Source organism: Roseomonas sp. HF4, assembly GCF_005222755.1.
In the GTDB taxonomy this organism is placed as follows: domain Bacteria; phylum Pseudomonadota; class Alphaproteobacteria; order Acetobacterales; family Acetobacteraceae; genus Neoroseomonas.
On the sequence record NZ_STGD01000024.1, the window covers coordinates 1 to 53,744 of the forward strand.

Genomic DNA, 53,744 nt, shown 5'->3' on the forward strand with positions numbered 1-53,744 from the left:
GTCGGCCAGCCCGAGGCCGAGGAAGCGCATGAACGACAGGCGGTCCTTGATGAGATACTCGCAGCGCTCGTCGGACAGCCCGTGCATCGCCTGCAGCAGCAGGATCTTGAACATCAGCAGGTGATCGAAGGCCGGCCGGCCGCCCTTCGTGCCGTCCGCCCGCGGCACCGCCAACTCCAAATCCGCGCGGAACATGGCGAAATCGATCAGCGCGGCGATCCGCTCGAGGTCATCGCCCTTGGCCGACAACTCCCGCAGCCGTTCCTCCACGTCGAAGAAACCCGGCTGCCGAACCATCGCCATCCCCCGCGCCAATCCGCGTCAGTGAATCAGCCGAACGGCTTCAGGGCGAGGGGTTTCTGGAGGTGTCCAGATGCCGAGGGCAGGCAGCGTCCGGCGACGCCGCGGCGACCAGCCCCGCGCGCGGGCGGCAGGGCCGCCCCGTCGGCGCGATCGCCCGTGCCGTTCAGCGCGAGGCGCCGGAACGCCCGCGCTTCTCCAGCAGGCGTCCGAGGATCACGAGCAAGGCCCAGACCAGCCAGCCAGCCCCGATGACGATCATCGCCTCCTGCACATCCGCCCAGCGCGCGCCGGCGAGCGCGGGCATCTCGCCGTTCGGCGTCGTGCCGCGCCCCGCCACGCCGATGGGAAGGGCGACAACCAGGATGACGCCGGCGATCAGGACGCCGATGGGCGTTGCCGGTCGCGATGCCCCGATCGTGATCATCAGGGACGGCACGACGGCGAAGGCGATCGCGAACAGCATGATGCCGACATCGACCTCGGCGTGGCGCATCGCGAGCGCCAGGAGGCATGGCATCGTGAGCGCCGCGATGCCCAGCAGGATCTGCCGGCCCAGGGGAAGCGCCGAGTCGCCGCTTCCCTCGGTCAGCCGGTCGAGATGTGCCGCGACCCAGGGATGGCGGGACAGCACAACCAGCGCCAGGCACAGCAGCGCCGCGGCGAACAGCCACGCCAGCGGCATGGCCGCATCGAGCCTGGCCCACCGAGGATCCGCCACCCAGCGACCGACCACGATGCCGCGCGCCGCCGTCCATCCGGCCTGCCGCAGCGCTTCCTCCACGGCGAAATCCCGCAACGGTTCGGGCAGCAGCCGCAGCACGCCGCGCCCCGCATCCCAGGGGGCGCCCGGCACCTCGTGCGTCACGCCATCCGGCCCATGCTCCAGCACCGCAACCACCGGTACGGGCTGCGCCGGCGTCCAATCGGGGCCGACGACCGGCAGCACGGTGAAGCGGCCGCGCAGCCTGCTGGGGCTGGTCGGGCGCCCCCGCAAGTCGTTGCGCGGGAGTTCGAGACGGACCTCGACCGTGCGGGCGAGATCGGCGCGCGGCGCGGCGCGCGGCAGCAGGAAGCCGGCGGCGGCGGGGCGGGAGGGTGCGGCTGCCGCATCCAGGCTCGGCACCGCGCCGAAGATCCGCGCCTCGTTCATGCCGAGCGACAGGAACGCCGAGCCGACAACGATGCACATGGCGTAGCCGATCCGCAGCATGCCCGGGCCGGCGCAAAAGAACGCCACGCCGGTCGCCGGCAGCAACGAGAGGAGGAACGCGACGAAGAGCGGCGTCGAGCCTTCGCCCAAGGCCGGCAGCAGGATGGCGTGGAGCAGCATGGGCAGCGCGATGCCAACCGCGCCAACCAGCAGCGTGCGGAAAAGACGGACAGGCGGCGGCGCGGCGTCCGGTGGGGCGGTAGTCGTCGCGGAGCCGCGGCGGCGGTTAAGCCTCATGCGGCTTCACGCGCGCCGCGAGCGACGCGCGCGGTCATCGCCGCGGGATCCGCGGCGCGGCGATCACCGTCCATCATCGCCCGACCGGGAGGTGGGCGCTGTCATGGATCAGCCTGCGAATGACGGGCGTTCCGAGCCGGGAGGCAGAGCGACCGCGGGATCAGTCGTCCCGGTGCACCCGCTCCATCCGCTCGTGGCGCTCCTGCGCCTCGATGCTCATGGTCGCGATCGGGCGGGCTTCCAGGCGCCGCAGGCCGATCGGCTCGCCGCTTTCCTCGCAATACCCGTAGGTGCCGGTCTCGATCCGGTCGAGGGCCTGGTCGATCTTGCTGATCAGCTTGCGTGCGCGGTCCCGCGTGCGGAGTTCCAGCGCGCGGTCGGTCTCGACGCTCGCGCGGTCGGTCAGGTCGGGCTCCGCGATGCCACCTTCGGACAGGGAGGAGAGGGTCTCGCCCGCTTCGCGCAGCAGGTCCTGCCGCCAACGCAGCAGCTTCTGCCGGAAATACTCCAGCTGCAGGGGGTTCATGAACTCTTCGGCCTCCGAAGGCCGGTAGTCGGGCGGCAACGTCACCAGCATGTCAGTCCATTCCCCCGGGCGCAGGGTCTCGGCCGCCTGTCCGGCAGCGGCCGGAAACCCCCTTTTCAAAGCGGGCGGAACATAGACGCGGCCCGTGGCGAAAGCCAAGGGGGACATTGACGACAAATCCCTGAAACGGCGCGGTTTTCAGTCCGATGACAGGTCGGGGTCGATCCGAAGCCGCGCAAGTTCGACGCGGAGCCTCAGCGCGATGCCCGCCACGGCGGCCTGCAAGGCGGGGTCGGCGGCGGGGGCGCCATCGGCCAGCCCGGCCAGCTGCGCGAGTCGCGCGGGGTCCAGCCGCCCGCCGAGCAGCGCGGCCTGCAGCATCGCGAGCCCCTGCAGCATGGCCTCCCCGCGGCGGCGAGCACGGGCGTCGCGCTCGGCGGCCGGGGCGCCTTCCTGCAGCGCGAGCAGGCCGATCGCCGAGGTGGGCGCCACGCCCTCGGCCGCGGCGGCGGCATCGGGCGCCATGCCGCCGCCGAGGTTGAAGGCGCCCCCGCCCGCCCGCGCCCCGCGCGCGGGGCGGGCCGGCCCGCTGCCCGGGACACCCCTGATGACCACCATGCACCCTCCTTTGCCGCTGCCCGGCACCCGCCGCCGCCTGGCGGCAATCGCTGCCGGGCAGCGCCGGGCCCTGCGCTGGCACGCGGCTTGCGCTCCACCCGGCCACGAGCCGCCCACCGAGCCGCGCCCGACCCCGGCGCAGGGAGACGCATCTTGGCCGCGAAGGATTACGCGAGAACGAAGAGCCGGCCCGGCGCCCTGCCGGCGCTGCTGGCCCTGGTGCTCTCTGCCCTGCCGGCGCTGCTCGGCGCCCTGCCCGCGGCGGCGCAGCAGGTCCGCATCAAGGACATCGCGGATGTCGAGGGCGTGCGCGACAACCAGTTGGTCGGCTACGGGCTGGTCGTCGGGCTGAACGGTACCGGGGACCGGCTGCGCTCGGCGGTCTTCACCCGGCAATCCCTGGTCGGCATGCTGGAACGTCTTGGCGTCAACACGCGGGACCAGGAACGCCAGCTCGATACACGCAACGTCGCCGCCGTGATGGTGACCGCAAACCTGCCGCCCTTCGCCAGGCCCGGCAGCCGGATCGACATCGCGGTCTCGGCGCTGGGCGACGCCACGAACCTGACGGGCGGCGTGCTGCTGGTGACGCCGCTGCTGGGCGCGGACGGAGAGGTCTATGCCGTCGCACAGGGCGCAGTCGCGACCGGCGCGATCAGCGCGCGCGGCGCCGGCGCCTCGATCACGCGGGGCGTTCCGACCGCCGGGCGCATCGCCAACGGCGCCATCGTGGAACGCGAGGTGCCCTTCCAGCTCGCGAGCCGCGACCGCATCCGCCTGTCGCTGCGCAACCCCGACCTGACCACCGCGCGGCGCATCGCCACCGCCATCAACGGCGCCATGCGCGGCAGCGTGGCCGAAGCGTCCGACTCGCGCACGGTCAGCGTGGCGCTCGGCGGGCGCAGCCCGGTCGCCTTCCTCAGCCAGATCGAGCAGCTGCGCGTCGAGCCCGACCAGGTGGCACGTGTCGTGATCGACGAGGCGTCGGGCACCATCGTCATGGGCGCCAATGTGCGCGTCTCCACCGTCGCGATCGCGCAGGGCAACCTGACGATCCGCGTGACCGAGACGCCGCAGGTGAGCCAGCCCAATGCGCTGGCGGGCGGGGAGACGGTGGTGGTGCCGCGCACCCAGGTGGAGGTGGACGACCAACGCGACCGGCGCCTCGGCATCCTGCCGCGCTCGGTCACGCTGGATGAGCTGGTACGCGGGCTGAACAGCCTCGGCGTCGGGCCGCGCGACCTCATCACCATCCTGCAGGCGATCAAGGCCGCCGGCGCGCTGCAGGCCGAACTCGAGGTCCGCTGATGGACGCCCGGCAGCCAGCATGCCGCGGCTTCGCCCGGCTCGGCCGGGCTACGCGGGCCGAGCTCGACATCCGCTGATGGACGCCCCCGCGCTTCCCCCCGTGCAGCCTCGCGCGCTCGCGCGTCCGGCCACCGCCGGCGACGACGCCACCATGCGCCGCGCCGCCCGCGACTTCGAGGCGCAGGCCTTCGCCCTGCTGCTGCAGCCGATCTTCGCCACCGCCGATGCCTCCCGCGGCCGATTCGGCGGCGGCGCCGCCGAGGCGCAGTGGCAGCCCATGCTGGTCGAGGCCTACGCCGGCGCCGCCACGCGGGCGGGCGCCGGCCTCGGCTTGGCCGATTCGGTGCTGCGCGAACTCCACCGCGCCCGCGCCGCCGCAAGCACCCCCAACACGGGAGAGACAGCACCATGATGGACACCCTGATCCTGGCCGGGCAGCGCCTGGCCGAGGCGCTGCGCGCCGAGAACGAGGCGCTGGCCGCGCTAGACCTGTCGCGCGCGGCGCGGCTCGCCACCGGCAAGATCGCCGCCTCCGACGCCTTCGCCGCGGCCTATGCGGCGCAGGCCAGGCACGGCTCCGCCGCGACCGGGCCGGTGCGCGACGCGGCGGCGATCCTGGCGCGGCGGCTCGAGGAACTCGGCACCGAGAACCGCCGGCTGCTGGAACGCGCCGTTGCGCTGCAGTCCCGCGTGATCGAGACCATCGCGGGGGCGGCGCTGCCGCGGACGCAGCCGCAGGGCTATGCGCCGGCCGGGCGGGCGGTGGCGGCAAGGCCGCCGGCGCTGGCAGTCTCGGCCCGGGCCTGAGGCCCGCCGACCGCCAGGGCGCCGAGCACCGCCTCGATCGGCTCGATGACCGTCACGCGCGGCATCTGCCGGGCGAAGACATCGCGGTTGTGCGCGGCGGCCAGGCTGAGGCGCCGAAGCTCGGCCGGCGTGAAGCCCGGCGCGCGGGCGAGGAAGCGTCGCACCGCATCGAGCGCCGCGGCGAAGCGGCGCTCGGGCGCGGGCTCGCGGTCATACCCGTGGTCCACGAGGCCGTGCAGCACGTCGAAGCCGATCTCCTCCAGCCCCGCGATCGTCCCGGCATTGCCGAAGACGACGAAGGGCAGGCCCGAGGCGAGCGCCTTCAGCGTCTTCTCGGTCCAGCGGCGCAGGCCGGGCCACACCATTTCCGTCTCGGTCACGATGAAGATCTCGGCGGCGGCGATCTCCTCGACCGGCAGGGAATGCACGCGCCAATGCGGCGCGCCGAATTCCGCGGCGTCGCCGGGCATGTGAAGCTGCTCGGCGGCCAGTGCCCGTGCGCGCTCGATCAGCCCGGGCTGGCCACGGGCGAACCAGTCGGCGTCGGCCCAGAACCGCGCCTCGGCCCGCGCGTCGCCAACGTCCCGCCGGAAGGAAATCGAAAGGTGGCCGGGCTCCGGCCGTGCCAGCAGCCAGGCGGCCAGCACGGCGCGGTGCGGGCGCAGCGCGAAGTTGAGGCAGATCCAGCGAAGCCGGCGCGGCGCCCCGTCCGGCAGCGCGAAGCCGAAGGGCCATAGGGCAGGCGGGCTTGGCGGCCGCGGCGGGGTGTCGGCGTCGAACAGCCGGCGCCACAAGGCAAAGCCGTACGAATCGGCGACAGGCGTCAGCATCGGCGCGATCCCCCGCGCAGCGCAGTGCGCGCGGTATTCGGCGCCGAGCGCCCGGTTCTGCTGCAGCCACGCCGCGCGTGAGGCGGGGATTCCCGCGGCCGCGAGCGCGCCATGCAGCGATTCCGCATGGACCGCGCGGAAGGCGCGGCCCTCGGTCGCGCCGTCGAAGACCACGATCCCCTCCCCCGCGCGGATGCGGTCCAGCACGTGCCCCGGAACCACGGTCAGAAGACCTTTGGCGCCGTCGGCCCGCTGCAGCAGGGCAAGGTCGAGAAAGAGGCTGAGCAGCACGGGCGCACCCGGCGGCGGCGGGGGCAGGTGGCGCGCCAGGATCGGCATGACCGTGCGAAAGAGATGCCCGGGCCCGGACTCCGGCACCGTGACCCATTCCACGCCGCCGAGGGGCGCCAGCCGGTCGAGGGGCGGGCGCAGCGGCGGTCCTTCGGGCGGCGGGGGCAGACGCGCCATCGCACCAGTCATGGCGCCATGCCGCGCGGTCGTCCAGCGCCCGGCTTGCCGCGCAGGCGGGGCCGTCGCAGGCTCGGCGCGTGATCCCATTCCTCCGCCGCCATGCCAGCCTGATGGCGATCGCCGCCATCGGGGCCGCCGCCGGGGCTACGATCTGGCGGCGGGACGGGGCCGGGGCCCTGGCCGCGGCGCTGGTCCATGCCTGGGACCTGTTCCTCTTCATCCTGCCTTCCCTGCTGGCGGGCATGCTGCTGGCGGCCTCGGTCCGGCAGCTGGTGGCGCCGGGGATGCTGGCGCGCTGGATGGGGGCCGAGAGCGGCCTGTTCGGCCTGGCCGTCGCCACCGCCGCCGGCGCGCTGACGCCCGGCGGGCCGATGGCGGCCTTCCCGCTCGTGCTCGTGCTGGCCGCGGCCGGGGCCGACCGGGGGGCACTGGTCGCCTATATCCTGTCCTGGTCGCTGAACGGCTTCCAGAAACTGCTGGTCTACGAGGTCTCGCTGCTCGGCCTCGACTTCGCGCTGATGCGCACGCTGCTGACGCTGCCCATGCCGGTGCTGGCGGGCTGGGTCGCGCGGCGGCTGCCGATCGCCTGGACGCCGCCGCGATGACGGCGGGGCAGGCCGTGCTCTGGGTGCTGGCGCTCGGCGCGCTCGGCCTCTGCCTGCGGCGCGGCCCGGGCACGGCGCGCAAGGCGGTCACGGATGCGGGGCAGAGCATCCTGAAGATCCTGCCGATGTTCGCCGTGGCTCTTCCCATGGCGGCCTTCCTGGCCGAACTGATCCCCGCCGATGCCGCGAGCGCCTGGATCGGGCCGGAGTCCGGCACCACGGGGATCCTGGTCGCATCCTTCGCCGGCGGGCTGATGCCGGGCGGGCCCTTCGTGACCTTCCCGCTGGTGCTGGCCTTCGCCAAGGCGGGCGCGGGCGTGGCCCAGATGGTGGCGCTGGTCACCGGCTGGTCGATCTTCGCGATCCACCGCATCGTGACCTGGGAATACCCGCTGCTCGGCTGGCGATTCGTGGCGCTGCGGGTGCTGGCGGCGGCCCCCCTGCCGATCATCGCGGGGCTGCTGGCCGAACTCGTCCTGCAGGTGGTCCCGATCGGCCTCGGCCGGCCCTGACCCTTTCGCGCCGGGCCCGCTTCGGGCATGAGGCGCGACGATGGACACCGCGGGGATGGATCCGGACTGGGCCGCGCTGCTGGCCGCGCGCGACGGCGCCGCGCCGCGCGGTGCGCTGGCCCCGCTGTTCGCGCCGGTCCTGGCGCCGCCCACGGCACCCGATGGCTGCCGCGTGGTCGGGCGGCTCGCGCAGACGCTGGACGGGCGCATCGCCACCGCCTCGGGCAGCAGCCAGTGGATCGGCGGCCCGGGCGACATCCTGCACACGCACCGGCTGCGCGCGCTGTGCCACGCCGTCGTGGTCGGCGCCGGCACGGTCCGCCACGACGACCCGCGCCTGACCACGCGCGAAGTCCCCGGCCCCGACCCGCTGCGCGTCGTGATCGACACCGACCGGCGCCTTTCGGCCGATTACCGCATCTTCCGCGAAGGGCCGCCGACGCTGCTCGCCTGCGCCGCCGATGCGCCGGGCGCGGACACCCATGGCACGGCCGCGGTGCTGCGCCTGCCGCGCGCGCCCGGCGGGGGCATCGCGCCGGGCGCGCTGCTGCGCGCGCTCGCGGCGCGCGGCCTGACGCGGGTGTTCGTCGAGGGCGGCGGCGTCACTGTCTCCCGCTTCCTGGCCGCGGGCTGCCTCGACCGGCTGCACGTGACGGTGGCGCCGGTGCTGCTCGGGTCCGGCATCCCGGCCTTCACCCTGCCGGAAGTGGCGCGCATCTCGGACGGGCTGCGCTTCGCCTGGACAGTCCACGAGATCCCGCCGGACATCCTGCTGGACATCGCGGTGGATCGCGCGCGGCCGGGAGGGGGCGCATGACGGGAAGCAAGCATCGGGGGAGGGAACTCCCCCGAATCCCCCTTCTCTGTCACCTGGCGCTGGCCGGGAGGGGTTTCCCTGCCCCGCGACGGTCCCGATGATCACGTCCCGCGCCCTCTGGTCCGTCGCCCCCGGCCGCTGCGAATTGCGCGAGGAGCGCCTCCCGCCCCCCGCCCCCGGCCAGGCGCTGGTCCGCGCACTCGCCACCGGCATCTCCCGCGGCACGGAACGCCTGGTGCTCGCCGGCCGCGTGCCCGCCAGCCAGCGCGCCGCCATGCGCTGCCCGCTCCAGGCCGGCGATTTCCCCTTCCCCGTGAAGTACGGCTACAGCGCCGTCGGCATCGTCGAGGACGGGCCGGCTGAGTTGCGCGGACAGCGCGTCTTCGTCCTGCACCCGCACCAGGACCGCTTCCTCGCGCCCGTGGCGATGTGCGTGCCGGTGCCGGACGCCGTGCCCGACGCCCGCGCCGTGCTCGCCGCAAACATGGAAACCGCGGTCAACGTGCTGTGGGACGCGCGGCCGCTGGCCGGCGAGCGCGCGCTGGTCATCGGCGCCGGCGTGGTCGGGTTGCTGGTCGCGGCGCTGCTCGCGCGCATGCCGGGGATGGAGGTCGTGGTCTGCGACATCGATCCGCGCCGGCGCGGAGTGGCCGAGGCGCTGGGCGCCCGCTTCGCAGCGCCCGAGGATGCGCCGGCGGACCGCGACCTCGTGATCCACGCGAGCGCCGACCCGTCCGGCCTGCGCCGCGCGCTCGAGCTCTGCGCCTTCGAGGCACGGATCGTCGAGGCGTCCTGGTACGGCGACCGCGAGGCGAGCCTGCCGCTCGGCGAGGCCTTCCACGCGAAGCGGCTGCAGATCGTCTCGACGCAGGTGGGCGCGGTGGCGCCGGCGATGCGCGGCCGGCGCACGCATGGGCAGAGGATGGCGCTGGCTCTCGCCCTGCTGGCCGACCCGCGCCTCGATGCCCTGGCCGGTCCCGTGACGCGCTTCGAGGACCTGCCAGAGACCATGCCGCGCCTGCTCAACCCGCCGCCGGGCGAGCCGGCGCCGCTCTGCCCCGTCGTCGCCTACGGCCGATAGGGCGGTTGCGGCGCCGGAGCCGCTCCCCATCTATCGGGATTGGCGAACGCGGCCGCGCGCGGCTGCCATGGAACGGGAGAGCGCGATGCAGGAACCGACCAAGCCGGCGGCACTGGACGACACGACCGCGGTGCGGCAGGGCGAAACGCTCGGCGTGATGCGCTGGGTGCTCGGGCTTTCGCTCGGCGCGGCGGTCCTCGGCATGGGCGTCGCCTGGTTCCTCGCCTGACGCCGGGGCCTGACGCCGGGCGCGGGTGACTGCACGCGGGCGCGCCGCTAAAAGGGCGGCATGTACAGCCTCACCGTCGTCGACCACGTCATGATCGCCCATTCCTTCCGCGGGGAGGAATTCGGGCCCGCCCAACGCCTGCACGGCGCCACCATGGTCGTTGAGGCGGAATTCCGCGCGCCCGCGCTGGATCGCCTCAACCTGCTGGTCGACATCGCGGCGGCGAAGGTCGAGCTCCGCGCCATCCTCGACACCTTCGACTACCGCAACCTCGACGCCGAGCCGCAATTCGCCGGCCAGAACACGACCACGGAATACCTCTGCGCGCATATCCACCGGCTGCTGTCCCAGGCGCTGGCGGAAGGGCGCCTCGGCGAGGGCGGGCGCGCGGTGACGGGCCTCAAGGTGCTGCTCAAGGAGAGCCACATCGCCTGGGCCGCCTATGAAGGGGCGCCGGTGGCTTGAGCGCGATCCACCTGCTGGTCCCGGGTCCCTTCGACGCGATCTCGGGTGGCTACATCTACGACCGCCGCATGGTCGACGGGCTGCGCGCGCTCGGCGCGGCGGTGGAGGTCGTGGAACTCCCCGGCAGCCACCCCGCGCCGGACGAGGCCGCGACGGATGGCGCGCGCGCAGCGCTCGCCGCCCTGCCGGCCGATGCGCGCATCGTGATCGACGGACTCGGCCTGCCGGCCTTCCTGCCGCTGGCGCAGGACCTCGCTGAGCGGCGCGCGGTGGCGTTGATCCACCACCCGACGGCGCTCGAGCACGGCGTGCCCGAGGCGACGCGCACCGCGCTCAAGGCGCGCGAACGGGCGCTGTTCCGCGCCTGCGCGCGGATCGTCTGCACCTCGCCGCTCACGGCGCGGCGGCTGCCGGAGGAATTCGGCGCCGACCCCGAACGCATCGGCGTGGTCGAGCCCGGCACGGACCCGGCGCCGCGCGCGACTGGGTCCGGGGGGCCGGGCTGCGCCATCCTGTCGGTCGGCACGCTGGTGCCACGGAAGGGGCATGACGTGCTGCTGCACGCCCTGGCGCGGCTGACCGACCTCGACTGGAGCCTCACCGTCGCGGGCGACGAGCGGCGCGACGCCGTGCACGCGCACGGCCTGCGCGCGCTGGCGGAGGAACTCGGCATCGCATCGCGCGTGACCTTCGCGGGTGAGGTCGCGGGCGATGCGCTGGAGGCGCTCTATGCGCGCGCCGACCTGTTCGCGCTGGCCACGCGCTGGGAGGGCTACGGCATGGCCGCGGCCGAGGCGATGGCGCGCGGCCTGCCGCTCGCGATCACCGCGGGCGGCGCGATCGCCGAGGTGGTGGCCGAGGGCTCGGCCATCGTCTCCCCGGTCGATGACCACGTCTCTCTCTCCAAGGGGATGCGCCGGCCGATCTTCGATCCCACGCTTCGCGCCGAGATGGCCGAGGCCGCCTGGCAGGGCGGCCAGCGCCTGCCGCGCTGGGCGGACCGGGCGGCGGCGTTCCGCGACGAACTCGACAAGGCGCGCGACTGATGGCCGAGGAATTCGACGGCGACTGGCTGGATCTCCGCGAACCCTACGACGCGGCGGCACGCGACCCGGAGCTGGCGGCCATGCTGGCTGCGGCGCTGCCGGCGCGCCCGCGCGTGCTCGACCTCGGCGCGGGCACCGGCAGCCTGCTGCGCTGGCTCGGGCATTTCATCGGCCGCGCCCAGGCCTGGACGCTGGTCGATGCCGATGCCGACCTGATCGACCGCGCCTACGAGACCATCGCCGACCGCGCCGAGGCCGTGGGCTGGGCCGCGACCTTCCCCGGCAGGCGCGTGCTGCTGGTGCACGCCCCGCACGGCGCCTGGCGGGTCGAGGGTCTGGTGGCCGACCTGTCGCACGCGCCGGTCAACCTGCCGCTCGACCGCGTGGACGCGGTGGTGAACACGGCGCTCTGCGACCTCGTTTCCGAGGGTTGGATCGAGGCGATGGCCGCGGCCTGCGCGCGGCGCCGCTTGCCCTTCTACGCCGCGCTCAACGTCACGGGGCGGGAGAGGTTCCAGCCCCCCTACCCCGGCGATGCGCTGGTGGCGCGCGGCTTCCGGCGCGACCAGCGGCGCGACAAGGGCTTCGGCGGCACCGCACTCGGACCCGCCGCGCCGGATGCGATCGCGCGGGCCTTCGCGGCGCATGGCTACACGATCCACCGCGCGGCCTCGGACTGGATCATCGACCGGCGCGCGAGGCTCTTCGCGCGGGAGATCGCGACCGGCCACGGCGCCGCCGCGATCGCCTGGGAACGCCGCGATGCGGAGGTGATCGAGGACTGGATCGAGGCGCGCCGCGCCCAGGCCGAGGACGGGATGCTCTCGGTCCGCATCGGCCACCAGGACGTGCTCGCCCTGCCGCCCGGCTGAAGGAGGCCGCCATGCCCGACACGCCGCCCGTCGCGATCACCGCCATCGAGGTTGCGCCGCGCGCGCGGCCGTCGGGCTATCCGGCCGACCTGGTCGCGAAGATCGGCGGGCGGGAGAAGCGGGTGCTGGGCGACATCTTCGGCCTGCGGAACTTCGGCGTGAACCTGACCCGCCTGCCGCCCGGCGCGGCATCCGCGCTCCGGCACGCGCATGAGAAGCAGGACGAGTTCGTCTACATCCTGGAGGGCACCTGCACGCTGGTGACCGATGCCGGGGAGACGCCGCTGCACGCCGGCATGTGCGCGGGCTTTCGCGCCGGCACGGGGGATGCGCATCACCTGGTCAACCGCGGCGAGGCCGATTGCCTCTATCTCGAAATGGGCGACCGCACGCCGTTCGAGCGCGTGACCTACCCCGACGACGACCTCGACATCCGCCCCGGGCCGGACGGGAAGTCCGTCTATTTCCGCAAGGACGGCACGCCCGTCTTCTGAAGGACACATGACCATGCCCCTTCTCCTGGGCTGCATCGCCGACGACTTCACCGGCGCGACCGACCTCGCCAACACCCTCGTGAAGGCCGGGATGTCCGCCGTGCAGGCGATCGGCGTGCCCGACGGGCCGCTGCCCGAGGCGGATGCCGTCATCATCGCGCTCAAGATCCGGACGGCGCCGGTGGCCGACGCCGTCGCGCAGTCGCTCGCCGCCTGCGACGCGCTGACTGCCGCCGGCGCGAAGCAGCTGTTCTGGAAGTACTGCTCGACCTTCGACAGCACGGACGAAGGCAATATCGGCCCCGTGGGCGATGCGCTGCTGAAGCGCCTCGGGTCGGGCTTCGCCATCGCCTGCCCGGCCTTCCCGACCAATGGGCGGACCATCTATCTCGGCCACCTGTTCGTGGGCGGCGCGTTGCTGAACGAGAGCGGGATGGAAAACCACCCGCTGACACCGATGACGGACGCCAGCCTGGTGCGCGTGCTGTCCCGCCAGACCGAGGGCGGGGTCGGCCTGGTGCCCTTCGGCGTCGTCGAGCAGGGCGCGGGCGCGATCCGCCAGGCGATGACGCGGCTGGGCGATGCCGGCCGGCGCTGGGCGATCGTCGATGCCGTGACCGACGCGCACCTGATGGCGATCGGCGAGGCGATCGCGCCGCATGCGTTGGTCACCGGGGGATCGGGCGTCGCCATGGGCCTGCCCGAGAATTTCCGCCGCGCCGGGCTGCTGCCCGCGCGCGCCGACGCCGCCGCACTGCCGCCCGCGCAGGGCTTCGCGGCCGTGGTCGCGGGGTCCTGCTCGCGCGCCACGCTCGGGCAGATCGGGCTGGCGCGGGACCATGTGCCGGTGCTGGAACTGGACGCGCTCGCGACCCCCGATGCCGCCGCGCTGGCGGCGCAGGCGCTGGCCTGGGTCGAGGGACGGCTGCAGGCGGACCGCCCCGTGGTGGTCGCCGCCAGCGCGCCGCCCGAGAAGGTCGCGGCCCTGCAGGCGAAGCTCGGGCGGGACGCCGCCGGTGCGCTCGTGGAAGACGCGGTCGCGACCATCGCCGAGGGCCTCGTCGCGCGCGGCGTCGGCCGGCTTGTGGTGGCCGGCGGCGAGACCTCCGGCGCCGTCGTGCAACGGCTCGGCGTCACGGCGCTGCGCATCGGCCCCGAGATCGACCCCGGCGTGCCCTGGACCTACGCCGAGCCGCGCGGCATCCACCTCGCGCTCAAATCCGGCAATTTCGGCGCGCGCGACTTCTTCCTGAAGGCCTTCGACCATGGATGAGCAGGCGCTTCGGGACCAGCTCGCGCTGCTGGGCGCCTCGCTGTTCCAGCGCGGCTATTCGGTCGGCACGGCGGGCAACATCAGCGTCCGCCTGCCCGATGGCTACCTGATGACGCCGACCAATTCCTGCCTCGGGCGGCTCGACCCCGCGCGCATCAGCAAGCTGGCGCCGGACTGGTCGCATGTCGGCGGCGACCGGCCGTCGAAGGAAGTCTTCATGCACCGCGCCATGCTGACGGCACGGCCCGACGCCGGCGCGGTGGTGCACCTCCATTCGACGCACGCGACCGCCATCGGCTGCCTGGCCGAGCCTGGGGAGACGGCGCCTATTCCGCCGCTCACGCCCTATTTCGTGATGCGGGTGGGCCGCGCCCTGCCGGTGATCCGCTACTACCGCCCGGGCGACGCCGCGATGGAGGCCGACATCCACGACGCCGCGAAGGGCGCCAAGGCCGTGCTGCTGGCGAACCATGGCCCGGTCGTCTCGGGGCGCACGCTCGAGGACGCGGTGCACGCGGCGGAGGAGCTGGAGGAAGCGGCACGCCTCGCGCTACTGCTGCGCGGCGCCGGCGCGCGCAGCCTGACACCCGCGCAGGTCGACGACCTTCTCGCCACCTTCGGCTGAGGCGCTGCGGCGGCGCCCATCTTGACCCACACCCCCCACCGCGCGAGACGGCAGTCGGAGCAAACGTCCCGGGAGAACAAAGCCATGCCGACCCGCCGTGCGGTGCTCGCCGCCGCATCCCTCGCCGCGCTGTCTCGTCCCGCCCTTGCCCAGGCCCCCTGGGCGCCGGACGGTCCCGTGCGGCTGATCCAGGGCTTCGGGCCCGGCGGCACCACGGACATCGTGGCGCGGCTGCTCGCGCCGCATCTCGCGGCCGCGCTCGGCCAGCCCGTGGTGGTCGAGAACCGGCCCGGCGCCGGCGGCACGCTCGCGACAGAGGCGCTCGTTCGCGCGCGCCCCGACGGGCGCACCATGATGATGCTGAACAACGCCTTCGCCGTCACCGCCGCGACCTTCCGCCGCCTGCCCTACGACCCGCTGGCCGATGTCGTGCCGGTCACGCAGGTCGCGACCATGCCGCTCGTGTTCCTGACGCCGTCCGACGGCCAGCTTTCCTCCGTCGCCGCGCTCGTCGAGGCGGCGAAGGCGCGGCCCGGCGCGCTCAACCTCGGCACCGTAGGCGTCGGCTCGACGCAGCATTTCGTGGCCGAGGCCTTCCAGGCCATGGCCGGCATCCGGCTGACGCACGTGCCCTATCGCGGCACGCCGGCCGTCGTGCTGGCGCTGCGCCAGGGGGAGGTGCAGGTGGTGGTCGAGACGCTGGCCGCCGTGCTCGGCCAGGTGCGCGAGGGCGCGGTGCGCGCCGTCGCGCTCTCGACCGCGCAGCGCTTCCCCGGCCTGCCCGACGTGCCGGCGATGCGCGAGGCGGGGCTTCCGGAATTCGACCTCGCGACCTGGTTCACGATCGGCTTCCCGGCGGGTATCCCGCCCGCCGCCGTGGCGCGCATCCAGGCCGAGACGGCGCGCGCGCTGGCCGATGCCGATCTCGCCACCCGCATGCGCGAGATGGGCCTGACGCCCGTCGGCAGCGACCAGGCCACCGCCGCCGCCGTCATTCGTCGCGACATCCAGCGCTGGCGGGACCTCGTGGTCAGCGCCGGCATCCCCCAGCAGGAGTAGTTCCTTGACCGACCGCACCGCCCCCACGGCGCACCCGATCGCTGACCTGTTCGCCGCGCGCTGGAGCCCGCGCTCCTACGACGAGGCGCGCGCCGTGCCCGACGCCGCGCTGGCGCAGGTGCTGGAAGCCGCGCGCTGGGCCGCCTCCTGCTTCAACGACCAGCCGTGGAACTACGTCGTCGCGCGGCGCGACAAGGAAGCCGAAGGCTACGCCAAGCTGTTCGCCTGCCTGTCGGCGAACAACCAGGGCTGGGCGGGCAAAGCCCCGGTCCTGATCCTGGCTGTCGCGCGCACCACCTTCGCGCACAACGGCAACCCGAACCGGCACGCCGGCCACGACCTCGGCCAAGCGAGCGCGAACCTCGCGGCGCAGGCGGCCGCCCTCGGCCTGCAGGCGCACCAGATGGCGGGCTTCGATGCCGCGAAGGCGCGCGAGACGCTGGCGATCCCCGAGGGCTTCGACCCGCTGGTGATGATCACGCTGGGCTATCCCGGCCCGGCCGAGGCGCTGCCCGAGGCGCTGGCGTCGCGCGAGACGGCGCCGCGGGTACGCCGAGCGGTCGCGGACTTCACCCATCTCGGCGCCTGGGGCGCGAACGGGGCACCGTGATGGACGCCGAGGCGCTTCAGGACGACCTGGCGCTCCGCCGCCTCGTCCAGGATTGGGCGGTGTGGCGCGACGCCGGCATGTGGGACCGCTTCGCCGGCTGCTGGCACCCGGACGGGCGCATGATGGCGACCTGGTTCCAGGGGCCGGCCACCGAGTTCATCAAGGTCTCGCAGGTGGGCTTCGAGAAGGGCGTGCGCATCCTGCACTTCCTGGGCGGGATCAGCGTGGACCTGGCCGGCCCGCGCGCGATCGTGCAGACCAAGATGACCATCGCCCAGCGCGCCGAGGCCGAGGGCGTGCTGGTGGACGTGGTCTGCACCGGCCGCTTCTACGATTTCTGCGAGAAGCGCGACGGGCGCTGGGGCGTCGTGCTGCGCCAGCCGATCTACGAGAAGGACCGCATGGACCCGGTGGACCCCGCGGCCCAGGTCACGCTCGACCCGGCGCTGCTCGCACAGTTCCCGGAAGGCTACCGGCACCTCGCCTATATCCAGACGCGCATCGGCTACCAGGTGAAGCGCGACATGCCGGGGCTGACGGGGCCGGAGGTGACGGCGCTGTATGAATCCGGGCGGCGATGGCTCGCCGGGGATACGCTCGACCGGTGAGGACGCACGGGGGAAGGCCCTGCCCTCCGCCGGACCCTCGACTGGCGTATCGGTTTCCAAAGGCCCTTCGGCCATTGGTGGGGTGAGGTCCGGAGAGGAGCAACGTCCCTCTCCGGGGCGTCCCTCACGGCAGCATCTTCCCCGGGTTCATCATCCCCTCCGGGTCGATCAGCCCCTTCACCGCGCGCATCAGGTCGAGTGCCACTGGGTCCTTGTGCGTCGCCATCGCGTGGCGCTTCGACTGCCCGATGCCATGCTCGGCCGAGAAGGACCCACCGAGCCCGACCGCGATCGCGTTCACCGCGGGTTCGAACCCGTGCGCGCGCGCGACCCATGCGTCCCGCGCCATCCCCGGCGGCGCCATCAGGCTGACATGGATGTTGCCGTCGCCCGCATGGCCGATGGCGATGAGGCGCCCTTCCGGCCAACCGCGCGTGACGGCGGCCTCGACCTCGGCGATGAAGCGCGGCACGGCCGAGACCGGCACGGCGGTGTCCGTGTTGACCGATGGCCCTTCGCGCCGGCCGCAATCGGGCCAGTCCTCCCGGATGCGCCAGAAGCCGGCGCGACCAGCCTCATTCTCGGCGAAGGCGGCGTCGAGCACCTCGCCGCCCTCCATCGCGGCGGCGAGCGTATCCTCCAGCATCTCGCGCAGCGGCACGGCGGGATGTGCGGCGGCCAGTTCCACCATCACGTACCAGGGGCTGCCCAGCGGCAGCGGCACGCGCAGGCCGATGCCGTTCTTGGCCACGATGTCCATGCAGCGGCCGATCATGAGTTCGAAGGCGATCACCTCCGCGCCGCTTTCCATCACGCGGGAGAACAGGCCGAGCGCGGCCTCCGGCGACGGGGCGGCGACGAAGGCGGTCTCGACGCGCTTGAGCGCCGGCACGAGGCGCAGCGCGGCGGCGGTGATGACGCCGAGCGTCCCCTCCCCGCCCAGGAACAGGTGGCGCAGCGCGTAGCCGGAATTGTCCTTCCGCACGCGGCGCAGGTCATTCAGCACGCGCCCGTCGGGCAGCACGACCTCGAGCCCCATCACCAGGTCGCGCGCATTGCCCCAGCGCAGCGTCCGGATGCCGCCGGCGTTGGTCGACAGCGCGCCGCCCACCATGGCCGAGCCCTGCGCGCCCCAGGACAGCGGGAACAGCCGGCCGGCCGCGGCGGCTGCCTCCTGCACGTGCTGGATGACGCAGCCGGCCTCGGCCACCAGGGAGAAGTCGCGCGCGTCCACCGCCAGGATCCGGTTCATGCGCTCGAGGCTGAGCACGACCGAGGGCGGCCCGTTCGGCGCCAGGATCGCCCCGCCGGCCAGGCCCGTGCGCCCGCCGGCCGGCACGACGGCGATGCCCTCGGCCGCGCAGGCGCGGATCGTCTCCTGGACGTCCTCGACGCTGCCGGGCCGCAGCACGGCGCGCGGCGTGGCGCCCGCGATGCCGCGCCAGTCGGCGGCATAGGGGGCGATGTCCTCGGGCGCCGTCAGGCAGGCGGCGGGGCCGAGCGTCGTGGCCAGGGCGGCGAGCGTTTTCATGGCCGCGATCCTGCGCCCGCGCCCGTGCCGGTCAAGCGGGCAGGTAGCCGACCAGGTCGTCCGCCCGCATCACCTCGCAATAGATGCGGTTGATGATCTCGATCTCCCGCATGTGCAGGTCCATCGTGCCGGCGGCGCAGCCATCCTCGACCACGATCACGTCGAAGCTCTCATCCGCCAGCGACCGCACGGTCGAGGAGACGCACTGGTCGGTGAAGATGCCGCAGCAGACGACATGGGTGATGCCCATGTTCGACAGGATGAGGCGGAGGTTCGTGCCCGTCAGCGCGGAATCGGTGGTCTTGGTCACCACCACCTCCCCCGGTCGCGGCGCCAGCGCCGGCACCACCTGGGACGCGTCCGAGCCGTGCGGCAGGAAGATGTTGTTCCAGCCGGGCTTCTTCTGGCTGAGCGAGCGGTCGGCGCCGTCAGGCGTCAGGCAGGCGATGCGCGCGAAGACCACCGGCCCCGCGCCCGCCCGGAAGCGCGCGATGAGGCGCGCGATGGTGGGGATGACGGTGCCGTGCATGCGGTCGTGGAAGCCGTCCCAGGCGGCTTCGCGCGCGCGCTCGACGGGCGTGAGGCTCGCGGGGTCCTCCGGGCGCGCCAGGTAGGTGTTCTGCATGTCGATGACCAGCAGCGCGACCTTGCCGCGGACCAGCACCGGGTCCGGCGCCTCCGGCGCGCCGGCGTAGTAGAAGGACCGCCAGGCGGTCTTCCAGCCGGTCATGCGGCCTTCTCCGGATACATGGCGGCGATCGCCTCGGGCGTCGCGGGGATGCGACCGCGCTCGGTGACAAGGCCGGTCACGAGCCGCGCCGGCGTCACGTCGAAGGCCGGGTTGGCGGCGGGGCTGCCGGCGGCCGCGACGCGGATGGTCTCGATCCGGCCATCCGCGGTGCGGCCCGTGAGGTCCGTGACCTCGGCCGCGCTGCGTTCCTCGATCGGGATCTCCGCCACGCCGTCGGCCACGCGCATGTCGAGGGTGGAATGCGGCAGCGCCACCCAGAACGGCACGCCGTTGTCGGCCGCCGCCAGCGCCTTGAGGTAGGTGCCGATCTTGTTCGCGACATCCCCGGTGCGCGTCACGCGGTCGGTGCCGACGATGACGATGTCGACCTCGCCATGCTGCATCAGGTGCCCGCCGGCATTATCGGCGACCACGGTGTGCGGCACGCCATGCGCGCCCAGCTCGAAGGCCGTCAGGGCCGCGCCCTGGTTGCGCGGGCGCGTCTCGTCCACCCAGACATGCACCGGGATGCCCGCATCATGCGCCATGTAGATCGGTGCCAGCGCGGTGCCCCAGTCCACTGTCGCGAGCCAGCCGGCGTTGCAATGGGTCAGGACGTTGAGGCGCGCGCCCGGCTTGCGCGCGGCGATCTCCTGCAGCAGCGGCAGGCCGTGGCGGCCGATCGCCTCGCAGGTGGCGGCGTCGTCGTCGGCGATGGCGGCGGCCTCGGCATAGGCGGCCTCGGCGCGTGCGCCGGGCGGCAGATTGCGGAGCGCGGCCAGCATCCGGTCGATCGCCCAGCGCAGGTTGACCGCGGTCGGACGCGTCTCGGCCAGCATGGCGGCCACAGCCTCCAGCGTCGCCGGGTCGCGGCGCATCGCGAGCGCCAGGCCATAGGCCGCGACCGCGCCGATCAGCGGCGCGCCGCGCGTCTGCATGGCGCGGATGGCGTGCGCGACCTCGGTCTCGTCCGCCAGGCGCAGCCATTCGACCTGCCACGGCAGGCGCGTCTGGTCGAGGATGCGGACGGACCAGCCATCCTGCGCATCGACGCGGACGCTGCGGTGCCAAACCCCGTCGATCCTCATGCGCCCTGCTCCACCAGCACCTCCTCCAGTGACCGCCGCAGGGATGGCGGCAGGTCCGGCCCGCGGCCGAAGCGCAGCACCAGGTCCGGCCGGCGCCCGCCGAGCCCCAGCCATGCGGCCAGCACCGGCCTGAGCGCCGGCACCTCGACAGGCTGGTTCACCCAGGAGGTGCGCAGCCCGAGCGTCGTCGCCGCCAGGCAGAAGCGTTGTGCCGCACGCCCGGCCGCGAGCCAATGGTCCGGATCGTCGCGCGCCGCCGCGAAGACCGCGAAGCCGGCGCTGCCGGCCAGCTGCCGCGCCATCCGGTCGGTCTCGGCGGCCAGCGTGAAGACATGCGGGAAGATAGCCCGGCCGATCGGCTCCGGCAGGACCGGATTGCCCGAGGCGCCGGCAAAAAGCCCGTCCCGCCGCGCCAGAGCAGCGCCCGCGCTGAACCGGATCCAGTGCGTGAGCTCGGCGACGAAGCCCGCATCGCGCAGCTGCACGCTGTTGCCCGCGAGCACGAGTTCCGACAGCGCGGCGCGCTGCGCCGGCGCATCGAGCAGCAGCAGCGCAACGCGCGGATCGGCGCCGCCGGCCGCCTCCAGCACCGCGAGGTCGGCGGCCGGCAGCGGCGCCGGGTCGAAGGGCAGGCGGGTCGAGCGGCGCCGCGCGACCGCCGCCGCCATCGGCCCGTCGCGCTGCGGCGCGGCGACCAGATGCAGCGTCGCGCCGCCATCCGCGGCAACCTCCACCTCGGCCGCGAGGCCGAGCGCCGGCGCGGCCTGAACCATCGTCTCGACCGCGCAGCCGAGGCTCGCGACCAGGTGGTGGTCGTCCGGATCGACCACCGGCGTGCGCCGCGCCGGGTCCGGCAGCACGCGTAGCCCGCCGGCCACTGTCACGAAGCGCCAGGGCTGGGTGTTGTGGCTGTTGGGTGCCAGCGTCGCGCAGCGCACCAGTTCGCGCAGAACGGGTCGGGACGCGGCATCGGGCGGGCGCCAGGTCTCCCGGGCGAGCGCCGCATAGGCCGCGCCGTCGCGCCGGGCGATCCACCAGGCCGCGCCGCCGCCCAGCACGGCCGCCGCCGCCAGCCCGCCGAGGCCACCGCGCAGCAGTGTGCGCCGCAGGGCCATGGCGCGCCGCTAGATCCGCTGGTGCAGCGCGCAGACGAGCGTGAACAGCCGCCGCGCCGTCTCGAAATCGACGTCGATGCGCCCCTTGAGCCGCTGCTGGAGCAGCTCGGCGCCTTCGTTGTGCAACCCGCGCCGGCCCATGTCGATCGCCTGCACGCGGCTTTCGGGGCCGCTTTCGGCCACCGCCTGCTCATGCGCCTCGACCACCATGTGGTAGTCCTTGATCAGCCGCCGGAACGGACCGAGGGCCAGCGCCAGGACGTGCAGCGTGCGATTGTCGACGTCGCGGATGTCGAGCACGAGCCGCCCCTCCCGCACCGACACCGACAGGGCATAGGGACCCTTCGGCAGGTTGGGCGGGTCGAAGCGGTTGCCGGCCAGCAGGTCGGCGATCGCCTGGCGGCGGTCAGCCTCGGCGAAGGCCGAGGGCGCGGGCGGCTCCTCCGGCAGTTCGAGGCGGATCAGGCGCTGGTCAGGCATCGCCCGTGCCGCGCGGCGGCGCCACCGGCACCGGCGCGCCCTGCTCGTCCCCCGTCAGGCCAAGGCGGAGCATCCACGCCACCACCGCCCCCTTCACCGGGCGCAACAGCAGCATGCAGGCGATGGTGAAGGCCGGCAGCCAGACCGCCATGTGCAGCCACATCGGCGGCTGCCAGGCGCGCTCGACCCAGAAGACGCCCGGCAGGAGCAGGTGGCCGGCCAGGAATATGGTGAAATAGGGTGGTGCATCATCCGCCCTGATGCGGCCCAGCGGCGCGCCGCAGGCGCTGCATTCCGGCACCAGGCGCAGGTAGCCGGCGAACAGACGCCCTTCCCCGCAGCAGGGGCAGCGGCCGCGCGCGCCCCGCACAAGGCCGGCAAGGATCGGCTGGGGCGCGGCGGGCGCATCGGGCGCGCCCCGCGTCGGGTCCCATGACATCGGCGTTCCTTTCGCCGGGCGCTCGGCGGCGCCCGTTGTGCAATGCAGCATAAGACACCCTTCAGGCCGCCGGTTCAAGCATTGCACGTCCGGGCTTGAACCGGCGACCTCCGCGGAGCGAGGATGCGGCATGTCCGAACGCATCCTGGTGATCAACCCGAATTCCAGCCTGTCCTGCACGGACGGCATCGCCGCCGCCATCGCGCCCTTCGCGGCGCCGGGGCTGCCGCGGCTCGACGTGACGCGCCTGCCCGAAAGCCCGGGCGCGATCGTGACCTGGCGCGACTGGTACGGCGTGGCCGAGCCGCTCTGCCGGATGGTCGAGGCCGAGGCGGCCGACGCCTACGTCATCGCCTGCGTGTCCGACCCGGGGCTCGAGGCGGTGCGGACCGCGACGGACCGGCCGGTCTTCGGGCCGCTGCGCTGCGCGGTCGCGGCCGCGATGATGCGGGGCGAGCGGTTCGGCATCGTGGCCTTCACCGACAAGTCGAAGCCGCGCCAGCGCCGCGCGCTGCAATCGCTCGGCGTCGAGGACCGGCTGGCCGGCATCGTGCCGCTCAACCTCGACATGGAGGTGCTGACCGACCCGGTGGCGCCGCGCGCACGCATCGCGGCCGCCGCCCGCGAACTGGTCGCAATGGGGGCGGAGAGCGTCATCCTCGGCTGCGCCGGCATGGCCGGGCACCGCAACTTCGCCGAGGAGGCCTGCGGCGTGCCGGTGGTCGAACCCTGCCAGGCGGCGGTGGCGCAGGCGATCCTGGCGGTCGTCTCGGCGCGTGGGGCGGGCATGCGCCTCGCGGCGGAATGAGGCGCGCGGCGCTGGCGGCGCTGGCCGCGGCGCTGGCGGCGACGCCCGCCGCCGCCGTGCCGCCCGCCGACCCGCCCGGCGACCCCGCGCTGCAGGAGGCGGTCCGCCTGACCGAGGCCGGGCGCTACGACCTCTCGGTGCCGATGCTGGAGGCGGTGCTGGCGCGGCTGCCGGGCGATCCAGACATCCTCACCTACCTCGCGCTCGCGCTGCGCCGCACGGGGCGGGTGCATGAGGCCGAGCTGCGCTACGCCGAGGCGCTGGCGCGCGACGCCGCGCACCTGCCCGCCCTCGCCTACCAGGGCGTGCTGTTCCTCGAGACCGGTCGGCGCGCCGCGGCGGAGGCCAATCTCCGACGCCTGACGGCGCTGTGCCCGGCAGGCTGCACCGAGCAGGCGGAGCTGGCACGCGAGATCGCCGCGCGACGCTGATGCGGGCGCCCCTGCCGTCCGCAGCCATTGCCGGGCGCCCTGCGCGTGCGCCGGGACATGTCGGCCGCCCGGTCCCGGCGCGCGGCGCTGCTGGCCCTGCTGTTCGCGGGCGCGGCCTCCGCCGGCATCCCGCCCAACGCCACGGCCCGGCTGGCGGCGGAGGGCGAGGCGGCCAGCACGCGGCTGCTGGCCGATGCGGTCGCGGCGCGACGCCGCCTGGACCGGGCGGCGACCTCGTGCTGCTGCGCGCGGCAACGGCGCGGCGGATCGAGGGCCCGAACCGGGCGCTGATCGAGGTGCTCGACGGGCTGGTCGCCGCGCTGGACCGGGAGGCGGAGGTGCTCGGGCCCCTCATGGCCCGGATCGGCGCGGACCGGGGTGACGACGTGGCGGCGGCGCTACGCCGCGCGGGCCTCGTGCAGACGGTCGAGGCCACGACGCTGGCGGCGGTGGCCGAGGCCTTCGGCTGGAGCGTCGCGCCGCTTGCCGACCAGCGCCTGCGTGCGCCCGGCGCGGCCCGGCCGCGCCTCGGCCTAGGCCTCGGTGCGGTGCGCGCCGTGCTCGTTGCGCTGCGCGAACGCCATGAAGGGCTGCGCGACGACCGCCGCGCGGATCCGGAGATCCTGCGCGATAGCCTCCGGCGCCTGGCGCAATGACCAAGGCGGCGCGGCCGCCTCAGCGCCGCGGATGGCCCTCGCGCAGCCGGAGCGGCGCCGCGGGCCGGCGCCGATCGTCGAGCGGCACCACCCAGGGCGCGCCCTGATCCGACGACCAGACGCGGAGGGTGCCGGCCGTGACCTCGGCCCGGGCGGCGTCCGGATAGGGTGTGGTCTCGAACGCCAAGCGCTCTTGCCCGTCGGTGCCGCGGACATGGACGTGCCAGACGAAGCCGACGGTGGCGCCGCAATTGGTGCGCGCGATCCGCCAGGCGCCATCGGGGTCGCGGGCGACGTCCTCGCTCTCGCAGCCGAAGCCGCCAACCATCGCAAGCATCAGCAGCCCGAGCGCGGCCGTACCGCCCCCCAGCAGCACGACCAGCGCGATGACGACCCGGCGCAAAGACGATGCCCGCTCTACTCCGCCGCGCGCGAGGGCGCCCAGGCGGGCGGCGCCTCGCTGCCGACCTGCCCCGTGATCCGCCCATAGGCTTCCGGCCGGCGGTGCTTCGCGAAGTTGAAGATGGTGCTGCGGCCCAATTCGCACATGCCGAGATCGGCTTCCGCCACGATCAGCTCGTCGCCCCAGGAGGTGGCCTGGGCCATGATCTCGCCCTGCGGGTTGACGATGATGGAATGGCCGAACAATTCGTGCCCGTCCTCGGTGCCGGCCTTGGCGGTGGCCACCGCGAAGCAGGCATTCTGGTAGCAACCCGCCTGGATCGTCAGGTGGGAATGGAAGACGCGCAGGTGGTGCGCCTCGAAGCCGCGGTTATCCATGTTGAGCGAGGGCGTGTTGTAGCCGAGCATGACCAGCTCGACCTGCTGCAGGCCCATCACACGCCAGGCTTCCGGCCAGCGGCGGTCGTTGCAGATCATCATGCCGACATTCACCTCATGCCCCGCGACCGGCGCGCGCACCACGGGGAAGCCGAGGTCGCCAACCTCGAAGAAGCGCTTCTCCAGGTGCTGGACCTTGCGGACGGGATCGAATTCCGCATGCCCGGGCAGGTGGACCTTGCGGTACTTCAGCATCACCTGACCTTCGGGATTCACGAAGACGGCGGTGTTGAAGCGGTGCCCGTCGGGCGTCCTCTCGGCATAGCCGAGGTGGAAGGCGATGCCGTATTTCCGCGCCGCCTCGAACAGCGGGGCGGTCGCGTTCGAGGGCAGCGTCGTCTCGTAGTAGTGGTCGGCGTTTGCGATGTCCTCCTCGTACCAGCGCGGGAAGAAGGTGGTCAGCGCGAGCTCGGGGAAGACGACGACCTCGGCGCCCATGCGGTGCGCCTTCTCCATCAGGCGGACCATGCGGCCCACGGCGACGTCGCGGCCCTCGGCCTTCTGGATCGGGCCGAGCTGCGCGGCGGCGAGGATGATGGCGCGCGACATGGGCGGGCTCCCGGTTAGGAGATGAGGGTGGCCGGAAGGAAGGCCGACACGTCAGCATGGCGCCAGGTGCGGGCACCGACCAGAGGGAGACCGCCAGGAGGATCCTATGGTGGCCTGCGATCTGCATGCCGGGCGGCATCCAGGCAGGTTCAGATCACGACGGCAGGGCTGCTCCGCAAGAGCAGCCGCACTCCGCGATGCAGCCTCGCACGATTCTACCGGTTTGAACTGCCGGACGCGTATCTCGGCGTATTGACGAAATTGTCGCTGACGTTAGCGATTCCCGCCTCATTCAGGATCTTCAGGATAAGATCAGCGCAGTTCACGCCTCTCTGCCCCTTGAGAGCGCCGAGCGCCCGGCCGAGCTTGCCACCCGGAAATGAATACACATAGCGGCCGTCTGCGACCTTCCCCTCGAAACGCTGAAAGGCTTGCATCATTCGTATGGTCTGGTCAGTATTGATAGCATAAGAATGATGCTTCGTCGTCGCAATATGCCTCAGCTCGTCATCAACTTCATCATATTTTACTTTCCGCTTCTTAAAACGCTGAATTCCCATTTGTCTGAGTTGCACTCGTCCGTGTCCGGGTGTCACCAGGTCATAGAAATCCATGACCGCCAGTTTGTTTTCGACCCACTCCAGATAGCAACAGGAATGGCCGCCGTGCCACACGTCGTCGCGCGAGCAGACGGTAAAGACCGACTGGTCATCGGTGACGGGTATGGGAGCCCCATCCGCGTTGGTGAAACTGCTCACCCACTGACCTCCCGCTCTACGCATCCTGCACTCTCCTCGCACGACGTGGTCAATAAACAACCGTAACGACGGTCTGCCACGCCCGCAACGACGAATGGCAAAGGCAACGCGACCGCCCGGACAGCGCAATCAGTGCGCGCCACGGAGGCAGGCGCTAACGACATCGTGATGGCGTGTATGACGCGAGAGGACGGCTGATCATGCGCGCCGGGCTCCTCGTCGATGCGTTGGACGGCGAAGCAAAGGCCGCCTCCGCGAAGGGTCTGCGCGGCGAGCACAAAGGGGGCTTGCGCGTGACGGAGCGCATGCATCTCCTCCCTCCGCCACTGACCGCGGCTCGATGATCGCCAGGGTCTCGTCGTCCCGCGTCACCACACGGAAATGCCCCGCTCCCTCGTCCTGCACGACGCGGATTACGCGACGAGCCCCAGCTCCCGCGCCTTGATCTGCAGCGCCAGCACCTTCGAGAAGATGCGGCACTGCGCGAGCCCGCCGGCATGGAACCACAGGCCCGGCTGGCCGGTCGGGCGCCACATGCCGTGCAGTTCGCCCTCCGCGTCGTAGCCCCAGACCCGGCCGACGCGCGTCGCGACCTCATCGCCCAGGATCCGCCGCGCGGCGGCGGCTTGGCCTTCGTAGCCGGTGGCGAGCACGATGAGGTCGGCCGGCTTCGTCGTGCCGTCCTTCATCACCGCGCCGTCGGGCCCGAAGCGGTCGATGTCGTCGAACTGCATCAGCCCGACCTTGCCGTCCACGATCATCTGGGAACAGCCCGCATCGAAGTAGTAACCGCCGCCCCGCGACTGGTACATGATCTGCCAGCCCGTCCCGTCCGGGCCCGAGGTCAGGCGGAAGCCGCGCGCCTTCAGCCCGTCGAGCAGCACCCGGTCGGCCTCGGCGTTGCGGATGGTCATCTGCTGGTGCGCGCGCGCATAGACCGGGAAGGGGAAGGAGACGGCGAGGAGGTCCTTGTCCTCGAACGGTATCTCCTCGTCATACAAGGCGTAGGGCGCCTGCGCCTCCTTCAGGCTCACGACCAGCGTCGGGCGGCGCTGCACCAGCGTCACCTCCGCGGCACCCGACACCGCCAGGTCCTGCGCCACGTCGTGGCCCGAGGTCCCGGTGCCGACCACCAGCGCCCGCTTCCCCACCCAGTCGAGCCCGCTGCCATAGGCGCCGGAATGGCGCACCGTACCGCGGAATTCCTTCAGGCCCGGCAGGTCCGGCATGACGGGGATGCTGCTCACGCCGTTCGCCATGACGATGTGGCGCGGGCGCATCCGGCGCTCGGTCCCGTCGGCGCGCCTCAGCGTCACGTCCCAGCAGCCGGCGGCCTCGTCCCAGCTCCCGCCTGTCAGTTCCGTGCCGGTCCAGACGTTCAGCTCCATCGCCTCGGCATAGAGCTCGAACCAGTTGGCCAGCATGTCCTTCGGGATGAAGACCGGCCAGGACCGCGGGAAGGGCATGTAGGGCAGGTGGTTGACCCGCGTCTCGTTGTGCAGCGTCAGCGCGTGGTAGCGCTTGCGCCACGACTGCCCGATCCGCGCGTCGCGCTCCACCACCAGCGTATCGACGCCGAGCAGCGACAGCCGCGCGGCGATGGTCATGCCCGATTGCGATCCGCCGACCACCAGCACAGCCGGGTCGCGGTCGGCATAGGCGACGGCCTTGCGCCGGCGGTCGAGCCAGTTCTCGCCACCGAAATTGCGCTTCCAGTCCACGTCCTGCCAGCGCGACCCGTTCGCCGGGTCCTCGTGGCCGCGGATCTCGTCCAGCGCGGTCATCAGCGTCCAGGCGCGGGTCTGCCCGCCCTCGTTCACCAGGCGGACCACGCCGGAACAGGGGCCGGTCGCGGTCTCGAAGGCGAAGATCGCCTCGATCGCCTCGGTGCCCGCGCGGGTCATGCGGCGCGGCGGCGTGCGGCGTGCGGCGAGGCCCATGGTGCGCGGCCGCACCGCCGGGGCGTACTGCGCGAGGCGCGCGGCGATCGGCCCCGCGCCCGAGGCGGTGCGCAGGTCCCAGGTGAAGGCCAGGAGGTCGCGCCAGTGGCACTCGGCGGCGAAAAGCGGGGCGATGGTCGCCGCATCCCCCGCGTCGAGCGCGTCCTCGAAGCGCCCGAGCCATTCTTGCGCAGCCGCTTCCGCGGTCGTGCCGGTCAGGATGCCGTCCATGGCGCCGTCCTCCTTCGCCTTGTTGGGCGGGAGTTTGGTCGCCGGGGGGCGGCGCGGCAAGCGCGGGGCGGACGGACGGCCCCGCGCCCGGCGCGGGTCAGGGCGGCGGGACGGCGCCCACCTGGTCGACGATCGCCCGGTACCATTGCGGACGGCGATGGGCGGCGAAGTCGAACATCTTCTCCTTGCCCTGGCGGCAGGCGTCGAGATCGACCTCGGCCAGGATTACCTCGTCGCCGAGCGTCTTCGCTTCCGCCCGCACGATGCCGTTCGGATCGACGATGACGCTGCCGCCGATCAGGCCAGAGCCGTCCTCGTTGCCGGCCTTGGCCACGCTGACGGCCCAGGTCGCGTTCATGTAGGCGTTCGACTGCACCGCGAGCGTCGAGTGGAAGGTGCGGAGATCGGCGCTCTCGCTCGTGCCGCCCATCGGGTCGTAGGCGGCGGAATTGTAGCCGATCAGCATCAGCTCGACGCCCTGCAGCCCGTAGCAGCGCCAGCCTTCCGGCCAGCGGCGATCGTTGCAGATCAGCATGCCGAGGATGCCGCGGCCCCAGGCCTCGGGCCCGCGGAAGGCGGGGAAGCCCATGTCGCCGTAGTCGAAATAGCGCTTCTCGAGCTGCTGGAAACGGTCCCCGGGGCGGGGCTCGACCGTGCCGGGCAGGTGGATCTTGCGGTACTTGCCGAGGATCGTGCCATCCGGCCCGACCGTGACCGCGGTGTTGAAGCGCTGGCCCTGCGGCGTGAGCTCCGCATGGCCGACATACATGCCGACGCCGAGCGCGCGCGCCCGGTCGAACAGCGGCTGCGTGTTCGGCCCCGGCAGGTCGCGCTCGAAATAGGTGTCGAGCTCCTGCGTGCTCTCGATCAGCCAGCGCGGGAAGAAGGTCGTGAAGGGCAGTTCCGGGAAGACGACGAGCTGCGCCCCCTGCCCGGCCGCCTGATCGAGCAGCGCGATCATGCGGTCCAGGATGGCGCGGCGGCTGTCGGCCTTCTGGTTCGGGCCCATCTGGGCGCCGGCGACACGGAGGATGCGGCTCATTGGTCGAGTTCCGGCCGGATGCTGTCCACGACGGGACGGAAGCGCGCCGTCTCGGCGGCGATGAAAGCGGCGGCGAGCGGCAGAGCCGCCGCCCGATGCGTCACGTGGTCGTCGTCGGTGCTCATCGGAACAGATCCCTGAAATCCTGCACGGTGCCGCCAAAGGCGCGCCAGACCAGCACGGCGCCGAGGCAGAACCCGGCGCCGGCGAACAATCCGGGCAAGCCCTCGCGCAGCCCCGCGGCCCCGGCAACGGTGCCGCCGAGCATGCCGAGCAGCAGCCCCGCACCCGCCGCCATCGCGGCCTGGGCGAAGCCGGGCTTCACGCGCGGCGGCGGCGCGGCCGGCCGGGAGGGCTTGGGCGGGCGCTTGACCCAGTGGCGCGGCGGGCGCGGCCCCTCACTCCTCCCCGACATAGGTCCCGTTGTGCTGCCGCGGCACGAAGCGGCCCGTCCCGGGCTTCGCCAGGACCGCCTTGCCGTCCCAGATCCGTTCGCCGCGCAGGTAGGTCGCCGCCACGCGCGCGGCCATGCGCCGGCCGTCATAGGGCGACCACCGCGCATCCTCCTGGTCCTGGATCTCGGCCGCGTCGAAGGTGAACTCGCCCGTCTCCAGCACCACGAAATCGGCGTCGGCGCCGATCCGGATGGCGCCCTTCTTCGGGAACAGGCCGTGGAACTTCGCCGGGCGCTCGGCGCAGTACTTTGCCATCAGCGTGACAGGCAGCGAGCGTTCGGACAGCAGCGTATACATCAGCGGCGCGAAGGACTGCATGCCCGTCAGTCCGGCGCCGACCGCGAAGATGTCGCCCGTGTAGGTCTTGCGGTCGCGCGGCCAGGGCGCGTGGTCGGTCGAGACATAGGCGATCTTCCCCGCCGCGAAGGCCTCCCACATCCGCGCCACCTCCTCCTGCGTGCGGAAGGGTGGATTGCACTTGCCGAAGCCTTCGAGGCGGATGATGTCCTCCTCGGTCATGCAGAGGTACTGGATGCAGGCCTCGCCCGATGCCTTGCCGCCCATGCGTCGGAACACCTCCGCGATATCGAAGCCGCGCGCGAGGGAGGAATGGGCGATGTGGACATGCGCGCCGGTTTCCAACCCGATCTCGAAGATCTCGAGGTCCGCCATGGTCTCGCACAAGGGCGGGCGGGTGCGGCAATGCCAGATCGGCGTCGTGTTGCCGGCGGCCTTCGCCTCTTCGGTCAGGCGGACCACGATCTCCTGGTCCTCATTGTGGATCGCGACCATGAGGTTGGTCTTCGCGATCTCCCGGAAGGCGGCGACCATGGTCGGGTGATCGATGCGCGGGAAGCGCACCGCGTCATACTCATATGTAGAGAGCTTGAAGGAACAGACGCCCGCTTCCGCCAGCCCCGCGATCGCGTCCACCCCCCCGGTCTTCGTGATGGTTCCATAGAGCGCCATGTCGACATGCGAGAGCCGGTTCACGTGCTCGATCTTGTCGGCGAGGATCGCCGCATCCGTCACCGGCCGCGGCACGTCGTAGGGCATGTCGACGCAGGTGGTGACGCCGCCGGCGGCGGCCGACATCGACGCCCCCTGGATCCCCGGCCAGCCGCGCGAGGAGGAGGTGTGCATGTGCCCGTCCACCAGGCCGGGCAGCACGTAGTTGCCGGAATGATCGACGAGGTCCTTGGCCGGCGGCGCGGTCCCCTCCCCGATCGCGGCGATCGCCTCGCCGCGGATCGCGACGTAGCCGTCGCGCAGCACGCGGTCTGTCAGCACGATGTCGCCGCGGATCACGCGGTCGAAGGGGGCGGCGTCGGACATGCAGGCTCTCCCGGAAGGCAGCGTGCCGGAGGCTACCGCCGCATGCGCCCGCTGCCCACCCCGCCCCCGCTTGATGCCGCCGCGTCGCGGGTGGAGCATCCCGCCATGGACACCCCCGCCGCGCGCCTTCGCGCCCGCCTCACGCCCGACCGCCCCGCCATCGCCATGTCGGCGCACAATGCGCTTTCGGCGAAACTGGCCGCCGAGGCCGGATTCGACGCCATCTGGGGCAGCGGCTTCGAGCTCTCGGCCGCGCATGCGGTGCCGGACGCCTCGATCCTGTCCTGGGAGACCCACCTCGCCGCCATGCGCGCAATGGTCGAGGCGCAGGACGCGCCCGTCGTCGCCGACATCGACACGGGCAGCGGCAATGCGGTGAGCGTCGCCTACCTCGTGCCGCGCTACGCGGCGGCGGGCGTCGCGGCCGTGGTGATGGAGGACAAGACCTTCCCCAAGGATTCGAGCCTCCGCCCCGGTGGCCGACAGGAGTTGGTGCCGGTCGGGGAATTCCAGGGAAAGATCGAGGCCGCGCGCGTGCCCAGCGGCCCTCTGGTGATCGCGCGCACCGAGGCGCTGATCGCCGGCCTCGGCCAGGCGGAGGCGCTGACCCGCGGCGCAGCGTATGCCGAGGCCGGCGCCGATGCCGTGCTGATCCACTCGAAACAGAAGACCCCGGACGAGATTCTTGCCTTCTGCCGCGCCTGGCCCGGGCGCGTGCCGCTCGTGCTGGTGCCGACCTCCTACCCGCAGGTCTCCTTCGCCGAGGTCGCGGCGCTGGGAAAGGTCGGGCTGATCATCTGCGGCAACCACGCCATCCGGGCGGCGGTGGCTGCCATGCGGCAGACCTTCGCCACGATCCGCGCAGAGGGCGGCATCGCCGGCGTCGAGCAGCGGATCGCGAGCGTCGCGGACATCTTCGCTCTGCAGGGCGACGAGCGAATGCGGGAGGTCGAGCGGCGGTTCCTCCGCTGAGCGCGCCCGGCCTCGGCTGGCGCCTCCTGGTCCTCGCCGGCGTGGCGGGGGTGGCGACGCTCGCTCTCGCGCTGGTCGCCGTACTGCCGGGATGACTCCGCACGGGCGCAGGCGGGCTGCGCGTGGCGATTCATCTCGTGCTGCTCGGCTGCGGCGCGGCGTTGCTGCACCGCGGCTTCGCGCTCCGCCGGCGCGGGGAGGCGCGAAAGGCGGTCCTCGCGCTCGGCCTCCTCGCCGGCACGACGCTGCCCTTCGCGGCGTCGCTCGCCGTCTCCGCCTATTTCCTTGCCTTCGTCGGCGAACGGTTCTGAGGCGCTGCGGCGGAGGGCGGCCACGCCTGCTCCGCGATCCCGAGCGCGATCCGCACCGCCTCGCTCTCCCGCTCTGCGTTCCAGGCCAGCGCCACCCCCACGCCGCGCACCGGCCCGGCCAGCACGCGGAACGCGACGCCGGGCGGGTCGAGCCGCGCCATCCCCTCCGAGACCAGCGCGACGCCGAGCCCGGCCGCCACGAAGCCGAGCTGCGCCATGGCCGATCCGACCTCCCGCACCGCCTGCGGCGCGAAGCCGGCGTCGCGGCAGGCCGCCGTCATGGCGTCCGCATAGGCGGGGCTGATCGCGCGCGGCAGCACCAGCATCGGCGCATCCGCCAGCAGCGCGAGCGGCAGCGGGTCCGGCCCCGCCAGCAGCGCATGCCCGACCGGCAGCGCGGCCACCAGCCGATCCTCCCCGAGCGGGCGCAGGCGGAGCGGCGCCACCTCCCGGTCCGCGCGGAGCAGGGCAAGGTCCACTTCCCCGCGCCGCAGCGCCTCCGTCGCATCGGCCGTGTCCATCTCCCTGACCGCGATCGCCGCGTCCGGGCGCGCGGCCTGCATGGCGCGCACCAGCGGCGGCAGGTAGTCGAACAGCGCCGAGGTGACGCAGGCGATCGCGACCGGCGCCGAACGCCCCGCGCGCAATTCGCGCGCCAGCGCCTCGAGATCCGCGGCATTGCCGGCGACGCGCCGCGCCAGCGGCAGCAGCGCCTCGCCTTCCCGCGTGGGCCTCGCACCCTTGCCGGTGCGTTCCAGCAGCCGCACGCCGAGTTCGCGTTCCAGTGCCTGGATCTGCGCCGTCAGCGGCGGCTGGGAAATCCCCAGCCGCGCGGCGGCGCGCCCGAAATGCCCTTCCTCCGCCACCGCGAGGAAATGCCCGAGGCGGCGCACCAGCCGGAAATCCATCCCGATACGGAAATCCTAATGCGCCGCGCGGTCAATCGGATTGGACGATCACGCGCGACGGGCGCACAAAACGCGCCGACTGAATCCACCGAGGGAGAACGCCGCCCATGAAACTCCACCCCGTGAAGGTCCACCCGTCCAAGGCGCTGCTGAAGCGCGAGGACCAGCTCGCCTGGAAGATGGCCGGCGTCGCCACCGACAAGGTTCCGGTGGAGAAGGACGTGCAGGAGATGATCATCAACCGGGTCATCGACAACGCCTCGGTCGCCATCGCTGCGATCAACCGACGCCCCGTGGTCTCGGCGCGCGGCATGGCGCTGGGTCACGCCAAGAAGGCGGGCGGCGCGCAGGTCATGGGCGTGAAGTCCGGCACGACGGTCTCGCCCGAATGGGCGGCCTGGGCGAACGGCACGGCGGTGCGCGAGCTCGACATGCACGACACCTTCCTCGCCGCCGACTATTCCCACCCCGGCGACAACATCCCGCCGATCCTGGCCGTCGCACAGGCGATGGGGAAGTCGGGCCGCGACCTGATCCGGGGCCTCGCCACCGGCTACGAGCTCCATGTCGACCTCGTGCGCGCCATCTGCCTGCACGAGCACAAGGTGGACCACATCGCCCATCTGTGCCCGGCGGCCGCGGCCGGCATCGGCACGCTGCTCGGCCTGAAACAGGAGGTGGTGTTCCAGTCCATCCAGCAGGCGCTGCACACCTCCATTTCCTTCCGCCAGTCGCGCAAGGGCGAGATCAGTTCCTGGAAGGCCTATGCCCCCGCCCATGCCGGCAAGCTGGCGGTCGAGGCCGTGGACCGCTGCATGCGCGGGGAGGGCGCGCCCTCACCTATATATGAGGGCGAGGACAGCGTGATCGCCTGGGTGCTGGCCGGCCGGTCGAACCGCCAGGATGTGTATGGCCCGATCTACTACCAGGTGCCGCTGCCCGAGGCCGGCGAGGCCAAGCGCGCCATCATGGCGACCTACACCAAGGAGCACTCGGCCGAGTACCAGTCCCAGGCGCTGATCGACCTCGCCTTCCGGATGCGCGAGCACATCACGGACTTCGAGGACATCGCCAAGATCACCATCCACACCTCCCACCACACCCACTACGTGATCGGGACAGGCGCGAACGATCCCCAGAAGATGGATCCGAAGGCGTCCCGCGAGACGCTCGACCACTCCATCATGTACATCTTCGCCGTCGCGTTGCAGGACGGGCGCTGGCACCACGTCGACAGCTACGCGCCCCGGCGCGCCGGCCGCGCCGACACGGTCCGGCTGTGGCACAAGATCGAGACGCGGGAGGACCCGGAGTGGACGCGGAAGTACCACTCCAAGGACCCCGACGAGCTCGCCTTCGGCGGCCGCGTCGAGATCCTGCTCAAGGACGGCCGCAAGCTGGTCGATGAGCTGGGTGTGGCGAACGCCCACCCGAACGGCGCCCGCCCCTTCGCCCGCGAGCAGTACATCGGCAAGTTCCGGACGCTGACCGACGGCATCCTCTCCGCGCGGGAGGCCAACCGCTTCCTCGAGGTGGTGCAGGACCTGCCGAAGCTGAAGGCGGGCGAACTCGGCGCGCTGAACGTGGCGCTGCCGGCCGGCGGGCTGCTCGACGCCAAGCCCGGCATCTTCTGACAACCGGCGCCGGGCGGTGCGCCGCCCGGCTACCCACCAGATACGACAAGAGTGAGGAAGCCATGAACGACACGCCAGAGATCAAGAAGGGCCTGGTCGGCGTCTATGCCGACGTCTCCGCCGTCTCGAAGGTCATGCCCGAGACGAACAGCCTCACCTATCGTGGCTACCCGGTGCAGGACCTGGCCGAGAACGCCTCCTTCGACGAGACGGCCTACCTGCTGTGGAACGGGGAATTGCCGAACACCGCGCAGCTCGCCGCCTTCCGGGCCGAGGAGAAGGCGAATCGCGCGCTGACCCCCGCGCTGCTCCGCGTGCTGGCCGAATTCCCCAAGGCCGCGCACCCGATGGACATGATCCGCACCGCAGTCTCCTTCCTCGGCATGGAGGACCCGGAGGCGGCCGACATCTCCGACGCGGCGCAGCGGCGCAAGGCGATGCGGCTGCTGGCACGGATCCCGACCGCAGTCGCGGCATCGAACCGGCTGTCCAAGGGGCTCGACCCGATCGCCCCGGACCCGGCGCTGCCCTTCTGCGAGAACTTCTTCCACATGGTCTTCGGGAAGGTGCCGCAGCCCGAGGTCATCAAGGCCTTCGACGTCTCGATGATCCTCTATGCCGAGCACACCTTCAACGCCTCGACCTACACCGCCCGCCTCGTCACCTCGTCGATGTCCGACATGCACTCGGCCATCACGGCGGCGATCGGCAGCCTCAAGGGCCCGCTGCATGGCGGCGCGAACGAGGCGGTGATGCACATGCTGAAGGAGATCCCCTCCCCCGACGTCGCCGAGGCCTGGCTGCGGGAGCGCTTCGACCACAAGGCGCTGGTGATGGGCTTCGGCCACCGCGTCTACAAGACCGGCGACAGCCGCGTCCCCACCATGAAGAAATACGCCGAGATCATGGCCGAGGTGGTGGGCGACAAGCGCTGGATGAACACCTCGGCCGTGCTCGCGCGGGTGATGCTGACCGAGAAGAACATCCACCCGAACCTCGATTTCCCGGCCGGGCCCGCCTACTACCTGATGGGCTTCGACATCCCGTTGTTCACGCCGATCTTCGTCTGCTCGCGCATCACGGGCTGGGCGGCGCATGTGCTCGAGCAGGGTGCGGACAACCGGCTGATCCGCCCGCTGTCGCACTACACCGGCGTGCCCGAGCGCGCCGTGGTGCCGATCGCGAGCCGCGGCTGAGGCGGATGTTCCCGCCGCGACGGACGCGGCGGGAGCAACCTCGGCGCACACGCGGCCGAGCATCGACGCGCGGCAAACCGCGACGCGCGCGCAACACGCGACGACGAGGATGACGACGACGCGCGTTTTGCGCGCGAGCGCATGCGGATTCTGTTGACACTACACAGCGCGGTGCAGATAGCGTGACGAGCGCGCGAATCATCTTGCGCGATTCGTCGGAACCCGCTCCGCGCATCACGCTCCGCACGAACCACGTCGGATCGGATTGCAGAAGGCCAGCACCGGCGTATCGGCATGACGCTCTCGCCGCAGCAGGGAAGGACGGTCCATGGACCGCAGGCTCACTGGAAGGACGGCAGCGATTGCCGCACTTCCACCACCGCCCGGCAGCGCAGCCTCTGCGCGGCGTCGTGGCGGGAGAGAGGTCGGAGGCGATGCGCTGCGGGGAAACACCGCGCGCCCCGTCCGTTCCGGCACCTGCGCCACGGAGCTCACTGCACGGACAACGGTACGCGCGACGGGATCCGCGCGCCCGGCATTCGCCTGTCCCGCCCTGTTGTACCCCCCGGAGACGGCGCGCCTGGTCGCATCGCCTCCTCCTCACCGGAACGCACGGAGACATCCATCACAATGACCGACATCGACGAGACCATCGAAGCCGAAGGCGCCGCCCCGCGCGCCCAGGCGATGGCCATGGCCGCCGCGAAGAAGAAGGCGCCGGCCAAGCGCAAGCCGGCCGCCAAGAAGGCCGCCGCCAAGAAGCCGGCCGCCAAGAAGGCCGCCGCCAAGAAGCCGGCCGCCAAGAAGGCCGCGAAGAAGCCGGCTGCCAAGAAGGCCGCCGCCAAGAAGCCGGCCGCCAAGAAGGCCGCTCCGAAGAAGGCCGCCGCCAAGAAGCCGGCCGCCAAGAGGGCCGCCGCCAAGAAGCCGGCCGCCAGGAAGGCCGCCCCGAAGAAGGCTGCGGCCAAGAAGGCCGCCGCCAAGAAGCCGGCCGCCAAGAAGGCCGCTCCGAAGAAGGCGGCGGCCAAGAAGCCGGCCGCCAAGAAGGCCGCTCCGAAGAAGGCCGCCGCGAAGAAGCCGGCGGTGAAGTCCACCGCACGCTCGGAAGCGGCGAAGAAGGCTGCCGTGACGCGCGCCGCCAAGCGCGCCGCCGCCGCGGCCGCTGCAGCCACCGCGTCGACGGAAACGCCGACGAGCTGAGCCGAACGCCGATCCCGGCGTCGGGGCGCCGTCCGCGCAGGCGGGCGGCGCCCCTTTCGCGTCAGGAGCCCGCGCATGGCGCTCTCCGTCACCGAACTGCCGCCTGACGACCGGCACCGGCTCGCGCCGCTTCTCGATGCCTATGCGGCCGAGATGCGCGAGACGCTCGCCGGCACGCACGCCGCCGGCGGCGTCGCGGCGGCCGCGATGCTCGCCGCCGACCCGCGCGCCGAGGTGCTTCTCGCGGCCATCGCGGGCGAGCCCGTCGGCTTCGCCATCTTCTTCGACCTGCCGGAAGCGGTGTTCGCGCGGCGCTGCGGCGCGCTCGACGACCTGTTCGTGCGATCGGACCGGCGCGGCGCCGGCATCGCGCGCGCGCTGCTCGGTGCGCTTCGCGACCTCGGCCGGGCGCGCCGCTGGTCGCACCTGCGCTGGATCGTGCCGGAGGCCGACCGAGGCGCGATTGCGCTCTATGACCGCGTGGCCGAGCGTGCCGACTGGCGCTCCTACGTCATCCGCCTCGACCCGGAAGCCTCATTGTGATCGGCGCCAGGTGCCAGAACAGGGAGGGGGCTCGGGGGAGGTTCCCCTCCCCCCACCTGCCGTTCAGCGCGCCTCCCACTCCTCCCCGTCGCGCGCCGCCGCGCCCTCCGCCGCCAGCTTGATGAGGTGCGCGAGCAGGCTGCGCGCCGCCGCCGGCACCAGGCGCGCATCCAGCGCGGGGCCATAGACGGGCGCGACGAGATCCTGAGCCGTCGCGCGCGTCGCGGCGCGCAGCGCGTCCAGCACCATCGCCTCCCTCTCCCGCCGGTGCGCGGCCAGCGCGGCGACGAAGCCGGCAGGCTCGTGCAGCGGCGGCCCGTGCCCCGGCAGGTACAGCCTGTCGTCGCGCGCCGCGAGCCGCGCGAGGGAGGCCATGTAGGCCGCCATGTCGCCATCGGGCGGGCTGACCACGGTGGTCGACCAGGACATGACGTGGTCGGCGCTGAACAGCACGCCCTCGCTCTCCTCCGCCTCGAGCGCGAAGCAGAGATGATTGGCGCAATGGCCGGGCGTGTGCAGCGCGGTCAGGCGCCAGGCATCGCCCTCGATCGCAGTACCGTCGGCCAGCGTCGCGTCGGGGCGGAAGGTGTGGTCGCCGCCCTCGCCGCCCTGGTCGGGCGGCGTCATGTGCGGGCCGAAGCCGAAGGTGGCCGCGCCGGTTGCCGCCTGCAGCGCGGCCGCGCCCGGCGAATGGTCGCGGTGCGTGTGGGAGACGAGGATGTGCGAGATCCGCTCCCCCGCCGTCGCGCGCAGGATGGCGTCGAGGTGCGCCGCATCCTCCGGCCCCGGATCGAGCACCGCCAGCGCGCCGCCGCGGCCGATGATCCAGGTGTTGGTGCCGCGGAAGGTGAAGGGGCCCGGATTTCCGCAAAGCAGGCGGCGCACGCCCGGCGCGACCCAGGCCGCCTCGCCCACCGGCAGGGTGTCGTCCTTCAGGAAGGGGATGGTCACTCTTTCCTCCGCTCGGCCGCGCGCTTGAGTTCGCGGTGCAGGATATAGAGACCGGCGGCCACGATCAGCGCCGACCCGGCTAGCGTGCCGACCCCCGGCGCATCGTCGAACAGCACCCAGCCCATCGCCACAGCCCAGAGGATGGACGTGTAGGAATAGGGCCCGAGCGCCGAGACCTGCGCCGAGGCATAGGCCTCGGTCAGCATGATCTGCGCGACGCCGCCCACCAGCCCGACCAGGATCAGCAGCAGCCATTCGAGCGGGCTCGGCCAGGTCCAGACGAAGGGCAGCGCGACCAGCGTGAAGGCGGTCATCAGCAGCGACTGCCAGAGCACGATGGTGGCCGAGCTCTCGGTGGCCGACAGGCTGCGCACCAGCAGCGTCGTCATCGCCGACCAGACCCCCTGGGCCACCGCCGCCGCCATGCCGATCGCCGCCACCCGGTCCGGCAGGCTGCCACCCTGGAACGCCCCATTGCCCAGCGCGATCACCATGATGCCGGCGAAGCCCAGCAGCACGGCCGACCAGCGATGGATGCCGACGCGCTCGCCGAGGAAGGGGATCGAGAGCAGCGTGACGAACAGCGGCGTCGTGTAGGTCAGCGCCGTCTGCTCGGCCAGCGGCAGGACGGTCAGCGCGTAGAAGGAACATCCCTGCGCCATGGTGCCGGTGAAGGCGCGGACGGTGTGGGCGGGGAAGCGCTTCGTCCGCAGCAGCCCCGGGTCGCGCATGCGCGCCGCGATGACCGCCATCACCGGCAGCGCGAAGGCCGAGCGGAAGAACATGGTCTCGATGAAGTGGATCTCGGCCGAGATGCCCTTGATGATGGCCGACATGACGGTGAAGAGCGCGGTCGCCCCCAGCATCAGCAGAGCGCCGCGGCGGATGTCATGGCGCAGCGGCATCAGGGGCCGCCGGAAGCGCGGCGTTCCTCGGCGCGACGCACCCTTTCGCGGTGCAGGTTGTAGAGGCCGGCGGCGATGACGATCAGCGCACCGCCGACCGTGGTCCAGGCCGGCACCTCGGCCCAGATGAGGAAGCCGATCAGCCCCCCGATCAGCAGGGGCGAATATTCGTAGGGCGCCAGCGCCGAGACGGGGGCGAGCGCGAAGGCGCGCGCGAAGAGCATGTGCGCGATGGCGTTCGCGATGCCGAAAAAGACCAGCGCCACGACGACGCCCGGCCCCGGCATGGCCTCCGGCGCCGGGAAGAAGGGCAGCAGCGCGATGCCGACCGGGATATGCGCCACCATCAGCCAGAAAGCGACCGCGCCCGGCCCGTCGGTCGCCGAGAGCACCCGCGTCCAGATCCGCGTCACCGCCATGGCGACCACCGCGACTAGCAGGAAGGGCGTCTCGAAGCGCCAAAGGTCGCCCGCCGGCTGCAGCATGATCAGCACGCCCGCGCAACCGATGGCGGTCGAGGTCCAACGCCGCCAGCCAACGCGTTCGCTCAGCATCGGGATGGCGAGCAGCGTCATCGCGAGCGGCGCGGCGGCGGCGATGGCGTAGGAATCGACCAGCGCCATGCCCGATACCCAGGCCCAGTACCAGGTGGCCGAGACCGCGCAGTGGAGCAGACCCCGCATCGCGAGCAGCGACCGGTTGCGGGGCATGATGCCGCGCCCGCGCGTGAGAACCAGCACGGCCATGGCACCGATCACGCCGCGCACGATCATCGAGACCGCGACGCCGACTTCGGGCAGGGCCCACTTCACGGCCACATCCGCGCCGGTGATCACGACATAGGCCGCGAGGATGAGCCCGATGCCGCGCAGCGCCTCGGCGCCGGTCGGCGTCGTCAGGCCGTGCCGAGAGCGCCCCCCGGCGTCACCCACGCGCTGCGCCAGGAATGCTGCCCGCCCGTCTCATCGCATGCGGAGAAAGAGGCGGTAGCCCTCCATCTCCCCAGCCGGCCGGTAGCGTGTCCAGTTTCGCGCAAAGAGCGGATGGGTCGAGAAATACGCGACGAGGTCGAAGCGGTCGCCGCATGCGGGAATGTGCGCGAAGTTCGTCACCAGCACCGCGCGCGGCGGCGCCCGGGCGAAATCCTCCGCCGTCCGGTGCCAGAAGGTGAACTCGGCGGCGCTCATCTGGGCCGGGGTCCGATAGGGCGCGGCCCCGGGCGGACAGGTGCGGTAGGCACCCTGCAACGGCCAGATGCTCATGGTGCGCAGCGTCGGCCGCGCTTCGGCATAGGTCACGGATGGATAGACCGGAAGGATCTCGGGACTGAGGACGAGGATACTCCCGCCGAAGGCCTCGCGCCGCAACCATTCCGTCATGCGGCCCGTCTGCTCGGCCTTGAACCAGAGCTGCCGCCAGGGCGCCTCCCCGCCGCGGATGGCATAGCCGCCGATGCCGAAGGCGGCGACGACGGCGAAGACCGGGGCCGCCGCCGCCGCCCGCTCGGCCGGCAGCGTCGCATCCGTCCAGCGCGAGAGCGCGACGGCGGCGGCGGCGAAGGCCAGGATCGTGATGGGCAGCACGTGGTAGGTCCAGCCCTTGTGCTGCACCCACGCCGACAGGAAGGCGCCCAAGCAGGCCAGCGCCAGCGCCTGCGGGAGCGGCCCGGCGCCGCGCCGCAGCGCGAACGGCACCACGAGGAGCATCAGCAGCGTCGCCGAGCCCATCAGGTCGGTCACCAGCACCGTGAGCGGCCCGGCGCCGTGGATGTTGGCGTAGACCTCCCAGCCCAGCGGCACGACATGGCCGAAATAGTCGGGGAAAAAGACCGGGATGCTCGCGAGGTAGAGCACCCAGATCACCGCCATGACCCAGGGCACGGGGTCGCGCAGCGCGCGGGCACGGCCGCGGCGGAGAAGGACAAGCGCCTCGACCAGCGCCGGCACCGCCAGGAAGTGGGGCTTCAGCGCGAAGGCGAGCGCCGCCGCCACGGCGACGCCGAGCGCCAGCCGCCACGGCACGCTCTCCCCCTCGATCCGGCGCTCCGCGAGCAGCGCGTAGGGAATGGCGGTGATCGCCATCAACACCTCGCGCTGGCCGAAATCCGAGCCCGCAAGGACGATCAGCAGCGGGAAGGCCGCCGTCAGCACCGCAGCCTCGACCGGTCCCTCCGCCCGGCCGCGCCGGAGCGCGACCGTCATGCGCCAGAGCATCGCCGCATGCGCCAGCAGGCAAAGCAGCAAGGCCTGCGGCGCGCCGAGCGGCGTGTGCTTCGCGATCCAGGCCGGGATCAGGTTCAGGATGAAGATGAGCGGCGGATTGACGTCGATGAGGTCGACATAAAGCCGCGCGCCGGCCAGCCATCGCTGGGAGAAGTCGAGCACGGCCGCCGCGTCGTGGTTCAGCGGCGGCTTCAGCACCATGGCGACGAAGAACAGCGCCGGCACCGCGGCGACCCATCGCAGCCAGCGACGTTCCGGCAATGCCAGCGGCGGGGCGGCGGCGGACTCGTGCATGCTGGCGTTGTCTCGCATGCCGGCGGTCTCGCGCACGCCGAAGGACGCGGCAGTGACCGCGTTCTCCCTTCCCCCCTCGTCCCCGTTCATCGACGCGTGGCGCCTTCCTGCCCCGTTTGGAGGGAGCATGCCCCGCCGCAGCGGCGGCGCCAAGGCGTTGCTGCCTTGTTCCGGCCTTGCTCGCGCGGCATGTAGCCTCACCGTGGAACCTGCCGAATACGACCTGATGGATGCGGCGGAGGAGCGCATGTGGTGGTACCGCGCCCTCCATGCCCGCGTGCTCGACACGCTCGCCCGCCGGCCCGGCCCGGCCGGCGCGGTCCTCGATGCCGGCTGCGGCACGGGCGGGCTGCTCTGCCGCCTGGCCGCGCTCGGCCGGCCACTCGCGGGGCTCGACTTCAACCCCGACGCGGCCCGGCGGGCAGCGGAGAAGTCGGGCGCCGTCGCGACCGCGGGCGATGCCAACAGCCTCCCCTTCGCCGACGGGGCCTTCGCCGCGCTCGCGTCCTGCGACGTGCTGAGCCACCGCGCGGTGGACCCCGCGCGGGCCCTGGCCGAATTCCACCGCGTGCTGATGCCGGGCGGGACGCTGGTGCTGAACCTGCCCGCCTATGACTGGCTGCATTCCGCGCACGACGTGCGCGTGCACAACGACCGCCGCTTCACCGCGCGCGCCGCCCGCGCCATGGTCGAGGCCGCCGGCTTCGCCGCCGTCGAGGCGCGCTACTGGAACGCGGTCCTGCTGCCGCTGATGGTGCTGCAGCGCAAGGTGCTGCGCTCGGACGCCGAGGCCCGCAGCGACGTCCACGCCTTCCCGCCCTGGCTCGATGCCGCGCTGCATGGCGCGACGGCAGCCGAACGCTTCCTCGCCCGGCTCGGCCTGCGCTATCCGGCCGGCGGGTCCATCCTTCTCGCCGCAACGCGGCCCTGATGCCGGAGACTGCCTCCATGCCCACCACCGCGGCCGGAACGACGCATCCGGTCGGCCTCACCATCGTCGTGCCGGTCTATCGCGGCGCGGCGACCGTCGGCGCGCTGGTCGCCGAGTTGTCGAAGCTGCGGCCCGAGGGCGGGCTCGAGATCGTGCTGGTCAACGACGGCAGCCCGGACAATTCCGGCGATGTCTGTCGTGACCTGGCGCGCAGCGCCACCGTCCCGCTCACCTACATCGAGCACGCGCGCAACTTCGGCGAGCACAACGCGGTCATGACCGGGCTCCGCCACGCCCGCGGCGCCTACGTCATCACCATGGACGACGACCTGCAGAACCCGCCTGAGGAGGTCGTGAAGCTCTACGACCACGCCCGGCTCGGCGGCTTCGACGTGGTCTACACCCGCTACGCGGTGAAGGAGCACGAAGGCTGGCGCAACCTCGGCTCCCGCTTCGCCAACTGGGTGGCCGACCAGCTTATGGACAAGCCGAAAGGGCTCTATCTTTCGTCCTTCCGCTGCATGTCGGCGCTGGCGGTGGCCGAGGTCGTGAAGTACCGCGGCCCCTACCCCTACATCGACGGGCTGCTGATGCAGGTGACGCAGCGGCTCGACAGCATCGAGGTGAAGCACTTCGCGCGCGCCGAGGGACGGTCGAACTACACCATGCGCCGGCTGATCCGGCTCTGGCTGAACCTGGCGACGAATTTCTCGGTGCTGCCGCTGCGCCTCGCCGTGGTCGCCGGCGTCGGGATGGGCTTCCTCGGTCTGATCGCGGCCGCCTGGGTGGTCTTCGAGGCGCTGATCGGCGAGACCCCCTCCGGCTGGGCCTCGCTGATGACGGTCACGCTGCTGATCGCGGGGGTGCAGTTCATCATCCTCGGCGTGCTCGGCGAATATGTCGGGCGCGCCTTCATGTCGGCCAACGGCAAGCCGCAGGGCGTCGTGCGGGAAGTGATCGCGGCACGGGAGACGACGACATGACGGCCTACTGGATCGCGCTGGCGGCGGCCATCACGACCTCCCTGGTCGGGCAGGTGCTGCTGAAGTCGGGTGCCTCGGGCGCCGTCGCGGCGGATGGCGGCTTCATCCACCAGTTGTTCCGCGTGCCGACCATGGTCGGCCTGGTGTGCTACGGCGGCGCGGCGCTCCTGTATATCGTGGCGCTGCGCAAGATCCCGATGAGCGTGGCGCTGCCCTGCACGGCCGCCTCCTACATCGTGATCGCGATCGTCGGCTGGGCGGTGTTCGGCGAATCCCTCGGCGTCCAGAAGGTCGCGGCGATCGGGCTGATCGCGGCAGGGGTCGCGCTGCTCGCCACCACGGCATGAGGGCGGCCGCGCTCGCCGCGCTGGGCTTCCTTGCGGCCTGCGCCCCGGCCGAGCCCCCCTGCCCCGGCGGCACCGAGGCCGCGACCGTGGCCGAGGCCTATTTCGGCCGCTCGGTCCGCGACCGCGCGCCGGTCAGCGAGGCCGAATGGCGCGCCTTCCTGGCCGACACCGTCACCCCCGCCTTCCCGGACGGGCTGACCGCGCAGGACGGCCTCGGCCAATGGCGCGGGCATGACGGGCGCATCCTGCAGGAGGAGAGCAAGGTGCTGGTCGTCGTGCTGCCCGGCGCCGACGCGGCCGCCGCGGCCGCCCGGATGCGCCCGGTCGAGGATGCGTGGAAGGCACGCTTCCGCCAGCAATCGGTGCTGACCGTCTATCGCCGCGCCTGCATCCGCTTCTGATACCTGGCGCACGCAGGTCGCACCTTCGTGCCCCTCAGGCGCCCGGCGGGCCGCAGGTCGGACCTTCTTGCGCCTGGCATCAACCGCCGCCGCGGGGCCTTCACCCGAAGGCGCCGACCTCGTGCGCCACCACCGCCGAGCATTCCCGCACCAGCGCGAAGAATTCCGCCATCGGCGCCAGGATGGTCGCATGCTCTGCGGCGTAGGAGGCGCCCTCCCGCGGTGCCGCGGGCTCTCCGAAGTCGAGGCCCGAGGCGGGGTCCGGCACGGCCGGGAAGATCGCCGCGAGCAGCTCCAGCACCGGCGGCACGTCGAGCTGCAGCAGCCGCGCGACCAGGCTGTCCCGCGTCTCGCCATGCCGGGGGCTGAAATCCGGCAGCGTCACCGCCAGCAGCCAGAGCCGCTGCACGAGGCAAAGCCGGATCGCATGCGCGAGCACGAGGCGGTCGCCCATGGCCGGCAGGTCCGGCCAGGCCGCGCGCAGCGCCTGGTGGTCCGCCTGCAGCCGGCGGAACATCCGCCGCGTGGCGGGCGAGAGGCCAAGGCGTTCCAGCGCCATCGCGACCGCCGTCAGCGCCTGCCGCCGCCCCGCGCGCTTCGAGAAGCCGGCGCGGTCGAGCCAGGGGGACGGGTCGAGCATGTCCACCCCCGCGCGCAGGACGCCGAGGTCGGAACAGGCGGCCGCGCGCCGCGCCATGGACAGCGCGCGGGCAAAGCGGGGCGAGCGTTCCGCGAGGTCGGCGAAGCTCTCGGGGTTCGCCGCCGCGGCGGCGCCGAGCCCGTGCAGCGTGTTCGCGAGGAAGCCCATCTGGTGCAGGATCGCGTTGTTCGGAATGGCGCGCAGCTGCGACGGGTGCGCGATGCGCGCCGGCCCGCCCATCCCCTGCACCTGCCGCGCCGCCGGGCGCGACCCCGTCTTGTCCAGCAAGCCCGGCCCGAAGGCACCGAGCAGCGCGGCATAGCCCGAGTCCTCGACCAGCGCCGCCATCTCCCGCCGGCTGGTGGCGAAGAAGTCGGTGCTCCAGTCGGCTTCCTCGTAGATCGGGTCGGCCGCCGCGGCAGGCGGCGCGAAGGCATGCTCGGCGATCCGCGCGACGGTCGCGAGCGCCAGTTGGTCGGTGCCGAACAGCAGGTAGCCGTCGCCGCCCTGGAAGGCCGTCTCCTCGCGGAGCGGCAAGCCGGCCTCGGCCAGCGCGGCGCGCGCGGCGGGCGGCGAGAGATAGGCGAAGCGGTCGGCGAGGCTTTCGGGATGGCCGCCGCGGCCGATGCTCTCCCCATGCGTGTCGAACAGCACCAGCTCGATCCCCTCGAGCCCGTGGCGGCGCATCTGCTCGGCCAGGCGGATCTTGAGCCGCTCCGCGAGGTAGGAGGCAGCGAGCTGGCCCACGTAGCGCCCGGAATCCGAATAGCCGAACTGCAGGCAGAGCCGCCCATGGGCGCGGAGGTAGTCCCGGTAGTGCGGGCTGCGCAGCGCTTCCTCCAGCACGCGCTCGCCCCGCTCCAGCGCATCCGCCGTCTCGAACAGCGGTGATATCTCGACCTTCTCCGCGATGCCGAACCGGCGCGCGAGCCAAAGCGCGGCGAGCAGCGTGTAGCCGGTCTCGGTCTCGGCGATCAGGAACCGCACGGGCTGGCTGCCGTCCACGTGCTTCAGCAGCTGCGCGACGGTCATGACCAGCCGCACGGCGGAGGCCTGCTCGGCCAGCAGCGCACCGTAGTCCACGGGCACGGGCTCGACCTCGGTCAGCGCGGCGTTCACCTGCGCCAGCAGACCGCGCCGCGCCGCCCGGTCCTCGGGCGAGGCCACGATGCCGAGGCGCTGGCGGAGCGCGTTGTGGACCTGCGTCGCATTGAGCCGGACTTGCGTGTGCGCCAGCGCGAGCCCATGCGCGGCGAGCCCGGCGCGTTGCACGGCGAGGGCAAGGCGGGACGCCGCATCGGGCGCGGCTTCGATGGCGGCGGGGAACAGCGCCAGCAGCGGCTCAGGCGTGCCGAGCGCCGCCTCCCGCCCCTCCAGCATGGCCAGGGCGAAGGCGCGGGTGGCCTCAGCCTCCGGAGCCGGCGGGGCGGCGGCCTCCTGCGCGGCGACGGCCGCGGCAGCCTCCCGCGCGCGGGATACGATCGGCGCGGCGCAGTCACCGAGCGGCTCCAGCCGCTCCGCCAGCCGGGCCAGCTGCAGCCCCTTCATGCGCAGCCGCAGCCTGAGCGTGTCCTGCCAGCCGATATCGGTGCGGCCGTCCGTGTCGTAGCCGACCCAGGAGGACAGCACGACCGGGCGCGGCAGCAGCGCGAGCGCCCGGTCCCCCCAGACCTCCTGCCCCGCCGCGAGCAGCGCGTCCGAGAGGGCGTCGAGCGCATCCCGGCCGCGCGTCATGGCGGCGACGGCCTGGGCGAATTCCTCCTCGAGCGTCGGGGGGGCGGGGCGGTGCGCGAGACCTTCGGGCAACGGCGCCCCGCAGGCGGCGGCGGCGATCGCGGCGCCGGTCGCGGGCGGCAGGGAGAAGGTCGGATGCGCGGTGAAGACGGCGGCGAAGCGGATGCGCTCGACCGCGTCGCGGAAGGCGGCGAAGGGGACGGGGCTGTCGTCCGGGTCGGGGCGCACGAGCCGCGCGGCCACGGCTTCGAGGGCGGCCGCATCCTCCCCCATGCCCGCATAGGCCGCGAGCCGGCGCGCGCGGCCGGCGGCGGCGTCGCGCGCCATGCGCGCGATCAGGACGCTCAGCGCCCCGGCGGTGATCCGCCCTTCATCCATCGCGCGGCTGATGTCGAGCGCGACGAGCAGCACCGGGTCGCCGAACGGGTCGGCGGCCGCGGCCTCGCGCGCCGCGTGCAGGCGGGCGAGCAGGTCGTGGAGCAGGTCGGGCGGCGGAGCATCGTCCATGGCGCCATGCTGCAACCGCGAAGAACGGGAAGGCCAGCGGAAATGCGCGGCGCGGCGCCCTCGACAGCGGGGCCGCGGGGCGCAAGGCTGGAGCGACACGTCGGAGGAAGCGACCGCCATGACCCTACTCGAGAGCCTCAAGGGCCGCCTGCGCCTGCCGCTGATCGGCTCGCCGCTGTTCATCATCTCGGTGCCGGACCTGGTGGTGGCGCAATGCACCTCGGGCATCATCGGGTCCATGCCGTCGCTGAACGCGCGGCCGATCGAGCAGCTGGACGAATGGCTGGCCGAGATCCGCGACCGCCTGGCCGCGCATGACGCGGCGCACCCCGACCGGCCCTCGGCGCCCTTCGCGATCAACCTCATCGTCCACCGTTCGAACGACCGGCTGGAGCAGGACCTGGCGCTCTGCGTGAAGCACAAGGTGCCGCTGATCATCACGAGCCTCGGCGCGCGGCCCGAGGTGAACGAGGCGATCCATGCCTATGGTGGGCACGTCATCCACGACGTGATCAACCAGACCTTCGCCCACAAGGCGGTCGAGAAGGGCGCGGACGGGCTGGTGCTGGTCGCCGCAGGTGCCGGCGGGCATGCCGGCGCGCAATCGCCCTTCGCGCTGCTGCAGGAAACCCGCGCCTGGTATGACGGGCCGATCGCGCTCTCGGGCGCCATCGCGCATGGCCGGAGCATCCTGGCGGCCGAGGCGATGGGCGCCGACTTCGCCTACATGGGCAGCGCCTTCATCGCGACCGGGGAAGCCCGTGCGGTCGAGGACTACAAGCGCATGATCGTCGAGAGCAGCGCGCAGGACATCGTCTACACGAACCTCATCACCGGCGTGCACGGCAACTACCTGAAGCCGTCGCTCCGCCGCGCCGGGCTGGACCCGGACAACCTCGGCGGCCAGGAAGGGTCGCAGATGAACTTCGGCACCGACCGCAAGCGGAAGTGGAAGGACATCTGGGGCGCGGGGCAGTCGGTGGGCGGCATCGGCGCCGTGGTGCCGACGGCGGCACTGGTGGACCGGCTGGCGGCCGAATACGCGGCGGCCCGGGCACGGCTCGGCGCGGGCTCGGCGCTGGTGAACCCGGGCTGGGGGCGACGCGCGGCGGCGTGAGGGGACGGCACGCGCGGGACAGGTGTTGACGGGGCGGGTGAGGAGAATCTCCCCCATACCCTCCTTTGTCGAACCTGAGGCCACGCCTGTCACGAGCCGGGTAGCGGTGGCATCCTCGCGGCCGGGAAAGGCGCCACCGGCCTTGAGCATGGCTATGAGGTGGCCGACGAGTTCGATCTCCGACGGATCATCGGGGTCCTTGCCGGGGCTGATGACCACCTTGTCGATCAGCGCACGTGCTGCCTCCAGCACCTCCGGCGCGTCGCCGCCCTCGATGGCCTGTCGCAGCGCGGCAACCCGCCTGGCGTAGAGTTCGGCAAGGTTCGGGTGCAGGGCCGGTGCGGGAGCCGGCTCCTCCTCGAGGGCGGCGAGCAGCTGCTGCTTCCGTGCTTCCAGCTCCTCGAGCTTGCGCTGCACCCCTGGCGCGCGCACCCCTTCGGCGATGGCCTCGATGAGGTTCTCGAGCCTCCGGTCCACCGCCTGAAGCTCCCTCCTGCCAGCCTCGGCCGCGGCGGACGCTTCGGCCTGGGCCGTGTTCCACTCCTCGACGAAGGCCTTGCAGAACGCCGCCAGGTGGTCTGGGCGCATCAGCCGCGTCCCAAGCGCTTCCATCACCATCGCCTCGAGTTTGGGACGCCTCACGCGCCGGGTATTGGCGCAGCCGCGGCCGTTCCGCACCGCCGCGCAGGCGAGGTAGTCCTTGCCCACCGAGCGGAACCCGTGGCCGCAGACGCCGCAGACCACCTTCCCGGACAGCAGGTGGCGCGGCCGCCGCCGATCCCAGAACGCCACGTCACCATCATCCCGGATGGGAGCCGCCTCGTCGGCGAGACGAGCCTGCGCCCGCTGCCAGAGGGCGTCGTCGATGATCCGCAACGCGGGGACGGGGACCTCGACGATCTCTTCCTTCGCGCGGGCACGGACAACCCGAGATCCGGTGACCGGGTCGCGCAGCCGCGCGTGGCGGTTCCAGCGCAGCAGACCGGCGTAGGCCGGATTGCGGAGGATGCCATCGCCCCGCCCCGCCCGCCCTCGGATGCTGGCGTCATACCAGGGGGCGCCGGACGGGCCGGGAATGCCATCTGCGTTCAAGGCAGCGGCAATCGCTCTCGGGCTGCGGCCCTCGACAAATTCGGCAAAAATCCGCCGCACGATCGCCGCTTCGGCCGGCTCGATCTCACGCAGGCCGCGCTCCGGCTCGCCGTCAGCGCCGAGGCGGCGCAGCGGGCGATAGCCATAGGGCGTCCTGCCGCAGGCGCGACCCTTGCGGACGCGTCCCTCCTGGCCGCGATGGGTCTTCTGGGCGAGGTCCCGCAAGTACAAGGCACCCATGGCGCCCCGGACGCCGACATGCAGCTCCGAGATCTCGCCCTCGCCGAGGGTCACGACCTTCACCTGCTGGAACGTGGCCTGCTTGTAGAAGGCCGCGACATGCTCGAGGTCGCGCGAGAAACGGTCGAGGCTCTCCGCGAGGACGAGGTCGACCTTGCCGCCACGGATGTCCGCCAAAAGGGCCTGGTAGCCGGGCCGGACAAGCGACGTGCCGGAGACGGCCGCATCCGTGTAGGAGCCGGTGATGGTCCAGCCCTCGCGCTCCGCACGCGCCGTGCATAGCCGCAGCTGGTCCCCGATCGAGGCCGCGTTCTGCAGATCGCTGCTGAACCGGGCGTAGAGCGCGACGCGCACGGTCATCGGCGGTTCTCCGCGGAACCCGGATCGGGGGCCGAGCGCCGCTGCCGGCGCTCCTCCCGGATACGCCGCGCCAACACCGAGGTGCGCCGGCGCTCCTCCGCGAGCGCATCATGAAAATCATGCGCGGCGGCGACCTGGTCGCCGCGGTCGTAGTGTTCGCCCTCGATGTCGGGCGTGATGCCGAGGATCTTCGTCGTCACCCCCGGGCTGTCCGGCAACTCCCGCGGACCATAGGTCGCGATGCCGTAGCGAAAGCGATGCGGCCCGAACCGCTTGTCGCGACCGAACTCCCGCGCCGATTGCTCGAAGATGCGGGTGGCGGGAGCCCGCAGCGGCTCGACATGGCTGCCGATCCAGAGTGCGTCGGAGACCGTCCCACCCAGCAGCTCCCGCCGCTCGGTGTGGAGGTAGCGTTCAACCCAGGGCCAGAGGGTTTTCGGGACGGGATATTCGAGCGGCTTCCTCGTCTTGACGTCCTTCCGCCCAAGCGTGATCCACCAGCCTTCGCCGTCGTGGCGCAGTTGATGGCCGAGTTCCATGATCTGCATGGAACGGCGACGGGGCGCCCTCGAGGCAAGCACGGCGATCATCAACCCATCACGGAGCCGGACCCGGCGTCGGCACGGCGCGCGCATCGCAACAGCCTCCTCCATCAAGCGAACGCCCCACTCGAACAGGACGCGCGGATGGTAGACGACCAGGTCGCGCTTGCGCATGTCGAGCAGGGTGCGAATGGGGACGCCGTCCGGCGCCTGGATCCAGCGGAAGTCCTCGCCCGGCGCCATGACCCGCAAGGCGTCGGTGAGCTCCTGCAACCGACCCGTGATCGTGTGATCCGCATTCCCCAACTCGATCATCTCGTCGAGGAAGGCGGCGATCCTTTCGCGCGTCGGACGAGCGGCCGGTCCGACGCCGCGATCGAGATCGCCGCGCAGGTCCAGGAATGTCAGGAAACGACCCCAGCCCTTCTCCGCCTTGTCGAGCGCGACCGGGCCAAGCCGGACTGCCCGCGTGCTCTCGCTGAACCGACGCCTCTCGCGACCAGGGAGGCCGGCCATCCAGGCCTGCCGGTCCAGCGCTGGCCATTCCGCAACCGGCAAGCAGCGCCGCCGCGGATCAAGGCGCGGGCTCATGCGCGCCTCCGTGACGTTGGCGCCTGGCGCGGCGCCCGCCTGCTCCGCGCGGCCACGGCAGTGACGCGCGTTGCCCGTCGCTCCGCATCGAGCACGGCGTCGAACGCCTTCGCCGCCGCTGCCTCCTCGAACGCGTCGTAGAAACTGACCGTTGTCGCAACATTCTTGTGCCCGAGGATCTTCGCGACCACGCCATACCGGCCAGGATGCCGCTTTAAGTAGAGATACGCCGCAAAGTGGCGGAGTAGGTGCACATTGATGCGAACTCCCGCTTCCCGAGCCACAGCTTTGACGATGTTCGTCGAGACGCTGCCCTGACTGGCGCAGCCGCAGCGGTTGCCCCCAGGAAACAAGTAGGGGCACGCCGAATCCGCCAGGGCAGGACGGAACTTTTGGACGTATTCCTCGACGAGGTCCGCCGCGCCAGGCGGAATTGGCCATTCGAGCAGTTTCCGGTTCTTCGTTTCGTGCGGCTTCAGGACGATGTGCGGAGATCGGGACAATTCTCTCGGCTAAACCGGAGCAGACACCGGATCATAGTCGTATAACCCACGATCAATCGCTGTACGACCTTTGTGACCATTCTGCAGGGCTTGACCTTGTTCACGGGACCAAATCTGCACGTTCGTGCCGCGAGTCTTGCGAGCGGCCTCGTAGCGATGCAATGCGTCCTCGACCGTTTCAGCGGCAGCGAATGCGCGGCCCAGTACCAAGCCGTCCTCCATGGCGATGCACGCGCCCTGGCCTAAGAACGGCGTCATCGGGTGCGCCGCGTCGCCCAGCACCGTAACGCGACCCACAGTCCAAGTCTGCAACGGCTCGCGATCGCGCAAGCCCCATTTGAACAATCCTCCCGCCGGGACGGCGCGGATTAATGCCAGAACTTCCGGCGCGTGGTCCGCATAAGCTTGGGCGAACTCTTCGGCAGTGGCGGAAATTGACCAGCCTTCTTCTTCCCAATTTGCCGACTGCGCGTTGCCAAGGAGGTTGAAAATCTTGCCGCCGCGCATAGGATAATGCATCAACGTTCGCTTCGGACTCGGGTAATACGCCAAGCCTCGCTCTAGGATCGATGTCGGCACCAAGTCACGGGGAATCAGAGCTCGAAATGAAACCTGCCCTGTGAATTTCGGTGCCTCGCTCGGAAAAAGACAGGATCGAACCGCGGATGCGTAGCCGTCCGCTCCAATGAGAACATCGCCACGCGCTAACGCTCCATTGGCGAACGCGGCCGACACGCCATGCTCATCCTGCTCAAAATTAACGAATTCATGACCGGCATGCAGCGCATTTTCATCATTCGCTTTGACAGCTCGAAGCAGGAGATCGTGTAGATCCGCTCGATGAACCTGGAGAACATGAAATCCGTACTTTTCGACAATAGAGGAGTCGAAATTTCTGTACTTTACTTGCCCGGTCGCATAATCACATATGTACATCTCTTGCGCACTACTGGAACAGGATTCGAGTTTTTGGTCGATCTCCAGGTCTCGTAAAGCTCGGCGAGCATTTGGGGAGACGGTGATGCCGGCGCCAATTTCGCGTATTTCTTTACTGCGCTCGAAGACTTGGACCTTAAAACCCCTGCGTTGCAGCGCCAGAGCGGCGGTCAGCCCACCGATACCGGCGCCTATAATCGTAATCAACTTTGTCTTCATGAGGGACCTCTCTCTTTGCTGCGTATCGGGGAGCTACAAAGATTATGCAATAATTGTAATTAAAGTGGTCGCATTGAGCATTGACAAGATAAATTTAGCTGACGTCCAGCGCACAGGCAAGTTCCGTCACGTCGCAACTCACTAATGGGTCGCCAAGAGGTAGTCCGTTCATTTCGATTTCGGTAGGTCGTCACTCACTTGCGGACAGAAGCAGCCGCCGGCTCACATCAACGCCCGACAACCGATGTCTGATTCTGCATAGACACATCTTGGGTGCGGTGATCATACGCCGCGCTGCATCAGTCCGCAGTTGGCCCGAAGCACGAATCAGCCGTGCGGCAGGTCCGGAAGACGAGCAGTTAGTCGCATGCGCGATGGGCACGGGCAAGGCGGGTAAGTTATCCCGGCGTATCGAGGCAGCGAGACTGGTGCTC

General features: G+C 71.9%; 60 protein-coding genes and 1 pseudogene. 32 read left to right on the forward strand and 29 right to left on the reverse strand.

Going from position 1 to position 53,744, the window contains the following annotated elements:
* The 4 genes from E8M80_RS23855 to E8M80_RS23870 form a co-directional block, all read right to left on the reverse strand.
* A partial coding sequence (locus E8M80_RS23855) for a transposase (RefSeq protein ID WP_137128292.1) occupies nt 1-297 on the reverse strand: 297 nt, incomplete at its 3' end.
* A gap of 169 nt (nt 298-466) precedes the next feature.
* Entirely contained in the window at nt 467-1,750 is a 1,284-nt protein-coding gene (locus E8M80_RS23860; RefSeq protein ID WP_137128241.1) for a hypothetical protein, read from the reverse strand.
* Nucleotides 1,751-1,910: 160 nt separating this feature from the next.
* Nucleotides 1,911-2,327 carry an RNA polymerase-binding protein DksA gene (gene dksA / locus E8M80_RS23865; RefSeq protein ID WP_137128242.1) on the reverse strand — a complete coding sequence of 139 codons (417 nt, stop codon included), beginning with the start codon at nt 2,325-2,327 and terminating at the stop codon, nt 1,911-1,913.
* Nucleotides 2,328-2,474: 147 nt separating this feature from the next.
* Nucleotides 2,475-2,894: a flagellar assembly protein FliX gene (locus E8M80_RS23870; RefSeq protein ID WP_137128243.1), complete on the reverse strand. Its 420-nt coding sequence runs from the start codon at nt 2,892-2,894 to the stop codon at nt 2,475-2,477.
* A 153-nt stretch (nt 2,895-3,047) separates the two neighbouring features.
* On the opposite strand from E8M80_RS23870, the gene E8M80_RS23875 reads away from it, so the two are divergent.
* The 3 genes from E8M80_RS23875 (at nt 3,048) to E8M80_RS23885 (ending at nt 5,009) form a co-directional block, all read left to right on the forward strand.
* Nucleotides 3,048-4,202, forward strand: coding sequence for a flagellar basal body P-ring protein FlgI (locus E8M80_RS23875; protein WP_370287467.1), 1,155 nt, complete (start codon nt 3,048-3,050; stop codon nt 4,200-4,202).
* A gap of 76 nt (nt 4,203-4,278) precedes the next feature.
* Nucleotides 4,279-4,614 (forward strand): rod-binding protein, encoded by a 336-nt coding sequence (locus E8M80_RS23880; RefSeq protein ID WP_137128244.1) that lies wholly within the window; start codon nt 4,279-4,281, stop codon nt 4,612-4,614.
* The gene (locus tag E8M80_RS23885) at nt 4,611-5,009 is read left to right on the forward strand and encodes a hypothetical protein (protein ID WP_137128245.1); all 399 of its coding nucleotides are present in this window, start codon (nt 4,611-4,613) and stop codon (nt 5,007-5,009) included. The genes E8M80_RS23880 and E8M80_RS23885 overlap by 4 nt, the downstream gene beginning before the upstream one ends.
* On the opposite strand, the gene E8M80_RS23890 is transcribed toward E8M80_RS23885, so the two are convergent.
* Nucleotides 4,943-6,307 (reverse strand): hypothetical protein, encoded by a 1,365-nt coding sequence (locus tag E8M80_RS23890; RefSeq protein ID WP_137128246.1) that lies wholly within the window; start codon nt 6,305-6,307, stop codon nt 4,943-4,945. The two genes, E8M80_RS23885 and E8M80_RS23890, sit on opposite strands and share 67 nt — an antisense overlap.
* An 80-nt stretch (nt 6,308-6,387) precedes the next feature.
* Here E8M80_RS23890 and E8M80_RS23895 point away from each other — a divergent pair, with 80 nt between their 5' ends.
* The 14 genes from E8M80_RS23895 to E8M80_RS23955 all read left to right on the forward strand — a co-directional run bounded on the left by E8M80_RS23895 (nt 6,388) and on the right by E8M80_RS23955 (nt 16,606).
* A complete protein-coding gene (locus E8M80_RS23895) occupies nt 6,388-6,915 on the forward strand; it encodes a hypothetical protein (protein WP_240790199.1) in 528 nt (175 codons plus the stop codon).
* Nucleotides 6,912-7,427 carry a permease gene (locus E8M80_RS23900; RefSeq protein WP_137128247.1) on the forward strand — a complete coding sequence of 172 codons (516 nt, stop codon included), beginning with the start codon at nt 6,912-6,914 and terminating at the stop codon, nt 7,425-7,427. Before E8M80_RS23895 ends, E8M80_RS23900 begins: the two co-directional genes overlap by 4 nt.
* Before the next feature lie 40 nt (nt 7,428-7,467).
* Entirely contained in the window at nt 7,468-8,244 is a 777-nt protein-coding gene (locus tag E8M80_RS23905) for a RibD family protein (RefSeq protein WP_137128248.1), read from the forward strand.
* 97 nt (nt 8,245-8,341) lie between these two features.
* On the forward strand, nt 8,342-9,325 hold the full coding sequence (locus E8M80_RS23910) for a zinc-binding alcohol dehydrogenase (RefSeq protein WP_137128249.1): 984 nt from the start codon (nt 8,342-8,344) through the stop codon (nt 9,323-9,325).
* A gap of 85 nt (nt 9,326-9,410) precedes the next feature.
* Nucleotides 9,411-9,554, forward strand: a complete 144-nt coding sequence (locus tag E8M80_RS26170) for a hypothetical protein (RefSeq protein ID WP_170979611.1) — start codon at nt 9,411-9,413, stop codon at nt 9,552-9,554.
* 60 nt (nt 9,555-9,614) lie between these two features.
* Nucleotides 9,615-10,019, forward strand: coding sequence for a 6-carboxytetrahydropterin synthase (locus E8M80_RS23915; protein ID WP_137128250.1), 405 nt, complete (start codon nt 9,615-9,617; stop codon nt 10,017-10,019).
* Nucleotides 10,016-11,065, forward strand: coding sequence for a glycosyltransferase family 4 protein (locus tag E8M80_RS23920; RefSeq protein ID WP_240790200.1), 1,050 nt, complete (start codon nt 10,016-10,018; stop codon nt 11,063-11,065). Before E8M80_RS23915 ends, E8M80_RS23920 begins: the two co-directional genes overlap by 4 nt.
* Entirely contained in the window at nt 11,065-11,937 is an 873-nt protein-coding gene (locus E8M80_RS23925; RefSeq protein WP_137128251.1) for a class I SAM-dependent methyltransferase, read from the forward strand. The genes E8M80_RS23920 and E8M80_RS23925 overlap by 1 nt, the downstream gene beginning before the upstream one ends.
* An 11-nt stretch (nt 11,938-11,948) precedes the next feature.
* A complete protein-coding gene (locus E8M80_RS23930; protein ID WP_137128252.1) occupies nt 11,949-12,431 on the forward strand; it encodes a cupin domain-containing protein in 483 nt (160 codons plus the stop codon).
* Nucleotides 12,432-12,444: 13 nt separating this feature from the next.
* Nucleotides 12,445-13,704 (forward strand): 3-oxo-tetronate kinase, encoded by a 1,260-nt coding sequence (gene otnK, locus E8M80_RS23935; RefSeq protein ID WP_137128253.1) that lies wholly within the window; start codon nt 12,445-12,447, stop codon nt 13,702-13,704.
* The gene (locus E8M80_RS23940; protein ID WP_137128254.1) at nt 13,697-14,329 is read left to right on the forward strand and encodes an aldolase; all 633 of its coding nucleotides are present in this window, start codon (nt 13,697-13,699) and stop codon (nt 14,327-14,329) included. Before otnK ends, E8M80_RS23940 begins: the two co-directional genes overlap by 8 nt.
* 84 nt (nt 14,330-14,413) lie before the next feature.
* The gene (locus E8M80_RS23945; RefSeq protein WP_137128255.1) at nt 14,414-15,388 is read left to right on the forward strand and encodes a tripartite tricarboxylate transporter substrate binding protein; all 975 of its coding nucleotides are present in this window, start codon (nt 14,414-14,416) and stop codon (nt 15,386-15,388) included.
* 4 nt (nt 15,389-15,392) lie between these two features.
* Nucleotides 15,393-15,998: a nitroreductase family protein gene (locus E8M80_RS23950; RefSeq protein WP_137128256.1), complete on the forward strand. Its 606-nt coding sequence runs from the start codon at nt 15,393-15,395 to the stop codon at nt 15,996-15,998.
* The gene (locus tag E8M80_RS23955) at nt 15,998-16,606 is read left to right on the forward strand and encodes a nuclear transport factor 2 family protein (RefSeq protein WP_137128257.1); all 609 of its coding nucleotides are present in this window, start codon (nt 15,998-16,000) and stop codon (nt 16,604-16,606) included. Before E8M80_RS23950 ends, E8M80_RS23955 begins: the two co-directional genes overlap by 1 nt.
* Before the next feature lie 124 nt (nt 16,607-16,730).
* Here E8M80_RS23955 and E8M80_RS23960 read toward each other — a convergent pair whose 3' ends face one another.
* The 6 genes from E8M80_RS23960 to E8M80_RS23985 are packed head-to-tail and all read right to left on the reverse strand — an operon-like array spanning nt 16,731 to nt 21,989.
* The gene (locus E8M80_RS23960; protein WP_137128258.1) at nt 16,731-18,137 is read right to left on the reverse strand and encodes an FAD-binding oxidoreductase; all 1,407 of its coding nucleotides are present in this window, start codon (nt 18,135-18,137) and stop codon (nt 16,731-16,733) included.
* Between the two features lie 31 nt (nt 18,138-18,168).
* On the reverse strand, nt 18,169-18,867 hold the full coding sequence (locus E8M80_RS23965) for a cysteine hydrolase family protein (protein ID WP_137128259.1): 699 nt from the start codon (nt 18,865-18,867) through the stop codon (nt 18,169-18,171).
* Complete coding sequence (gene mtnA, locus E8M80_RS23970; RefSeq protein ID WP_137128260.1) at nt 18,864-19,955, reverse strand: S-methyl-5-thioribose-1-phosphate isomerase; 1,092 nt, start codon at nt 19,953-19,955, stop codon at nt 18,864-18,866. The genes E8M80_RS23965 and mtnA overlap by 4 nt, the downstream gene beginning before the upstream one ends.
* Nucleotides 19,952-21,070 carry an Acg family FMN-binding oxidoreductase gene (locus tag E8M80_RS23975; protein WP_137128261.1) on the reverse strand — a complete coding sequence of 373 codons (1,119 nt, stop codon included), beginning with the start codon at nt 21,068-21,070 and terminating at the stop codon, nt 19,952-19,954. Before E8M80_RS23975 ends, mtnA begins: the two co-directional genes overlap by 4 nt.
* A 9-nt stretch (nt 21,071-21,079) precedes the next feature.
* The gene (locus E8M80_RS23980) at nt 21,080-21,550 is read right to left on the reverse strand and encodes a UPF0262 family protein (RefSeq protein ID WP_137128262.1); all 471 of its coding nucleotides are present in this window, start codon (nt 21,548-21,550) and stop codon (nt 21,080-21,082) included.
* Complete coding sequence (locus tag E8M80_RS23985) at nt 21,543-21,989, reverse strand: DUF983 domain-containing protein (RefSeq protein WP_137128263.1); 447 nt, start codon at nt 21,987-21,989, stop codon at nt 21,543-21,545. Before E8M80_RS23985 ends, E8M80_RS23980 begins: the two co-directional genes overlap by 8 nt.
* A gap of 130 nt (nt 21,990-22,119) precedes the next feature.
* Here E8M80_RS23985 and E8M80_RS23990 point away from each other — a divergent pair, with 130 nt between their 5' ends.
* The 4 genes from E8M80_RS23990 to E8M80_RS24005 are packed head-to-tail and all read left to right on the forward strand — an operon-like array spanning nt 22,120 to nt 23,884.
* On the forward strand, nt 22,120-22,797 hold the full coding sequence (locus E8M80_RS23990; protein ID WP_137128264.1) for an aspartate/glutamate racemase family protein: 678 nt from the start codon (nt 22,120-22,122) through the stop codon (nt 22,795-22,797).
* On the forward strand, nt 22,794-23,228 hold the full coding sequence (locus E8M80_RS23995; protein ID WP_137128265.1) for a tetratricopeptide repeat protein: 435 nt from the start codon (nt 22,794-22,796) through the stop codon (nt 23,226-23,228). The genes E8M80_RS23990 and E8M80_RS23995 overlap by 4 nt, the downstream gene beginning before the upstream one ends.
* 57 nt (nt 23,229-23,285) lie before the next feature.
* Nucleotides 23,286-23,519, forward strand: coding sequence for a hypothetical protein (locus E8M80_RS24000; RefSeq protein ID WP_137128266.1), 234 nt, complete (start codon nt 23,286-23,288; stop codon nt 23,517-23,519).
* Nucleotides 23,465-23,884 (forward strand): hypothetical protein, encoded by a 420-nt coding sequence (locus E8M80_RS24005; RefSeq protein WP_137128267.1) that lies wholly within the window; start codon nt 23,465-23,467, stop codon nt 23,882-23,884. Before E8M80_RS24000 ends, E8M80_RS24005 begins: the two co-directional genes overlap by 55 nt.
* 19 nt (nt 23,885-23,903) lie before the next feature.
* Here the strand turns inward: E8M80_RS24005 and E8M80_RS24010 are convergent, their stop codons facing one another.
* The 8 genes from E8M80_RS24010 to E8M80_RS24040 form a co-directional block, all read right to left on the reverse strand.
* Nucleotides 23,904-24,287: a hypothetical protein gene (locus E8M80_RS24010; RefSeq protein WP_137128268.1), complete on the reverse strand. Its 384-nt coding sequence runs from the start codon at nt 24,285-24,287 to the stop codon at nt 23,904-23,906.
* 14 nt (nt 24,288-24,301) lie between these two features.
* A complete protein-coding gene (locus E8M80_RS24015) occupies nt 24,302-25,273 on the reverse strand; it encodes an N-carbamoyl-D-amino-acid hydrolase (RefSeq protein WP_137128269.1) in 972 nt (323 codons plus the stop codon).
* A 215-nt stretch (nt 25,274-25,488) separates the two neighbouring features.
* The gene (locus tag E8M80_RS24020) at nt 25,489-26,031 is read right to left on the reverse strand and encodes a hypothetical protein (RefSeq protein WP_137128270.1); all 543 of its coding nucleotides are present in this window, start codon (nt 26,029-26,031) and stop codon (nt 25,489-25,491) included.
* Between the two features lie 413 nt (nt 26,032-26,444).
* A complete protein-coding gene (locus tag E8M80_RS24025; protein ID WP_137128271.1) occupies nt 26,445-28,202 on the reverse strand; it encodes an NAD(P)/FAD-dependent oxidoreductase in 1,758 nt (585 codons plus the stop codon).
* Nucleotides 28,203-28,299: 97 nt separating this feature from the next.
* Entirely contained in the window at nt 28,300-29,244 is a 945-nt protein-coding gene (locus E8M80_RS24030) for an N-carbamoyl-D-amino-acid hydrolase (RefSeq protein WP_137128272.1), read from the reverse strand.
* Entirely contained in the window at nt 29,241-29,369 is a 129-nt protein-coding gene (locus E8M80_RS26880; RefSeq protein WP_255467553.1) for a hypothetical protein, read from the reverse strand. Before E8M80_RS26880 ends, E8M80_RS24030 begins: the two co-directional genes overlap by 4 nt.
* Nucleotides 29,366-29,659, reverse strand: a complete 294-nt coding sequence (locus E8M80_RS24035; RefSeq protein WP_137128273.1) for a hypothetical protein — start codon at nt 29,657-29,659, stop codon at nt 29,366-29,368. The genes E8M80_RS26880 and E8M80_RS24035 overlap by 4 nt, the downstream gene beginning before the upstream one ends.
* Nucleotides 29,643-31,034 (reverse strand): dihydroorotase family protein, encoded by a 1,392-nt coding sequence (locus E8M80_RS24040; RefSeq protein WP_137128274.1) that lies wholly within the window; start codon nt 31,032-31,034, stop codon nt 29,643-29,645. The genes E8M80_RS24035 and E8M80_RS24040 overlap by 17 nt, the downstream gene beginning before the upstream one ends.
* A 105-nt stretch (nt 31,035-31,139) precedes the next feature.
* On the opposite strand from E8M80_RS24040, the gene E8M80_RS24045 reads away from it, so the two are divergent.
* Together E8M80_RS24045 and E8M80_RS24050 are read left to right on the forward strand one after the other, a co-directional pair.
* Nucleotides 31,140-32,006, forward strand: a complete 867-nt coding sequence (locus E8M80_RS24045) for a phosphonopyruvate hydrolase (RefSeq protein WP_137128275.1) — start codon at nt 31,140-31,142, stop codon at nt 32,004-32,006.
* Nucleotides 32,007-32,128: 122 nt separating this feature from the next.
* Nucleotides 32,129-32,317 (forward strand): hypothetical protein, encoded by a 189-nt coding sequence (locus E8M80_RS24050; protein WP_137128276.1) that lies wholly within the window; start codon nt 32,129-32,131, stop codon nt 32,315-32,317.
* Here the strand turns inward: E8M80_RS24050 and E8M80_RS24055 are convergent.
* On the reverse strand, nt 32,284-33,225 hold the full coding sequence (locus E8M80_RS24055; RefSeq protein ID WP_137128277.1) for a LysR family transcriptional regulator: 942 nt from the start codon (nt 33,223-33,225) through the stop codon (nt 32,284-32,286). The two genes, E8M80_RS24050 and E8M80_RS24055, sit on opposite strands and share 34 nt — an antisense overlap.
* 107 nt (nt 33,226-33,332) lie before the next feature.
* Between E8M80_RS24055 and E8M80_RS24060 the strand changes: the two genes are divergently transcribed.
* The 4 genes from E8M80_RS24060 to E8M80_RS24075 all read left to right on the forward strand — a co-directional run bounded on the left by E8M80_RS24060 (nt 33,333) and on the right by E8M80_RS24075 (nt 37,795).
* Complete coding sequence (locus tag E8M80_RS24060) at nt 33,333-34,859, forward strand: MmgE/PrpD family protein (RefSeq protein WP_137128278.1); 1,527 nt, start codon at nt 33,333-33,335, stop codon at nt 34,857-34,859.
* A 62-nt stretch (nt 34,860-34,921) separates the two neighbouring features.
* On the forward strand, nt 34,922-36,055 hold the full coding sequence (locus tag E8M80_RS24065) for a bifunctional 2-methylcitrate synthase/citrate synthase (protein WP_137128279.1): 1,134 nt from the start codon (nt 34,922-34,924) through the stop codon (nt 36,053-36,055).
* Nucleotides 36,056-36,685: 630 nt separating this feature from the next.
* On the forward strand, nt 36,686-37,252 hold the full coding sequence (locus E8M80_RS24070) for a histone H1-like repetitive region-containing protein (RefSeq protein WP_206035733.1): 567 nt from the start codon (nt 36,686-36,688) through the stop codon (nt 37,250-37,252).
* Nucleotides 37,253-37,327: 75 nt separating this feature from the next.
* Complete coding sequence (locus E8M80_RS24075) at nt 37,328-37,795, forward strand: GNAT family N-acetyltransferase (protein WP_137128280.1); 468 nt, start codon at nt 37,328-37,330, stop codon at nt 37,793-37,795.
* A 63-nt stretch (nt 37,796-37,858) separates the two neighbouring features.
* On the opposite strand, the gene E8M80_RS24080 is transcribed toward E8M80_RS24075, so the two are convergent.
* Genes E8M80_RS24080 through E8M80_RS24095 form a run of 4 tightly spaced genes read right to left on the reverse strand, consistent with a single transcriptional unit; the run spans nt 37,859 to nt 42,167 of the window.
* Nucleotides 37,859-38,746 carry an MBL fold metallo-hydrolase gene (locus E8M80_RS24080; RefSeq protein ID WP_137128281.1) on the reverse strand — a complete coding sequence of 296 codons (888 nt, stop codon included), beginning with the start codon at nt 38,744-38,746 and terminating at the stop codon, nt 37,859-37,861.
* On the reverse strand, nt 38,743-39,651 hold the full coding sequence (locus tag E8M80_RS24085) for a DMT family transporter (RefSeq protein WP_137128282.1): 909 nt from the start codon (nt 39,649-39,651) through the stop codon (nt 38,743-38,745). Before E8M80_RS24085 ends, E8M80_RS24080 begins: the two co-directional genes overlap by 4 nt.
* On the reverse strand, nt 39,651-40,583 hold the full coding sequence (locus tag E8M80_RS24090; RefSeq protein WP_240790201.1) for a DMT family transporter: 933 nt from the start codon (nt 40,581-40,583) through the stop codon (nt 39,651-39,653). The genes E8M80_RS24085 and E8M80_RS24090 overlap by 1 nt, the downstream gene beginning before the upstream one ends.
* 30 nt (nt 40,584-40,613) lie before the next feature.
* Nucleotides 40,614-42,167: a hypothetical protein gene (locus E8M80_RS24095; RefSeq protein ID WP_137128283.1), complete on the reverse strand. Its 1,554-nt coding sequence runs from the start codon at nt 42,165-42,167 to the stop codon at nt 40,614-40,616.
* 202 nt (nt 42,168-42,369) lie between these two features.
* On the opposite strand from E8M80_RS24095, the gene E8M80_RS24100 reads away from it, so the two are divergent.
* From E8M80_RS24100 to E8M80_RS24115, 4 genes are read left to right on the forward strand one after another with little or no spacing between them, the layout of a single operon-like run.
* Nucleotides 42,370-43,098, forward strand: coding sequence for a class I SAM-dependent methyltransferase (locus E8M80_RS24100; RefSeq protein ID WP_137128298.1), 729 nt, complete (start codon nt 42,370-42,372; stop codon nt 43,096-43,098).
* A gap of 17 nt (nt 43,099-43,115) precedes the next feature.
* Nucleotides 43,116-44,081 (forward strand): glycosyltransferase family 2 protein, encoded by a 966-nt coding sequence (locus E8M80_RS24105; protein WP_240790202.1) that lies wholly within the window; start codon nt 43,116-43,118, stop codon nt 44,079-44,081.
* Nucleotides 44,078-44,428: a multidrug efflux SMR transporter gene (locus E8M80_RS24110; RefSeq protein WP_137128285.1), complete on the forward strand. Its 351-nt coding sequence runs from the start codon at nt 44,078-44,080 to the stop codon at nt 44,426-44,428. The genes E8M80_RS24105 and E8M80_RS24110 overlap by 4 nt, the downstream gene beginning before the upstream one ends.
* Entirely contained in the window at nt 44,425-44,829 is a 405-nt protein-coding gene (locus E8M80_RS24115; protein WP_137128286.1) for a DUF3574 domain-containing protein, read from the forward strand. Before E8M80_RS24110 ends, E8M80_RS24115 begins: the two co-directional genes overlap by 4 nt.
* Before the next feature lie 100 nt (nt 44,830-44,929).
* On the opposite strand, the gene E8M80_RS24120 is transcribed toward E8M80_RS24115, so the two are convergent.
* Nucleotides 44,930-47,710, reverse strand: a complete 2,781-nt coding sequence (locus E8M80_RS24120) for a phosphoenolpyruvate carboxylase (protein WP_137128287.1) — start codon at nt 47,708-47,710, stop codon at nt 44,930-44,932.
* Between the two features lie 118 nt (nt 47,711-47,828).
* On the opposite strand from E8M80_RS24120, the gene E8M80_RS24125 reads away from it, so the two are divergent.
* A complete protein-coding gene (locus E8M80_RS24125) occupies nt 47,829-48,827 on the forward strand; it encodes a nitronate monooxygenase family protein (protein ID WP_137128288.1) in 999 nt (332 codons plus the stop codon).
* A 660-nt stretch (nt 48,828-49,487) separates the two neighbouring features.
* On the opposite strand, the pseudogene E8M80_RS27080 reads toward E8M80_RS24125, so the two are convergent.
* The 4 genes and pseudogenes from E8M80_RS27080 to E8M80_RS24150 form a co-directional block, all read right to left on the reverse strand.
* A pseudogene (locus E8M80_RS27080) lies at nt 49,488-50,519 on the reverse strand (recombinase family protein); the annotation flags it as partial.
* Complete coding sequence (locus tag E8M80_RS24140) at nt 50,516-51,652, reverse strand: phage integrase family protein (RefSeq protein ID WP_137128289.1); 1,137 nt, start codon at nt 51,650-51,652, stop codon at nt 50,516-50,518. The pseudogene E8M80_RS27080 and the gene E8M80_RS24140, both read right to left, overlap by 4 nt.
* Nucleotides 51,649-52,155 carry a site-specific integrase gene (locus E8M80_RS24145; RefSeq protein WP_137128290.1) on the reverse strand — a complete coding sequence of 169 codons (507 nt, stop codon included), beginning with the start codon at nt 52,153-52,155 and terminating at the stop codon, nt 51,649-51,651. Before E8M80_RS24145 ends, E8M80_RS24140 begins: the two co-directional genes overlap by 4 nt.
* A gap of 9 nt (nt 52,156-52,164) precedes the next feature.
* Complete coding sequence (locus E8M80_RS24150) at nt 52,165-53,310, reverse strand: FAD-dependent monooxygenase (RefSeq protein ID WP_137128291.1); 1,146 nt, start codon at nt 53,308-53,310, stop codon at nt 52,165-52,167.
* Nucleotides 53,311-53,744 lie beyond the last annotated feature (434 nt).

What these genes read in the sequence shown, in the direction of transcription:
- E8M80_RS23860 (WP_137128241.1), bottom strand. Translation starts at nt 1,750, where the DNA reads ATGAGGCTTAACCGCCGCCGCGGCTCCGCGACGACTACCGCCCCACCG.
- dksA (WP_137128242.1), bottom strand. Translation starts at nt 2,327, where the DNA reads ATGCTGGTGACGTTGCCGCCCGACTACCGGCCTTCGGAGGCCGAAGAG.
- E8M80_RS23870 (WP_137128243.1), bottom strand. Translation starts at nt 2,894, where the DNA reads ATGGTGGTCATCAGGGGTGTCCCGGGCAGCGGGCCGGCCCGCCCCGCG.
- E8M80_RS23880 (WP_137128244.1), top strand. Translation starts at nt 4,279, where the DNA reads ATGGACGCCCCCGCGCTTCCCCCCGTGCAGCCTCGCGCGCTCGCGCGT.
- E8M80_RS23885 (WP_137128245.1), top strand. Translation starts at nt 4,611, where the DNA reads ATGATGGACACCCTGATCCTGGCCGGGCAGCGCCTGGCCGAGGCGCTG.
- E8M80_RS23890 (WP_137128246.1), bottom strand. Translation starts at nt 6,307, where the DNA reads ATGGCGCGTCTGCCCCCGCCGCCCGAAGGACCGCCGCTGCGCCCGCCC.
- E8M80_RS23900 (WP_137128247.1), top strand. Translation starts at nt 6,912, where the DNA reads ATGACGGCGGGGCAGGCCGTGCTCTGGGTGCTGGCGCTCGGCGCGCTC.
- E8M80_RS23905 (WP_137128248.1), top strand. Translation starts at nt 7,468, where the DNA reads ATGGACACCGCGGGGATGGATCCGGACTGGGCCGCGCTGCTGGCCGCG.
- E8M80_RS23910 (WP_137128249.1), top strand. Translation starts at nt 8,342, where the DNA reads ATGATCACGTCCCGCGCCCTCTGGTCCGTCGCCCCCGGCCGCTGCGAA.
- E8M80_RS26170 (WP_170979611.1), top strand. Translation starts at nt 9,411, where the DNA reads ATGCAGGAACCGACCAAGCCGGCGGCACTGGACGACACGACCGCGGTG.
- E8M80_RS23915 (WP_137128250.1), top strand. Translation starts at nt 9,615, where the DNA reads ATGTACAGCCTCACCGTCGTCGACCACGTCATGATCGCCCATTCCTTC.
- E8M80_RS23925 (WP_137128251.1), top strand. Translation starts at nt 11,065, where the DNA reads ATGGCCGAGGAATTCGACGGCGACTGGCTGGATCTCCGCGAACCCTAC.
- E8M80_RS23930 (WP_137128252.1), top strand. Translation starts at nt 11,949, where the DNA reads ATGCCCGACACGCCGCCCGTCGCGATCACCGCCATCGAGGTTGCGCCG.
- otnK (WP_137128253.1), top strand. Translation starts at nt 12,445, where the DNA reads ATGCCCCTTCTCCTGGGCTGCATCGCCGACGACTTCACCGGCGCGACC.
- E8M80_RS23940 (WP_137128254.1), top strand. Translation starts at nt 13,697, where the DNA reads ATGGATGAGCAGGCGCTTCGGGACCAGCTCGCGCTGCTGGGCGCCTCG.
- E8M80_RS23945 (WP_137128255.1), top strand. Translation starts at nt 14,414, where the DNA reads ATGCCGACCCGCCGTGCGGTGCTCGCCGCCGCATCCCTCGCCGCGCTG.
- E8M80_RS23955 (WP_137128257.1), top strand. Translation starts at nt 15,998, where the DNA reads ATGGACGCCGAGGCGCTTCAGGACGACCTGGCGCTCCGCCGCCTCGTC.
- E8M80_RS23960 (WP_137128258.1), bottom strand. Translation starts at nt 18,137, where the DNA reads ATGAAAACGCTCGCCGCCCTGGCCACGACGCTCGGCCCCGCCGCCTGC.
- E8M80_RS23965 (WP_137128259.1), bottom strand. Translation starts at nt 18,867, where the DNA reads ATGACCGGCTGGAAGACCGCCTGGCGGTCCTTCTACTACGCCGGCGCG.
- mtnA (WP_137128260.1), bottom strand. Translation starts at nt 19,955, where the DNA reads ATGAGGATCGACGGGGTTTGGCACCGCAGCGTCCGCGTCGATGCGCAG.
- E8M80_RS23975 (WP_137128261.1), bottom strand. Translation starts at nt 21,070, where the DNA reads ATGGCCCTGCGGCGCACACTGCTGCGCGGTGGCCTCGGCGGGCTGGCG.
- E8M80_RS23980 (WP_137128262.1), bottom strand. Translation starts at nt 21,550, where the DNA reads ATGCCTGACCAGCGCCTGATCCGCCTCGAACTGCCGGAGGAGCCGCCC.
- E8M80_RS23985 (WP_137128263.1), bottom strand. Translation starts at nt 21,989, where the DNA reads ATGTCATGGGACCCGACGCGGGGCGCGCCCGATGCGCCCGCCGCGCCC.
- E8M80_RS23990 (WP_137128264.1), top strand. Translation starts at nt 22,120, where the DNA reads ATGTCCGAACGCATCCTGGTGATCAACCCGAATTCCAGCCTGTCCTGC.
- E8M80_RS23995 (WP_137128265.1), top strand. Translation starts at nt 22,794, where the DNA reads ATGAGGCGCGCGGCGCTGGCGGCGCTGGCCGCGGCGCTGGCGGCGACG.
- E8M80_RS24000 (WP_137128266.1), top strand. Translation starts at nt 23,286, where the DNA reads ATGTCGGCCGCCCGGTCCCGGCGCGCGGCGCTGCTGGCCCTGCTGTTC.
- E8M80_RS24015 (WP_137128269.1), bottom strand. Translation starts at nt 25,273, where the DNA reads ATGTCGCGCGCCATCATCCTCGCCGCCGCGCAGCTCGGCCCGATCCAG.
- E8M80_RS24025 (WP_137128271.1), bottom strand. Translation starts at nt 28,202, where the DNA reads ATGGACGGCATCCTGACCGGCACGACCGCGGAAGCGGCTGCGCAAGAA.
- E8M80_RS24030 (WP_137128272.1), bottom strand. Translation starts at nt 29,244, where the DNA reads ATGAGCCGCATCCTCCGTGTCGCCGGCGCCCAGATGGGCCCGAACCAG.
- E8M80_RS26880 (WP_255467553.1), bottom strand. Translation starts at nt 29,369, where the DNA reads ATGAGCACCGACGACGACCACGTGACGCATCGGGCGGCGGCTCTGCCG.
- E8M80_RS24035 (WP_137128273.1), bottom strand. Translation starts at nt 29,659, where the DNA reads ATGTCGGGGAGGAGTGAGGGGCCGCGCCCGCCGCGCCACTGGGTCAAG.
- E8M80_RS24040 (WP_137128274.1), bottom strand. Translation starts at nt 31,034, where the DNA reads ATGTCCGACGCCGCCCCCTTCGACCGCGTGATCCGCGGCGACATCGTG.
- E8M80_RS24045 (WP_137128275.1), top strand. Translation starts at nt 31,140, where the DNA reads ATGGACACCCCCGCCGCGCGCCTTCGCGCCCGCCTCACGCCCGACCGC.
- E8M80_RS24055 (WP_137128277.1), bottom strand. Translation starts at nt 33,225, where the DNA reads ATGGATTTCCGGCTGGTGCGCCGCCTCGGGCATTTCCTCGCGGTGGCG.
- E8M80_RS24060 (WP_137128278.1), top strand. Translation starts at nt 33,333, where the DNA reads ATGAAACTCCACCCCGTGAAGGTCCACCCGTCCAAGGCGCTGCTGAAG.
- E8M80_RS24065 (WP_137128279.1), top strand. Translation starts at nt 34,922, where the DNA reads ATGAACGACACGCCAGAGATCAAGAAGGGCCTGGTCGGCGTCTATGCC.
- E8M80_RS24070 (WP_206035733.1), top strand. Translation starts at nt 36,686, where the DNA reads ATGACCGACATCGACGAGACCATCGAAGCCGAAGGCGCCGCCCCGCGC.
- E8M80_RS24075 (WP_137128280.1), top strand. Translation starts at nt 37,328, where the DNA reads ATGGCGCTCTCCGTCACCGAACTGCCGCCTGACGACCGGCACCGGCTC.
- E8M80_RS24085 (WP_137128282.1), bottom strand. Translation starts at nt 39,651, where the DNA reads ATGCCGCTGCGCCATGACATCCGCCGCGGCGCTCTGCTGATGCTGGGG.
- E8M80_RS24095 (WP_137128283.1), bottom strand. Translation starts at nt 42,167, where the DNA reads ATGCACGAGTCCGCCGCCGCCCCGCCGCTGGCATTGCCGGAACGTCGC.
- E8M80_RS24105 (WP_240790202.1), top strand. Translation starts at nt 43,116, where the DNA reads ATGCCCACCACCGCGGCCGGAACGACGCATCCGGTCGGCCTCACCATC.
- E8M80_RS24110 (WP_137128285.1), top strand. Translation starts at nt 44,078, where the DNA reads ATGACGGCCTACTGGATCGCGCTGGCGGCGGCCATCACGACCTCCCTG.
- E8M80_RS24115 (WP_137128286.1), top strand. Translation starts at nt 44,425, where the DNA reads ATGAGGGCGGCCGCGCTCGCCGCGCTGGGCTTCCTTGCGGCCTGCGCC.
- E8M80_RS24120 (WP_137128287.1), bottom strand. Translation starts at nt 47,710, where the DNA reads ATGGACGATGCTCCGCCGCCCGACCTGCTCCACGACCTGCTCGCCCGC.
- E8M80_RS24125 (WP_137128288.1), top strand. Translation starts at nt 47,829, where the DNA reads ATGACCCTACTCGAGAGCCTCAAGGGCCGCCTGCGCCTGCCGCTGATC.
- E8M80_RS24140 (WP_137128289.1), bottom strand. Translation starts at nt 51,652, where the DNA reads ATGAGCCCGCGCCTTGATCCGCGGCGGCGCTGCTTGCCGGTTGCGGAA.
- E8M80_RS24150 (WP_137128291.1), bottom strand. Translation starts at nt 53,310, where the DNA reads ATGAAGACAAAGTTGATTACGATTATAGGCGCCGGTATCGGTGGGCTG.